The 46,922-nt window shown below is 43.5% G+C and carries 52 protein-coding genes (1 of these 52 cut by a window edge); 23 read left to right on the top strand and 29 right to left on the bottom strand.

Going from position 1 to position 46,922, the window contains the following annotated elements; all coding sequences use genetic code 11:
• Nucleotides 1–82 precede the first annotated feature (82 nt).
• The 3 genes from EO98_RS14820 to EO98_RS14810 form a co-directional block, all read right to left on the bottom strand.
• On the bottom strand, nt 83–262 hold the full coding sequence (locus tag EO98_RS14820; RefSeq protein ID WP_048136040.1) for a PspC domain-containing protein: 180 nt from the start codon (nt 260–262) through the stop codon (nt 83–85).
• A 203-nt stretch (nt 263–465) separates the two neighbouring features.
• Nucleotides 466–1,557, bottom strand: a complete 1,092-nt coding sequence (locus tag EO98_RS14815) for a hypothetical protein (protein WP_048138023.1) — start codon at nt 1,555–1,557, stop codon at nt 466–468.
• Between the two features lie 24 nt (nt 1,558–1,581).
• Nucleotides 1,582–2,568, bottom strand: coding sequence for a DUF523 and DUF1722 domain-containing protein (locus EO98_RS14810; RefSeq protein WP_048138021.1), 987 nt, complete (start codon nt 2,566–2,568; stop codon nt 1,582–1,584).
• A 436-nt stretch (nt 2,569–3,004) separates the two neighbouring features.
• Here EO98_RS14810 and EO98_RS19245 point away from each other — a divergent pair, with 436 nt between their 5' ends.
• The 3 genes from EO98_RS19245 (at nt 3,005) to EO98_RS14795 (ending at nt 3,847) form a co-directional block, all read left to right on the top strand.
• Complete coding sequence (locus tag EO98_RS19245; RefSeq protein ID WP_235283475.1) at nt 3,005–3,136, top strand: Hsp20/alpha crystallin family protein; 132 nt, start codon at nt 3,005–3,007, stop codon at nt 3,134–3,136.
• Nucleotides 3,137–3,189: 53 nt separating this feature from the next.
• The gene (locus EO98_RS14800) at nt 3,190–3,498 is read left to right on the top strand and encodes an Hsp20/alpha crystallin family protein (protein WP_048136048.1); all 309 of its coding nucleotides are present in this window, start codon (nt 3,190–3,192) and stop codon (nt 3,496–3,498) included.
• 139 nt (nt 3,499–3,637) lie between these two features.
• A complete protein-coding gene (locus EO98_RS14795; RefSeq protein WP_048136050.1) occupies nt 3,638–3,847 on the top strand; it encodes a DUF1059 domain-containing protein in 210 nt (69 codons plus the stop codon).
• Nucleotides 3,848–4,031: 184 nt separating this feature from the next.
• On the opposite strand, the gene EO98_RS14790 is transcribed toward EO98_RS14795, so the two are convergent.
• Nucleotides 4,032–4,511 (bottom strand): TspO/MBR family protein, encoded by a 480-nt coding sequence (locus tag EO98_RS14790; protein WP_048138018.1) that lies wholly within the window; start codon nt 4,509–4,511, stop codon nt 4,032–4,034.
• Between the two features lie 342 nt (nt 4,512–4,853).
• On the opposite strand from EO98_RS14790, the gene glnA reads away from it, so the two are divergent.
• The 5 genes from glnA (at nt 4,854) to EO98_RS14765 (ending at nt 11,408) form a co-directional block, all read left to right on the top strand.
• Nucleotides 4,854–6,197, top strand: coding sequence for a type I glutamate--ammonia ligase (glnA, locus tag EO98_RS14785; RefSeq protein WP_048138014.1), 1,344 nt, complete (start codon nt 4,854–4,856; stop codon nt 6,195–6,197).
• Nucleotides 6,198–7,060: 863 nt separating this feature from the next.
• A complete protein-coding gene (locus EO98_RS14780; protein ID WP_048138012.1) occupies nt 7,061–8,113 on the top strand; it encodes a glutamine amidotransferase family protein in 1,053 nt (350 codons plus the stop codon).
• Nucleotides 8,110–9,621 carry a glutamate synthase-related protein gene (locus EO98_RS14775; RefSeq protein WP_048138010.1) on the top strand — a complete coding sequence of 504 codons (1,512 nt, stop codon included), beginning with the start codon at nt 8,110–8,112 and terminating at the stop codon, nt 9,619–9,621. Before EO98_RS14780 ends, EO98_RS14775 begins: the two co-directional genes overlap by 4 nt.
• 2 nt (nt 9,622–9,623) lie before the next feature.
• A complete protein-coding gene (locus EO98_RS14770; RefSeq protein WP_048138007.1) occupies nt 9,624–10,367 on the top strand; it encodes a hypothetical protein in 744 nt (247 codons plus the stop codon).
• A 6-nt stretch (nt 10,368–10,373) separates the two neighbouring features.
• On the top strand, nt 10,374–11,408 hold the full coding sequence (locus EO98_RS14765; protein ID WP_048138004.1) for a Coenzyme F420 hydrogenase/dehydrogenase, beta subunit C-terminal domain: 1,035 nt from the start codon (nt 10,374–10,376) through the stop codon (nt 11,406–11,408).
• Between the two features lie 74 nt (nt 11,409–11,482).
• Here EO98_RS14765 and EO98_RS19240 read toward each other — a convergent pair whose 3' ends face one another.
• The 6 genes from EO98_RS19240 to EO98_RS14740 form a co-directional block, all read right to left on the bottom strand.
• A complete protein-coding gene (locus tag EO98_RS19240; protein WP_235283474.1) occupies nt 11,483–11,692 on the bottom strand; it encodes a hypothetical protein in 210 nt (69 codons plus the stop codon).
• Between the two features lie 75 nt (nt 11,693–11,767).
• A complete protein-coding gene (locus EO98_RS19235; protein ID WP_235283473.1) occupies nt 11,768–11,962 on the bottom strand; it encodes a hypothetical protein in 195 nt (64 codons plus the stop codon).
• Between the two features lie 175 nt (nt 11,963–12,137).
• The gene (locus EO98_RS14755) at nt 12,138–12,716 is read right to left on the bottom strand and encodes a hypothetical protein (RefSeq protein WP_235283472.1); all 579 of its coding nucleotides are present in this window, start codon (nt 12,714–12,716) and stop codon (nt 12,138–12,140) included.
• A gap of 134 nt (nt 12,717–12,850) precedes the next feature.
• A complete protein-coding gene (locus tag EO98_RS17560) occupies nt 12,851–13,492 on the bottom strand; it encodes a hypothetical protein (RefSeq protein ID WP_052734441.1) in 642 nt (213 codons plus the stop codon).
• A gap of 247 nt (nt 13,493–13,739) precedes the next feature.
• A complete protein-coding gene (locus EO98_RS14745) occupies nt 13,740–14,078 on the bottom strand; it encodes a hypothetical protein (RefSeq protein WP_048137998.1) in 339 nt (112 codons plus the stop codon).
• A gap of 63 nt (nt 14,079–14,141) precedes the next feature.
• Nucleotides 14,142–15,077 carry a zinc-dependent metalloprotease gene (locus EO98_RS14740; protein ID WP_235283471.1) on the bottom strand — a complete coding sequence of 312 codons (936 nt, stop codon included), beginning with the start codon at nt 15,075–15,077 and terminating at the stop codon, nt 14,142–14,144.
• A 394-nt stretch (nt 15,078–15,471) separates the two neighbouring features.
• Here EO98_RS14740 and EO98_RS14735 point away from each other — a divergent pair, with 394 nt between their 5' ends.
• Both EO98_RS14735 and EO98_RS17985 read left to right on the top strand, forming a co-directional pair.
• Nucleotides 15,472–16,290 (top strand): winged helix-turn-helix domain-containing protein, encoded by an 819-nt coding sequence (locus EO98_RS14735; protein ID WP_048137995.1) that lies wholly within the window; start codon nt 15,472–15,474, stop codon nt 16,288–16,290.
• A gap of 88 nt (nt 16,291–16,378) precedes the next feature.
• Nucleotides 16,379–16,651 (top strand): Coenzyme F420 hydrogenase/dehydrogenase, beta subunit C-terminal domain, encoded by a 273-nt coding sequence (locus tag EO98_RS17985; protein ID WP_082098631.1) that lies wholly within the window; start codon nt 16,379–16,381, stop codon nt 16,649–16,651.
• A 422-nt stretch (nt 16,652–17,073) separates the two neighbouring features.
• Here the strand turns inward: EO98_RS17985 and EO98_RS14730 are convergent, their stop codons facing one another.
• Nucleotides 17,074–17,700 (bottom strand): UPF0228 family protein, encoded by a 627-nt coding sequence (locus EO98_RS14730; RefSeq protein ID WP_311135541.1) that lies wholly within the window; start codon nt 17,698–17,700, stop codon nt 17,074–17,076.
• Nucleotides 17,701–18,328: 628 nt separating this feature from the next.
• On the opposite strand from EO98_RS14730, the gene EO98_RS14725 reads away from it, so the two are divergent.
• The gene (locus EO98_RS14725; protein ID WP_369799063.1) at nt 18,329–19,819 is read left to right on the top strand and encodes a M28 family metallopeptidase; all 1,491 of its coding nucleotides are present in this window, start codon (nt 18,329–18,331) and stop codon (nt 19,817–19,819) included.
• Between the two features lie 27 nt (nt 19,820–19,846).
• Here the strand turns inward: EO98_RS14725 and EO98_RS14720 are convergent, their stop codons facing one another.
• Entirely contained in the window at nt 19,847–21,067 is a 1,221-nt protein-coding gene (locus EO98_RS14720) for a Xaa-Pro peptidase family protein (RefSeq protein ID WP_048137992.1), read from the bottom strand.
• A gap of 156 nt (nt 21,068–21,223) precedes the next feature.
• On the opposite strand from EO98_RS14720, the gene EO98_RS14715 reads away from it, so the two are divergent.
• Nucleotides 21,224–21,760 carry a DUF2284 domain-containing protein gene (locus EO98_RS14715; RefSeq protein ID WP_048137990.1) on the top strand — a complete coding sequence of 179 codons (537 nt, stop codon included), beginning with the start codon at nt 21,224–21,226 and terminating at the stop codon, nt 21,758–21,760.
• 114 nt (nt 21,761–21,874) lie between these two features.
• Here EO98_RS14715 and EO98_RS14710 read toward each other — a convergent pair whose 3' ends face one another.
• Nucleotides 21,875–23,527 (bottom strand): S8 family serine peptidase, encoded by a 1,653-nt coding sequence (locus EO98_RS14710; RefSeq protein ID WP_235283470.1) that lies wholly within the window; start codon nt 23,525–23,527, stop codon nt 21,875–21,877.
• 461 nt (nt 23,528–23,988) lie between these two features.
• Here EO98_RS14710 and npdG point away from each other — a divergent pair, with 461 nt between their 5' ends.
• The 3 genes from npdG (at nt 23,989) to hdrB (ending at nt 26,878) form a co-directional block, all read left to right on the top strand.
• Nucleotides 23,989–24,774, top strand: coding sequence for an NADPH-dependent F420 reductase (gene npdG, locus EO98_RS14705; RefSeq protein ID WP_235283469.1), 786 nt, complete (start codon nt 23,989–23,991; stop codon nt 24,772–24,774).
• 701 nt (nt 24,775–25,475) lie between these two features.
• The gene (gene hdrC / locus EO98_RS14700) at nt 25,476–25,961 is read left to right on the top strand and encodes a CoB--CoM heterodisulfide reductase subunit C (RefSeq protein ID WP_048137987.1); all 486 of its coding nucleotides are present in this window, start codon (nt 25,476–25,478) and stop codon (nt 25,959–25,961) included.
• Between the two features lie 14 nt (nt 25,962–25,975).
• Entirely contained in the window at nt 25,976–26,878 is a 903-nt protein-coding gene (hdrB, locus tag EO98_RS14695; protein ID WP_048137985.1) for a CoB--CoM heterodisulfide reductase subunit B, read from the top strand.
• A gap of 112 nt (nt 26,879–26,990) precedes the next feature.
• Here the strand turns inward: hdrB and EO98_RS14690 are convergent, their stop codons facing one another.
• The 7 genes from EO98_RS14690 to EO98_RS14660 form a co-directional block, all read right to left on the bottom strand.
• Nucleotides 26,991–27,443, bottom strand: coding sequence for a DUF1284 domain-containing protein (locus tag EO98_RS14690; RefSeq protein ID WP_048137983.1), 453 nt, complete (start codon nt 27,441–27,443; stop codon nt 26,991–26,993).
• A gap of 52 nt (nt 27,444–27,495) precedes the next feature.
• Nucleotides 27,496–28,029, bottom strand: a complete 534-nt coding sequence (locus EO98_RS14685; protein WP_048137981.1) for a DUF1847 domain-containing protein — start codon at nt 28,027–28,029, stop codon at nt 27,496–27,498.
• A gap of 271 nt (nt 28,030–28,300) precedes the next feature.
• Nucleotides 28,301–28,999 carry a DUF169 domain-containing protein gene (locus tag EO98_RS14680; protein ID WP_048137978.1) on the bottom strand — a complete coding sequence of 233 codons (699 nt, stop codon included), beginning with the start codon at nt 28,997–28,999 and terminating at the stop codon, nt 28,301–28,303.
• A 198-nt stretch (nt 29,000–29,197) separates the two neighbouring features.
• Nucleotides 29,198–30,130, bottom strand: a complete 933-nt coding sequence (locus EO98_RS14675) for an ATP-binding protein (RefSeq protein WP_048137976.1) — start codon at nt 30,128–30,130, stop codon at nt 29,198–29,200.
• Entirely contained in the window at nt 30,127–30,981 is an 855-nt protein-coding gene (locus tag EO98_RS14670) for an ATP-binding protein (RefSeq protein WP_048137971.1), read from the bottom strand. Before EO98_RS14670 ends, EO98_RS14675 begins: the two co-directional genes overlap by 4 nt.
• A gap of 45 nt (nt 30,982–31,026) precedes the next feature.
• Nucleotides 31,027–31,392, bottom strand: a complete 366-nt coding sequence (locus EO98_RS14665) for a NifB/NifX family molybdenum-iron cluster-binding protein (protein WP_048137970.1) — start codon at nt 31,390–31,392, stop codon at nt 31,027–31,029.
• A 96-nt stretch (nt 31,393–31,488) separates the two neighbouring features.
• Entirely contained in the window at nt 31,489–31,860 is a 372-nt protein-coding gene (locus EO98_RS14660; RefSeq protein ID WP_048137969.1) for a NifB/NifX family molybdenum-iron cluster-binding protein, read from the bottom strand.
• A gap of 215 nt (nt 31,861–32,075) precedes the next feature.
• Between EO98_RS14660 and EO98_RS14655 the strand changes: the two genes are divergently transcribed.
• The 4 genes from EO98_RS14655 (at nt 32,076) to EO98_RS14640 (ending at nt 35,473) form a co-directional block, all read left to right on the top strand.
• Nucleotides 32,076–32,414 (top strand): DUF134 domain-containing protein, encoded by a 339-nt coding sequence (locus EO98_RS14655; protein WP_048137968.1) that lies wholly within the window; start codon nt 32,076–32,078, stop codon nt 32,412–32,414.
• A gap of 61 nt (nt 32,415–32,475) precedes the next feature.
• On the top strand, nt 32,476–33,318 hold the full coding sequence (locus EO98_RS14650; protein ID WP_048137966.1) for an Mrp/NBP35 family ATP-binding protein: 843 nt from the start codon (nt 32,476–32,478) through the stop codon (nt 33,316–33,318).
• Nucleotides 33,319–34,123: 805 nt separating this feature from the next.
• The gene (locus tag EO98_RS14645) at nt 34,124–34,651 is read left to right on the top strand and encodes a co-chaperone YbbN (RefSeq protein ID WP_048137965.1); all 528 of its coding nucleotides are present in this window, start codon (nt 34,124–34,126) and stop codon (nt 34,649–34,651) included.
• 171 nt (nt 34,652–34,822) lie between these two features.
• On the top strand, nt 34,823–35,473 hold the full coding sequence (locus tag EO98_RS14640) for a cytochrome c biogenesis CcdA family protein (RefSeq protein ID WP_048137964.1): 651 nt from the start codon (nt 34,823–34,825) through the stop codon (nt 35,471–35,473).
• 389 nt (nt 35,474–35,862) lie between these two features.
• Here the strand turns inward: EO98_RS14640 and EO98_RS14630 are convergent, their stop codons facing one another.
• The 7 genes from EO98_RS14630 to cbiT all read right to left on the bottom strand — a co-directional run bounded on the left by EO98_RS14630 (nt 35,863) and on the right by cbiT (nt 40,398).
• Nucleotides 35,863–36,594 (bottom strand): precorrin-8X methylmutase, encoded by a 732-nt coding sequence (locus EO98_RS14630; protein WP_048137962.1) that lies wholly within the window; start codon nt 36,592–36,594, stop codon nt 35,863–35,865.
• Nucleotides 36,584–37,384, bottom strand: a complete 801-nt coding sequence (cobJ, locus tag EO98_RS14625; RefSeq protein ID WP_048137960.1) for a precorrin-3B C(17)-methyltransferase — start codon at nt 37,382–37,384, stop codon at nt 36,584–36,586. The genes EO98_RS14630 and cobJ overlap by 11 nt, the downstream gene beginning before the upstream one ends.
• Entirely contained in the window at nt 37,353–37,706 is a 354-nt protein-coding gene (locus tag EO98_RS14620; RefSeq protein ID WP_048137958.1) for a cobalamin biosynthesis protein, read from the bottom strand. The genes cobJ and EO98_RS14620 overlap by 32 nt, the downstream gene beginning before the upstream one ends.
• 66 nt (nt 37,707–37,772) lie before the next feature.
• Nucleotides 37,773–38,231, bottom strand: coding sequence for a cobalamin biosynthesis protein CbiG (locus EO98_RS14615; protein WP_235283468.1), 459 nt, complete (start codon nt 38,229–38,231; stop codon nt 37,773–37,775).
• An 80-nt stretch (nt 38,232–38,311) separates the two neighbouring features.
• Complete coding sequence (locus tag EO98_RS14610; protein WP_048137955.1) at nt 38,312–39,040, bottom strand: cobalt-precorrin-4/precorrin-4 C(11)-methyltransferase; 729 nt, start codon at nt 39,038–39,040, stop codon at nt 38,312–38,314.
• Nucleotides 39,041–39,155: 115 nt separating this feature from the next.
• On the bottom strand, nt 39,156–39,764 hold the full coding sequence (locus EO98_RS14605; protein WP_048137952.1) for a cobalt-factor II C(20)-methyltransferase: 609 nt from the start codon (nt 39,762–39,764) through the stop codon (nt 39,156–39,158).
• Nucleotides 39,765–39,843: 79 nt separating this feature from the next.
• The gene (cbiT, locus tag EO98_RS14600; protein WP_048137950.1) at nt 39,844–40,398 is read right to left on the bottom strand and encodes a precorrin-6Y C5,15-methyltransferase (decarboxylating) subunit CbiT; all 555 of its coding nucleotides are present in this window, start codon (nt 40,396–40,398) and stop codon (nt 39,844–39,846) included.
• A 316-nt stretch (nt 40,399–40,714) separates the two neighbouring features.
• Here cbiT and EO98_RS14595 point away from each other — a divergent pair, with 316 nt between their 5' ends.
• Together EO98_RS14595 and EO98_RS14590 are read left to right on the top strand one after the other, a co-directional pair.
• Nucleotides 40,715–40,984, top strand: coding sequence for a hypothetical protein (locus EO98_RS14595; RefSeq protein ID WP_048137947.1), 270 nt, complete (start codon nt 40,715–40,717; stop codon nt 40,982–40,984).
• 307 nt (nt 40,985–41,291) lie between these two features.
• Nucleotides 41,292–42,614 (top strand): isopropylmalate synthase, encoded by a 1,323-nt coding sequence (locus EO98_RS14590; RefSeq protein ID WP_048137944.1) that lies wholly within the window; start codon nt 41,292–41,294, stop codon nt 42,612–42,614.
• A 262-nt stretch (nt 42,615–42,876) separates the two neighbouring features.
• Here EO98_RS14590 and EO98_RS14585 read toward each other — a convergent pair whose 3' ends face one another.
• Nucleotides 42,877–43,905: an isocitrate/isopropylmalate dehydrogenase family protein gene (locus EO98_RS14585; protein ID WP_048131536.1), complete on the bottom strand. Its 1,029-nt coding sequence runs from the start codon at nt 43,903–43,905 to the stop codon at nt 42,877–42,879.
• A 501-nt stretch (nt 43,906–44,406) separates the two neighbouring features.
• Here EO98_RS14585 and EO98_RS14580 point away from each other — a divergent pair.
• Nucleotides 44,407–45,249: a TatD family hydrolase gene (locus tag EO98_RS14580; protein WP_048137940.1), complete on the top strand. Its 843-nt coding sequence runs from the start codon at nt 44,407–44,409 to the stop codon at nt 45,247–45,249.
• A 188-nt stretch (nt 45,250–45,437) separates the two neighbouring features.
• Here the strand turns inward: EO98_RS14580 and EO98_RS14575 are convergent, their stop codons facing one another.
• Entirely contained in the window at nt 45,438–45,923 is a 486-nt protein-coding gene (locus tag EO98_RS14575) for a multiprotein bridging factor aMBF1 (RefSeq protein WP_048131538.1), read from the bottom strand.
• Nucleotides 45,924–45,980: 57 nt separating this feature from the next.
• On the opposite strand from EO98_RS14575, the gene EO98_RS14570 reads away from it, so the two are divergent.
• Nucleotides 45,981–46,922, top strand: partial view of a proteasome-activating nucleotidase gene (locus tag EO98_RS14570; protein WP_048137937.1) — the 5' portion only. Its footprint extends 357 nt past the window's final position; the window shows 942 of its 1,299 coding nt (coding positions 1–942); its start codon is at nt 45,981–45,983; the stop codon falls past the right edge of the window.

Here is a 46,922-nt window from a genome sequence, read left to right as displayed (position 1 = left end):
GAAGAAGAAGAAGAAGAACAATAATATTACAAGTTCATTTAGAAAGAAAAAGAAATTTCAGGGACCTGAAATTTTCTAAATTTTAAGGTTCTTCAGGAATTATAATCCAGGCTATAATATAACCAACTATTCCAGCTCCATTCAGAGAAAAGAGCGCCCATAAAAGCCTTATGAGCGTAGGGTCCACATCAAGGTATTCACCTATGCCCCCACATACTCCGGCAATGATCCTGTTCTTCTTTGACCTGTACAGTTTCTTCATATGATTACCTCTACTCCAGGAAAACACTCTAAGTTACCTGAAAAATATCCAATCATCTAATTATACCGGGTTTCATTTGAGTCCCCCTGATATAAGGAATTGTTTATATAAGATTTATAAGTGACTCCATTTTTCTGAGTATGTCGAAGTTCACCGAAATTTCGGCTTTAAACGTAGTCTATGAATCAAGACTGGCTTTTCTATCAGATACTTACCCACTCACTCATTATCTCTTCAGAGAACAGGTTTTCCCCGATAGCCCGCACATACACCCTGAAAGTCTTGCCTCCGGGAACTCTGAGCCCTTTTGCAGCAAACTGGTAAGATTCTTCCGGCTCCACATTTACAGGATCACTTTCTATCTGGTCCCATGCCCTGATTTCATCATCGGCCTGAAGGGAAACATAAATGGTGGTATCTTCAGCTATTTCGGAACCCACATTTCTCAGAGTAACGTTAACGTCCACCACCCCTTCTTTTTGCGAGTACTCACACTGAGCATTGAAATCAAGATTGACAAGAGGTCTTCGGTACACAGGGATGACCTGGACGGACTCATCTTTATACTCATCAGGCATCTCCCCTATCTGCCAGTTGCTTCCCGTAGTTTCCAGATAGTAGTAATGATTGTTTTGATATTCAAAACTCCTGCCTTTTGTTTCAGGGTCACACTTAATTCCGAGAGCCATGTGCTCCGGGAGTTCGAGGAGGACGACATCGTAGCCCATCTCCTGCAGGATTGCTACGGAAAGAATGGAGGTATCCTCACAGTCTCCACCGTTATCATAGAGGGTCTCATAAGGAAAACGGGGGTACTGGTCATATCCGGAACTTGCAACGTCTGATGTGTAGTTAAGGGATTGGATAAAAGAAACACAAAGACCCGGAACCTTGTTTTCTTCAAGCCCGTACTCCTTTGAAAGGGATAAAAGAGTATCTGCAATATTTTTAATTAGCCAGTCATCATACGGGTCAGAAGCAAAAAGGTCATATTCCCTTTTGCGTGTCCTTGACTTATACGTGTCATAAAGCTTATCGTCAAGCAGCAAAGTAAGGTACCATTTGTAGCCTTCATAGTTCCAGGAGTAAGTTCTGGACGATTTCCCTGGTGCTACGGATTCTTCCGCGACAAGGCTACTGGAAGGTTCAAGATTCTTATTCTCTGCTCCCGGCAGGTTCTTCTGTAGTCCTTTGTTGCCAGAATCTCCGGATACCTCAGAAAAAGGCCAGAAGAAAAGAACCCCGGCCATATAAACGAGTAAGAAAAGAAAAATCAGTTTAGTTCTAGCTTTCATAATTAACGCCCATCCGGAAACGCATTAATTAAATTTCCAGAGATCCTCTCTTAAGTGAGACTCTATCGGATTCAGTTCCATCAGATCTTCAGGATATGGTTCGAAAAAGGTCTGATGCATAAGATAGTCGTTATCAAATCGTGCGACCCATGCCCTGATTGTATTTATTGCAGGACAAATGGAGACCTTTCCTCCCCTGTACTTTTGGACCCAGTCTAAAAACAGGGCCTTCTCACGGCTCGAAAGTTTATCTGAAAAATACCCGAATGCATGCATTAACACATTGATGGTTGAGGTATATCTGGGAGCACTGGAGAGAGCATTGTACAGGTGCGCCTCATAATCGGAAGCCAACTCTTTGAAGGGCTTGCCGTCTCTGTTTGCGGTAATCGCCCCTAATTTACGGAGCTCGGCCTGACTATAAGCCATAAGAAGAAGTTTATTCTCTGTGTGGAAACTTATCAGATCCTTCATACTACCTTTAACCTTTACTTCTCGAAAAGCTGCAAATGTAAAGAGTTTTGCCAGGAAATGCTCTTTAATCCGGGCATTCCGGAGTCTGCCTTCATCCTCAATAGGGAGGAAAGGGTACCTTTTCAGAACTGCACCCCCTAAGTACCCTGAAGTTTTCCCAACTGCCCCTTTTCCCTCAACAGCGGGATAAACCTTTACGTCCTTGAGCCCACAGGAGGGAGACCTGAACTTCAGGATGAAGCCGTCCACATCTTCTATAGAGTCAAGGAAACGAGTACAGAAAGTAATCATATCTTCGGTGACATCCTTCCCGCTCGAGGGTTGAACAAGCCTGTGTTCTCCTCTGTCAAGGACTATTCTCACCGGAGTTCTTGGAACTCCAAGCCCGATCTCTACTTCTGCACAGACAGGCAGGAAATCAACGTATTCCTTAAGTTTTGCCACTACAGGACTGCTAATCATATCTCCGTTATATCGGCAGTGGTCGAATTCAAGGCATCTGCTGACAACAACCTTCGGCCTGGAAAACTCTCTCATTTAACCCCCATACAAAAAGGAGTTGCTTACATAAATTGCTTTTCAGACAAAAAGAAGCATGAGACGTATTTAAGATATAAGCGAAAATATTATAAAAAGAGATTATAAAAGCAGTATTTCCAGAAAGAAGAGCTTTTTTCCTTTATTCGATTCTGAATATAATGAAATAAATCGATAAGATATATATAAATATCTTAATTGGTGATTTTATTTTGGGGAACGTTATGGCTGATATTTTAAGAGTGTCACCCGTTATTTGTGCATATCCGGACGATACGTCAACTACCCCTGAGCTAAAGACTCCGGAGTTTCCTGCTGAGGTTTTATGAAAATTTGAAGATCGAAGTGGTTCCTCAAGGGTAAAAAAGTAAAATATTTATTAAAAGGTTATAGATGACGGTTTTTAAGTAAAAGCCACCAAAAAGGGGCTGTATATGTGGACAGCTATGACGTATGCTGCCTTATAAGCCCGGAAAAAGCTACTGCAAACTATTCAAACGGAGTACTGAAAGTCACTGTGCCTTACCAGCAGCCTTTTGGAAATTCAGTGGACGTAAAGATTGAGTAAACGGATACTTGATACGGCCAGGCTGCACAATTTTCCTATGAGGGGGAATTTTAATGGAAAATCCCGTACCCAAGATAATAAAAACCCCGATTATTGCCATGTATCACGATGATACACATGAAAGCCTTACTATAGAGCTTGAACTTCCGGACGTCATGGACGAGCACATAACTCTTGTAATGCATGAAAACAGTTTTTACCTTAAAGCCTACAGTGAAACTGTTGAATACCTGGGATCGTTTTTTCTGGACGGGCCCGTAGACCCGGAAAAGGCTATTGCAGTGAACAATAATGGAATGCTCACTATAACAGTCCCATATAAAGAAGGATTTGTTTGCGCAAGATATGTTCCGATAGAGTGAAAACTTGAAGATAGCAAAAAGCGCCGTGCAGAGGGAAAAATCCGAAAAAACTTAATGTTATATCCAATCAACTTTTATTATATTTAATCTGAATAGAAGAAGACTATTTTGATCAGTTTTTACTGCAAGAGGAGCTACCATGAAAATTGTTAAGTGCGGCGATCTGGGATTCAAGTGCAACTTTATGGCTACTGGTAATGAGCTGGAAGAAGTCGAAAAAACTATGTTTGACCACATAGAAAAAGAACATAAAGAAGAACTTGAAAAGATGTCCGAAGATGACATTCACCACCTGAAGCATCGTGTATCAACCCTTCTAGGAAGAAGTTGCGGTTGCGGTGCCCTCTAATATTTAAGCTTCCACGAACTTCAAAGTTTACCCTGGGTCTCCCGGGTATAGACCTTTTTTTCAGAGTTTTTTTGTGAATGCGGTTTTCAGCAATTCAGTAAAGGACAGGGCTCAGGCTGAGCCCATATCGTAATACTAACGGACTCAATCCTTATCTGAAATATATACTCATGGGAACATACACTCATGGGTTAAGGACCCAGATCTGGTAATTAAGCAGCGCCGCAAAACTGACCCAGAGAAGATAAGGGATAAGGAGATAGGAAGCTGCTTTTGAGATATTCCAGAATTGTATAACCGTCAGCAGGATTGTAAGCCAGAGCAGTAGAATCTCAAGAAAGGCAGTGTAAGGAGACTGCAGTCCGAAGAACAGGAAAGACCAGAGTATGTTAAGGCCCAGCTGTAATCCGAACAGGGAAATTCCCACTTTGACTTCTTTTTGCTGCAACCCCTTTTCCCACACAAGATAAAGCGAGATTCCCATAAGTGTATAAAGCGTTGTCCAGACGGGGAAAAAGACCCAGGAGGGAGGATTGAAAGCCGGCTTTTCAAGCAAAAGATACCAGCCTTCAAGAGAAGAAGATGTAAATATAGCACCAATTGCCCCCGCGAACTGGCAGATAATTATGGAGACCAGAAACCTGAATACATTCACTTTAAACATATAAGACCCCGAAGAGATATTGCACTTCAACACTAATTAAATATAAGGTCCGAAACATATATAATTTATTTTTTATGTCGTTTGAAGTATGTTGGGAAATATGCCAGAGCGGAGAGTTAAAATTTAAACCCTATTGAGAAATTCAGTCCTTCTGGAATGATATTTATATACAGGATGTTAGAAATATACGTAGTGAAGTGGGGATGAATTTCATAAATAATTTTAGAGACTTTTTAGATATATATGGAGCTTTAAGCGTAATCTATGCCACAACGCATAGAAATATATATATAATAGTAGGTCGGTAAATGATTACCTAATGCCTGGTGAGGATGGAATAAAATGGTGCAGATGAAAAAGTGTACGACTAAAGAAGACGTATTAGAGACTGTAAAGGAACGAGACGTAAAGTTTATCCGGACTCAGTTTACGGATACACTCGGCATCATCAAAAGCTGGGCAATTCCTGTAGAACAACTGGAAGAAGCTTTTGAAAACGGCGTAATGTTTGATGGATCTTCGATCCAGGGCTTTACAAGGATCGAAGAATCTGATATGAAACTCGTGCTTGACCCGTCAACGTTCAGGATCCTCCCCTGGAGACCCGCAACGGGCGCAGTCGCAAGAATTCTCGGAGACGTATACCTTCCTGATGGGAAACCCTTCCAGGGAGACCCCAGATACGTCCTGAAGAGCGCAATCAAAGAAGCCGAGAAAATGGGCTTCTCAATGAACGTCGGACCGGAACTTGAATTTTTCCTTTTCAAGCTTGATGCAAACGGAAACCCTACAACCGAACTTACCGACCAGGGCGGATACTTCGACTTCGCACCCCTTGACCGTGCACAGGACGTACGCAGAGACATTGACTATGCCCTGGAACACATGGGATTCCAGATAGAAGCATCCCACCACGAAGTAGCACCCTCACAGCACGAAATCGACTTCAGGTTCGGCGACGTACTTAGCACGGCAGACAATGTAGTGACTTTCAAGTACGTGGTCAAGTCCATTGCCTATCACAAAGGATACTACGCAACCTTCATGCCAAAGCCCCTCTTCGGAGTAAACGGTTCAGGCATGCACAGCAACCAGTCCCTCTTCAAAAACGGAAAAAACGCTTTCTATGACCCGGGCACTCCTACCCAGCTTTCCGAAGATGCAATGTACTATATAGGCGGTCTTTTGAAGCACATAAGGGAATTTGCAGCAGTAACAAACCCCGTAGTAAACTCATACAAGAGAATAGTCCCCGGATATGAAGCCCCGGTTTACATCACCTGGTCCGCCAGCAACAGGAGCTCCCTGATAAGGATTCCGTCAACCCGCGGCAACGGGACCAGGGTAGAACTCAGGTGCCCGGACCCGGCCTGCAACCCGTACCTGGCCTTCGCCCTCATGCTGAGAGCCGGCCTTGATGGAATTAAGAACAAGACCGATCCCGGAGAGCCAACCAACGTGAATATTTTCCATCTCACGGAAAAAGAGCGCCAGGAAAAAGGTATAATTTCCCTCCCTGCAAACCTCAAAGAAGCAACGGATGAAATGAAAAAAAGCGAGTTCGTAAAGGAAGTGCTCGGACCTCATGTCTTTGAAAACTACCTCTGCGCAAAAATTGCAGAATGGGACGAATACAAAGCCATGGTCCACCCCTGGGAACTTAACAAATACCTCCACATGCTGTAAGGACAATCATCATGAAGTGTTTATAGTACGCCGGAAAATCTGATAGTCAACTACCCGCTAAATAGAAAGATTTAACGGGTTTCCTGACGAGGTTTTATGGAAACTAAGAAAAACATGTCAATAAGGGTTCGGGAGGCACACCTTATCCGGCAGGTGTGCTCCGGGATTCTAAAAAACACCCAGTTGATTGAAAAAGGGAAAGAAGCTTCGTAGAAAAATGGGAATTCATTTCATTGAGAGAAATTGATTTTCAATTTTCTTCAGAAAAACAGGACCTGAAAAAGATTTCGGTATAAAAATGCTTTCCTCAATAAACACTACAATTTCAGTTCAACCTTTTCAAGTTTGGCTTATTACTTTTTTGGCAGGCGGCTGTATCAAAAATTCATCTTACGCAAAAAAGGCTGGCAGCTCTGAGCAGGACAATCATTGTAAACTGCTTAGAATACAAACAATATCAAGCGGGAAGAAAGAAAAAATAAAGCGTTAAAACGTCATGCTTTGCAGTGTTACTGTAAGCAGGTCTGATCCTGAAAAAAGAAACATATATATATTGTCAAATAGGTACTAAATTACTTACTTCCCTTAGCGGCGACCCTCACAATTTATTTAAAATAACTAAAAGCAGAGGCAGGAAAGCTGTCATGAATTCAAGCTAATTATATAATAGAGATTAGATTAATATAAGTAGAATATTCCTTTAACTTACGAAAACTTATAAAATATCCCCTGAAACCCAGTTTCTCCAGCTGGCAAATTTTTAGAACTATTTCTCAAAAATGAGCCGCAGAAATCATCCGGGAAGACATTAACAAAATACATTTGCATTATGTTCATTTTTATTCATCTCTAGAGTGATCAAAATGTGTGGAATAATAGGCTTTATAGATCGAAAAAAGTCCAGAATGGACGGATCGAGCATAAAAGCCGCCCTCAGTCTCATGAACGAAAGAGGCAGTGGAGACGGGGCAGGCTATGCTGCATACGGGATTTACCCCGAATATGCAGACTGTTATGCTCTTCATGTTTTCTTTGACAACATGGCAGAACCAAAAAAGAAGGTTGATGAAATCCTCCAGCAGTGGGGAGAAATCGTTCACCAGGAAGAGATCCCGACCACCCCGCAGCCAGGCTTAAAAAAGGTCCATATTCCCTGGAGATACTTCTTTAAACCCTCAGAAGGCCTGATGGAAGGGAGAATGGCTTCTGAAAACGACGTTGTAACGCATATATTCATGGAAGTAAACGCCAACATAAAAGGAGCCACAATCTTTTCCTCGGGGAAAAACATGGGAGTCTTCAAGGCTTCCGGTTGGCCCGAAGATGTAGCAAACTTCTACAGAATAGAGGACTACAAAGGCTACATCTGGCTTGCCCACAACCGCTACCCGACAAATTCTCCGGGCTGGTGGGGAGGAGCCCATCCATTCAATCTTCTTAACTGGTCAGTGGTGCATAACGGGGAGATAACCTCTTACGGCACAAACCAGCGCTATGTGGAGGGTTACGGCTATAAATGCACTGCACTTACCGACACAGAGGTTGTAGCTTACCTTTTTGACCTGCTCGGAAGGCAGCATGAACTGTCACATGAGATGGTTGTCAAGGCCCTTGCCCCCCCATTCTGGGACGACATCGACCGCATGCCTGCAAAGGAAGCCGAACTGAACAAAGCAATCCGCCTTACCTACGGGTCTGCCCTTATGAACGGGCCTTTTGCTATTGTAGTTGGGACAGAGAACGGTATTGTAGGCTTCACTGACAGGATTAAACTGCGCCCCCTGGTCGTTGGCGAAAACGGAAGCAGGCTTTACATATCCAGCGAAGAAGCCGCAATAAGGACCCTTGACCCCGAAGTAAAGAATATATACACTCCCAGGGCAGGAGAACCCATCATAGGGAGGTTTATCGAATGACGCTCGGAAGCGTACCCCCAAAATTTAAAGTCAGCATTGACCGCGACCAATGTATGGACTGCGGGCGCTGCATTGAAAACTGTTCCTACGGCGTATACAGGAGAGAAGGCGACAAAATCCTGATAGAATCCAGGAAATGTACCGCCTGCCTCCGCTGTGTTGCAATGTGCCCGAGAGACGCAATTAATATTACGGAAAAACCCATCGACTACCGTTCCCATCCCGTCTGGACCCGGGAAGCCAGGGAAGACATCATCAACCAGGCCCGCAGTGGAAAGATCATCCTTTCAGGGATGGGAAATGCCAGAGATCTGCCAATTATCTATGACCGTCTTCTCCTTGATGCCTGCCAGGTCACAAACCCGAGCATCGACCCCCTGAGAGAACCCATGGAACTCAGGACCTATATAGGGAAGAAGCCATCCAAACTCAAGTTAAGAAAAACCGAGAGTGGAGACGTTGAGCTCGAAACAAAGCTGGCCCCCAACCTGAAACTCGACACCCCTATCATGATCGGACACATGAGTTTCGGAGCCATCAGCCTTAACTCCCAGCTCAGCATGGCAAAAGCCGTAGCCGAAACCGGAACCTTCATGGGGACAGGAGAAGGTGGACTGCACAAGAAGCTCTACCCTTACCAGGACCACATGATCGTCCAGGTCGCTTCAGGCCGCTTCGGTGTGAACATCGACTACCTCGAAAGGGGCGCTGCCATTGAGATCAAGATCGGACAGGGAGCAAAGCCGGGAATAGGAGGGCACCTCCCCGGAGAAAAGGTAAATGAAGAAGTCTCCAAAACCCGTATGATCCCCCTCGGAAGCGATGCGATCAGCCCTGCTCCTCACCATGACATTTACAGCATTGAAGACCTTGTACAGCTTATCAGGAGCCTGAAAGAAGCAACCGAATGGAAGAAGCCGGTCTTTGTGAAGATTGCAGCAGTGCACAACGTGGCCTCCATCGCCGCAGGCATTGCCAGGTCCTCTGCAGACGCAGTGGTCATTGACGGGTTCCGTGGAGGGACCGGGGCAGCCCCGAAGGTCTTCAGGGACCATGTGGGAATCCCCATCGAAGCTGCAATCGCCAGCGTTGACCAGAAACTCCGGGAACAGGGAGTAAGGAACGAAATTTCCATCATTGCGAGCGGCGGAATAAGGAACAGCGCCGACCTTGCCAAGTCCATTGCACTAGGAGCGGATTCCGTCTACATAGGAACTGCAGCCCTGGTCGCTCTGGGATGCAGAGTCTGTGGTAACTGTTACAGAAACCTCTGTCCCTGGGGCATTGCTACCCAGCGCCCGGACCTTGTGAGCAGGCTTGACCCCGAAGCGGGAGCAGCACAGGTTTCAAACCTGATACACGGCTGGACCCTGGAACTCAGCGAACTCATGGGTGCAGCAGGCATCAACAGTATCGAAAGCCTGCGTGGAAACAGGGACCGTCTGCGCGGATATATGCTGGACGAAGGGATGCTTAAAATCCTGGACGTAAAGCCAGCGGGGGCCTGAATATGAAGACGGTAAGAATTGATGCTAAGGACATGCACTACACCCCCTTAAACCAGAAAATAAGGGCAGCAGTTGCTGACGGGGCAGAGGAAATCATCCTCGATAACGTGCTCGGCCAGCGCTTTATAGGGGACGGAGTTAGAGGCAATACCCGCATCATAATCAACGGAGTCCCCGGAGGAGACCTGGGGATGTTCATGAGCGGACCCACCTGCATAATCCACGGGAACGCCGAACACGCCCCTGGAAACACGATGGACAGCGGTATGCTTGTGATCCACGGAAGCGCAGGAGACGCCGTCGCCCACAGCATGAGGGGAGGCAAGGTCTTTGTGAGGAACAACATAGGCTACCGCGGCGGCATCCACATGAAACAGTATGAAGTGGATGTCAGGCCAGTACTTGTCGTAGGCGGCACAGCCCATTCCTTCCTCGGAGAATATATGGCAGGAGGCCTTGTGCTTGTGCTCGGAATCGGAAAGGAGAAATCCATGACCGACAGGGGAATTGGTAGCGGAATCCACGGCGGAGAAATCATCATCCGCGGGGAAGTGGATGACTACCTGCTGGGAGTCGGAGCCAAGAAGTTCGAGTTTACGGAAGCCGACCTGGAACGCATAGCCCCGATCATAAAGAGCTTCTGCGAGCAATTCGGATATGACCCCGCAGAGTTCCTGGACACCAATTACACAAGGATCGGACCTGCAAGCAGCCGGCCTTTTGCAAGCAAATACGTCTGGGAGTGATCAGAAATGGCAGAAAAGAAACCAATAAGCAAGACTTACCTTGACCTGAAATCAAAAGTCTGGGACACCGGCCTCTGCTCAGGCTGCGGGGCCTGCATTGCAGTCTGCCCTGCTGACGCCCTGTACTTTGAAACCGGCGGCGATTCCACAACTCCGAAAAGCAACGGCTACTGTAAAGCCGCTGTTGATGACGTGCCCTGCGGGGCCTGCTATGAGGTCTGCCCACGGCTCGATGAACAGTCTTCAAGCCTGCTCGGAGACTACCTGGAGATCACTACCGGAAAGGCAGAATTCGAAATCCCGAGAAAGCAGAGCGGAGGAGCCGTTACCGCAATCCTTGCAAACGCCCTGGAAACAGGCCTTGTAGATGCGGTGGTTACGGTCACCGAAGACCCCTGGACCCTCAAGCCACACTCCATGGTAATTACCAGAAGTGAAGCCCTCATCGGGCAGGCAGGAAGCCGCTATAACTGGTGGGTACCCCTGGTCTCAGCACTTAAGGAAGCCGTTGTTACCCAGAAGCACAGGAACATTGCAGTTGTCGGAGTCCCCTGTGTGGTCCAGGCTGTCCGCAAGATGCTTGAGACCGACCACCAGCTGGTCAGCCCCTACAAGAAGTCCATCCGCTTCGTGCTCGGACTCTTCTGCACCGAAAGCTTCGACTACGAAAAGCTGATCGCAGGCAAGCTGAAAAGCGAGTATGCCCTCGAACCCATGAAGGTCTGCCGCATTGATGTTAAGGGCAAGCTCGAAATCACCCTCAACGACGGGACCCAGTACGTGATCCCCCTTGCCGAACTTGAGGACACTATCCGTCCGGGCTGCAACGTCTGTACGGACTTTACCGCCCTCAAAGCAGACATCTCAGCAGGTTCGGTAGGAAGCCCTGACGGTTACACAACCCTTGTCGTCCGCACCCTCGTAGGACAGCACCTCCTGGACAGTGCAGTTGCTAACGGGAAGCTGAGCGTAGGCGGCGAAGTAAATCTGGGAATCATCGAGAAGCTTGCCACAAAGAAGATGGCAAGAAAACAGGAATAATTACTTCAAAAAACAGCTTTTGGATGGAGCAATCTCCATCTTTTTACTTTCTTTTTTGCAAACCTGGGTTATATTTATAATAGTTCCCCTGGGAATTTACTATTTGATGTAATTTCTGTAACCGTTTCAACTACTACTCCTTTTTCTTCATCAACTAGGAAATCTACTGTCCTGTTTTCTGACTGTAGCCTCAAAGCAGGAGCACACCCCGGCCCGGAGTAATTTTCAGGAGCCGGATGACAGGAATAAACCACGCCTACAATCGTTGCTCCTTCCCGGATCATTTGCTTAGCACGGCTGTCATTAAGTGTAATTTGAGCTACAAAAGATGCATTTGTTTTGAGCCACTCAGACTCAGATTAATTGTAAGGGGGGAGAACGGGTATAGTAGAGAAATTAATACTCAAATTACCTACATCTTCAATTATAGATGCATCTATGCTGTCATTTGGTGTTTTTGAAGAATTTCCAGTTGATTCTTGACCAATACATCCAACGCAGCTTCCAATAATCAAAAAACAGATCAACGAAGTAATTTTTAATTTAACTTTCAATACAAAATACCCCATGGGAAGTTAGTTTATTCTTATGACAAATATGCCTCCATGACTTTTATTTCCCACGCACTTTTCTGCCAAAAATTAAAGATGCTATCTGTGGCTAATCTTCTCCGAATGCATTAATTATCATGCACAGCATATGTACCGGATACCCTGCTTCGTCTCACCATCAAGATGTTTCATTAGCATAATATTCCGGACCATATCGGTTGTTCCACAAGGTGGTATTTCTATGAGGTATAATCTGTCCTAGAATAGCTCTAACTTTTACATTACCTGTATCATTAACACTTGTTATAATTTCATTCATGTACTGACCCCTGTATTTTACAGGCCACTCACCCGGATCATTGTTTGCCTGCAGAAGGATATAGAAAGACACTGTCCCTCCTTTCAGATTATCGCTTACGTAAACATAGCTGTCATAAGTCGGATTCGAGGCATATTTAGTATATTCTCCATAGGGAACTACAGAAATATCAGAAATGTTTTCAACCGGGAATAATATCGGGCTCCCGTTATTTATGGGATCAAAAATGTCGAAGTAGTCAGCAACAAATTCTGTAACATAAGAGATATCTTCAAGCCTTGTCTCGTTTATCCTGAATCCAAGCATATATCCTTTATCTGTTTCTGCAATGAACGTTGTCCAGTTCCCATTTATTGTTTTGTTGTCAAAAACTTCAGTTGCATTTTCAAAATAGGGGCCTTTACGGTGTTGTTCAGGCCAGTTGAGAATTTCATGCATCAGCCTCTGGGTAAAACAAGGATCTTTCTGAGCCGGGGGGTAAAAAATTGAGAGAATTTACCTTCTCACATACCTTACAAGTCCATGCTATCGTACTTTGCTGCCTCTTCAGGACTTTTGAGTATTTTGACAGATTAATGCCTGATCCTGCACACGAGATATAATCCGAACAATCCGTACATTAAACTAAAACCCGGAATACTATTTGGCTTTTCTTTACTCGTCTCTGAGCCTGATTTAGTTTGTTGGTTTGTATTGTTTTCAGTTTCATTAAGATCTGCTGTGTCCGACAATTCGGTAAGCGCAGATACGTCTCCACGGAAAAACACTAAAGGAACTTCATTAACTCCAATCCGGCTTGCATGAGAATCAAAAATTTGATAAATTTCATCCATAAAAGACTTTTCAATTTCCTTATTTACCTCTACCTTAAGAACTCTCATGTTAGTGAATCCATAATTTATAATAGGACCATCTGGATAGAAATATTTCGACATTTCACGCTCATTAGCATTGACTTCGATATTTACTTCAGTATAGATTAAATCAAGAATATCAAGCCATTTTTTCCTTTCTTCCGAAGTTGAAAAAGCAGGCATATTTCCATAAGCAGCAATAAAATTCGGATTACTTTTCAATTCGTTAAGGGTTTCCGGGCCAAAGGTAAGCTTCTGCTCAATCACTTCTTGTGCACTTACTGCTGGTACAAAAGCCATGCTCATCAGCATCATTGCGGCAAGCGGTACACTTAATACAAATTTCTTCTCCATTGTCATAATCACTCCTGTTTATTTCTCAGGAGGCAAGATCAGACAAGCCTTAAATATTCACAAAGCTAACATTTCTTTGCCCGAGGGCAATGTGGAGTTCAAATTGTCTCTGGAAAGTTCGCTTGGACTCCATAAGCTACTTTTAACCAACTCTACATAAGTTTTCTGACCATAGTATCAAACTGCTGAAAAAATAATTGAAAAAAAAATAAGAGAGTTGAAAAGGAAAAATTATTCGAGGCATCACTATATCTTAATCAGCAGAGTAATAACTTATATGATAATACTCATTATTCAGTTTTATATATTCAGTCTTGTTATCCCACATGATGTTAGCAAACTCTGTCATATTTTCATTATGATCAAAAGGGAGCTTAATGTTTTTTCCGGGATTATTTATCGCTTCTTTAACATAAGAATACTTCTCAAGATCTGCTAAATTAAATTCCACATATTTCTCTGGCGTATCTTGAAGTTTATCTGCTCTAATATACATACCAGCTCCAGGCTGGTAAATCACTAAAAAGAACACTAGAAGTAATGCTAAAACAGCAAAAGAAATAATCATTAAGACTGTTGTTCTTGGTTTCATATAGCATTCACTCCAAACTTACCATAAAAATAAAGTGCAGGATTAAATCCTGAACAAAATAATTTAAAAATGATTTCTATTGGTTTCTATGGTTTGGTCACAGTCCACACACCAGTTCTCTTCATCCATCATATTGACGTAAGTCATTATACAGATAGGACCAAAATATCCATGATCTGGACAATTATAATTATGTGATGCCTCATGCTGTGCAAGGTGCCAATCCCAACTTGCACTTATCTGATGCTTCATTAGCCACGCGTCACCTGGACGTTCAGATACGCCTCTATGGTCTGTATCTTGATTTGTGAAAACCGCTAACATATCCATGCCCTGCTGGTTTGATGTCCACCCACTTTCTAGCTCTGCTTCATCAAGTAATAAACTAGTATTATCTTCACTATCAGTACTATCCCACGTTGAGTATTTGCCTACCACAAAATTTATATTATGATCAATGTAGAATGCATCATCTGCACCTTCAATGGCATCGTGTGCTGCAGTTTGCCAATCACTTCCAAAATGACTCCTGTATTCTTCATCTGCAACTATCCAAACATTAACTGTATTTGTCGTTTCTGTTTGTATGGTTGAAGATTGTTGACCAATGCTTTTTGATGTAAAATTTTCTATTTCTGCTCTTTTTTTATCTTCAGGATAATTATCAGGAAGATTTTCCAAATCTTCTAGAGTTTCGATCTGTACAGGCTCAAGTTTCTTGTCTTCTTCAAGCATTTTCCTTACCGTTTCGTTTTGCTCAGCGAGGGCACGAAGTTCATCAGTGCTGAGCCGATTTAATTCATCACCGTTTTCAAACCAAGGTTCCAAGATGTCTTCATCTTGATATTCTTTTGTAGCATTATCTGCTGCATTTACTGCCGGAACAAACGCCATGCTCACCAGCAGCATTGCCCCAAGCAGCAAACTTAATCCTAATTTTCTGTTTGCAATCATTTCTTCTTTGCCTCTTTTCTTTACTCCAGAGACCGGATCAAGCAAGTCTTAAATATTCACAAAGCTAACACTAATCATGCCTCCGGGCAACGTGGAGTTCAAATACACTCTGGAAAGTTAGTTTGAACTTCACATCTAAAAATCTTTATTAATCTTCTCCTATACATTAATTACGACGACGAATATTCATCAGTCTGATTAACATTCACTCAAAAGATCAGCTTTTTCATCGAAATAATGAAGGCTCAGAGTCCTAATTGACGTCAGGAATTTGACCTCACTTTTAGCAAATAATTTTAATATACTTTTCATCACTAAACCATAAAATTGACAAAAGTGATATCAACATACATGCCCGACAGAAGATAAAAGAATATATTGTGTTAGAACAATTCAATAAGAAAGTAAGAAAAAAATCTGTAGATGTGGCGACAGGAAAATGGAAGGCTTCGAAATTTATAAAGAGATGGGAGATGATGTCCAGGCAATATACAGATCCAGACTTATAACCGAGATCCTTCTATCATTAAACGAGAGCAGCAGAAAGCTTTCCCAGCTGCGTGAGATTACCGGGAGCACATCCCAGGCAATAATTCCAAAACTAAGAAAACTCGAAGCAGATCATCTGATAGAAGCAAAAGAACATGAGTATTACCTGACTCAAACAGGAAAAGTTGTGGCTTCAAGATTAGCTGACTCATTTGCAACAGTAGGAACAATTAATAAATTCAAACATTTCTGGTCGGGACATTACCTTGAAGGAATTCCCGTTTTCCTCTTAAAAGAAATCGGATGTCTTTACGAGTCTGAAGTCCTCAAGGATAGAGGCATGAAAGTCCTCGATGTCTACAACAACCAGTTAAAAATAATTAAAGAGGCAGGTCATATACATGGCATATCGTCCGTGGTAACAGAAGGGTATGCTGATTCTATCTCTGAAAGAGTGAAAGAAGGAATCCCTGTCGAGCTTATAGTTCCTCTTCATATTGCGGAAAAATTGGAGCAATCGCCTTATCTGGAAAAAATAGACGCACTGAAAGATTATGAAAACTTCAAATTAATAGTCATTGGTGAAGATATTAAAGTTGGGCTCATTGTTACGGATAAAAGCTTTTCCCTGAGCCTGTACAAAAAAGACGGCGTTGAATACGACATCACTACAGGATTATTCAATTTAGATCCGAAGGCCATTGAATGGGGAGAAAGTCTTTTTTGGTATTGTAAAGGGAAGGAAGAGTTCATAAAAATGCAAATTTGATTTTGAATTTATCGATAGAATCAGGAGAATGGGAATATCAACCTTTTTTACCCGGATTTGAAAGTCATTCTTCTGCTGACAGTTTTCAATAACTGACTCCGGGTCCACATGCCGAAGAACTGAAGATACTGTCCGCCCCAGCTGCGAAGTCTGCACGGACTTTACCGCCCTCAAAGCCGACATCTCCGCAGGCGCAGTGGGAAGCCCGAATGGCTACACCACCCTGATCGTCCGCACCCCGGTAGGGCAGTACCTCCTGGAAAGCGCGGTTGCCAGCGGGAAACTGAGCGTAGGTGGCGAGGTCAGCCTCGGGATTATCGAAAAGCTTGCAACGAAAAAGATGGCAAGAAAACAGGAATAAAATTACAGAATAAACTTGAAAGGTGAAGCTTCGGGCTTCATCTTTGTTTAATTCTTTTTTATGAGCAAATCCCAGAAACAACTTTATTTTTATACCAATAAAAATTTCATTTTTCATTAATTACATCATAAATCTTCTTTATCATCAGTGCAATATAGAAAAGTAAAATAGTGTTAAGCAGTGGGAGTAGAAATGATATAGTCTCCCTAAAAAAGTAAAGAAATGAAGTAAAGGTCATTTACCTATTTCTCCTTTTAATCATCGTATGCGGTAGCTGTACCGGAATAACCTGTTCCATCGTCATTTAGGAATTCTCCCCAATATTGCCATTGCCAGTCACCACTAACTCCATTTGTATTTGCTAATACATAAAGTCCATTCCCGTCTATAGTATCATCATACCCGAAATCATTATGTATTTTTTACCCATCAATATAATCAGGCATTACAGTCCAAACTTTCTCATTCGTTTCAAGCTCATTTGTTATTCTGATTGCATCCTTCTCTGTAATGCAATTCTTTCCCAGATTATAACAATTAGTTGAATTATCTCTGTAGCTAATTAAACACCAGACGAATGTTTTTACTTGAAGGTTATGTCTTTTCAGTATATCAAGAAAATATTTATCATGAATAGCTTGTTCTGTTACCGGATATATAATATAATCTCCTTTTGTAAAAGAAGGTAAAACAGGATCAGTCCAATTTTCATCATTTTTCAATCCATCTTTTACTACATCAGGCATATTATCTTTGTCCACCTTTATGTAGTATTTATAACCCCCATTATCACTATTGCAATCTATGTTATAGCTCAATATCATATTGTAATTTTCAAGAATGGCTTTAACTTCCGGCTCAGTTGTTCCATTTTCAAATTGAACAAGAAAACCAGCTACTTGCGGTTCATTAACTGACATATTATCAACTGACTCTTTTGTATCTACTGGAATTTTCAAATCAATTGGTGTTTTTATAAATAGTACCAAAAGTACTATGAGAACCATAAAAACACCAAGGACAACAGTTATCTTATTATTTTTAGTCATATCACCAAAACTAAAAAAAGAGGAGTTTAGCTCCTCACATGTTTTATATTACATATATCCGATTAGCGGAAGTCCATTTGAACCTCACAAACTACTTTTGACGAACTGTATATAAGTTTTATGGCCAGATCCTCAAACAATCAAGATATACATTTAAAATATGACAATTTTTTCAGGTATTATTACATTATGTGACTTATTGTTTGATACTCTGGAGAGAAATTATAAGTAGACATAAAAAATAGCACCATAGGGACTCATTCCATATTCAAATCTCAGCCTGTCTGGTGGATGTAACATAACGTTGATTACTGATTATTTGTTGATTTGGAAGGATTAATGAAGAGGAATTTGGAGATACATGATTGATATTAAAAATATTACACATTACATATTTTCACATACATATCCTATAATTTTTTTAATATCATTAGTGTCTTCTTCAACAGCTATTGCACCCTCTAATAACATATCTTCCGATTTCAACATTCATTATAATAACACGTCAGTTACACTTGATGTTTCAGAGACAGGGCTTGAAAACTCAACCCGAACAATATCTTCCTTTGGAGAAAGAAAAATAGGAAGTCAGAACGCTGCCGAAGCTTCTCTATATATAAAAGAGGAGATGGAAAAAGCAGGCCTGCAGGTTTATATGGACAATTTTTCCGCAAGGGTACGTACACGTGACTTCAATTACTGGAATGTGAGCTGCAAAAACGTAGTGGGGGTTAAAGAAGGGAATGACCTTAAAGATGAGATAATTCTCGTAACCGCACATTATGATTCAAGGATAATTGTACGTCCAGAGTCCGGGATACGGGATTTTTTTGATTCAAATATCAGAAAGCCATATCTCTGGCCAGTATGGTCCGATACTTATGTTTGCGAATCAGCCAACGGAACCGGAGCGGATGACAATGCAGGAGGGGTTGCCTGCATGCTGGAAATTGCAAGAGTCTTGCAAAATGAGTCATTTGACAGAACAATATATTTCATTGCTTTTACAGGGGAAGAATACAATCTTCTTGGAAGCCAGGCATGGGTTAAAGCCAATCCAGAATTGAAAGACAATATTGTTGCAGTTATAAATGTAGACTGTGTGGGAAACGAACCTTTCTACATAAACTATCTTCCCCAGAATGCCTGGCTTAAAGATATTTTTGAAAAAGAAGCAAAAGACTTAGGAATCGAAATTCAACATGAAATTCCGGATTATTCTAACTTTATCCATCCTTTAACAGGAGGAGATCATGAAATATTCTGGGAAAACAACATCCCTGCAGTGGTAATCTGCCATCACAATGACAGAAATGCCCACAAATTAAGTGATACTATTGATAATATCGATTTTTCAGTAGTCAGGAACGCAAGTATTCTGATAGTTAGGAGTGTTATTTATCTGGCAAATCCCGCTGAGAGACAGCCTCCATTTGTTAACATTTCCAGCTCAAAGGTTTCAGGAGGCTCATTTGAGCTCAGATATAATGTTTCTGAATCCGAAAGTATTGTAGAAGTCTTTTTTGACAATCAGAGCCTGGGAAATATAAAGTCAGGAAGGGATTTTTCGCTTTTAGAAGGAGAACATGCTATCAGAGTTCTGGCAACTGACCGTTATGGGAACAGAGGTACTGACAGCATAACTTTTGTAAATGAGGAAAAGCAAAACAAAAATATAGAGCCTCCTCAGCAGGAAATAGGGTATACTGGGGAAGAGAAATACGAAGAATATATATTCACCGGAGAGTATATAACTGGAAGTAATATAATCGGGTATTATCCAGAACACTCCATAAACTCAAACAGGACTCTTTATTTTTATCTAGATGATTTTGGACCTCTGGACCCAGGGAACTTTTTGATTCTTGCACCGGGCAGTCATAACCTGAAAATAGGGTATGAAAACGAAAATGGAACCCTCTTCATGGAAAATAAAACATCTGACTTTACCAAATATTCCATGGAAAAGGTTTGGATAAATAACCCGATTGCGGACCGTAGAAATCCGCTTGTCCTCGTATCAGGCGTATTTATAAGTTTGGCTGTTATTGCGCTTTGTGGGAAACGAATAAAAAAGAAGTATCAGGACAAAAAGGGTTCTAAAGAAGAAAAGGAGTAATCGTGGCTTTTGCCCAGAATATTAATATCAATATACAGGAATCAAGCCCGGATTGTTCCCTGTAATGCACTCTCCGCCATCAGCAGTTACTATAAAGGTATTTTCAATTCCGACCATACCGATATTTTCAATTCCCCTTTTGGGTTCCAGGGCAAATACCATTCCTTCCTGAAGAGGTTCGTCAAACCCTCCGGCAATTACGGGGATTTCATCGATTAGCAAGCCGACCCCGTGCCCCAGGAACTTTACCTTACGGTCCCCGAAACCCATGAAATTTTCCAGGAATTCCTCATCAAGCCCGCTCATTATGGTACTGTAGATTTCCGAGGGGATAGCCCCGGGTTTTAACATTGCTGCAGCTTCGTTCTGGATAGTCACGCATTTATTGTGGATATCTATGGCATACTGCGGAAGGGAAGAGCCGAACATGTATGTCGTGGTTTTATCCGTATGGTAACCTTCAACCCCGCACCCGACATCAACAAAGACCAGGTCGCCTTTCCTTAATTTCCGGTCCCGACTCCCGAGCAGGGGAACTGCAGGGCACAATCCGAGCTTTCCCCCGGGCCCGTTAAAATAGGTCGGATAAATGGAGCTTTCCCCAAAACAGACATTTCCCAGAATCATCTCCGTATCAAACATGCCAAAGCGGGATACTCCATGGTGCCCTTCTTTTATCAGAACTGAGAACAATTCGGTTGCGAGGTCCGCTTCACTCATCCCTTCCCTCAGCATCTCAGGCACAAGGTCTTCGAGCACATGCTGATGAATCCTGCCAGATTCTTTTGTAAGGGACAGTTCGTATTCGCTTTTTACAGATCTCACAGAGGCAATCTGGGTATCAACGGATTTAACATTCTTAAAGGGGAAGTATTTTTGAAACCGCTGATATAAAGCCAGAGGGACAACTTCAGTTTCCAGATATACCGCATCCGAAAACTTGCTTTCATTACCTGCTTTATCTGGCTTGCCCATGCTCCCTGCAGCGTCCCGGAAACTATTCATGGGTTCTATATTGGAGAATAACGATTCATCGAGAGCCCTTTCATAACTGCGCCGGACCCAGAATGTTGCCTCTTCGTCCCTCGGGACAATTAACATCCCGTCCTGCATCGTGCCGGTAAAATAGTAAAGGTTAATTTTGCTGAAGATAACAGCGATTTCCCAGTCGGGATTTGATGCGTCCATCCGCGTTCTGAAGCGGGTCATACGGCATTTCAGTTCAGTTAAAGATACTTTCTTCGTCATGGGGACCCCTTTACTAAGTTATCTGCTACCAATTATAGAAGTGTAACCTGGGTAGTGAAAAATGTTCCCATAACTTTTCAGGGTACAGTTATCAGGGCGTAGTTACTAAATTATATCAAGCACGAATTCAAAAATTAGAAGTTAGGGGGATTGGATTTGTCAGAAAATTTCAACAGCCTGATTGAAAAAGCCTCAAACCTGGGACTTAAAGCCTATCTACTGGATACCGCGGACATCCCGGTGGAAAACCGGATAGCCCTGAAATGCGCCTATGGCTGCCGGAGCTACGGGAAACGGTTGAGCTGCCCCCCCCACATCCTTTCTATTGAGGATTTCAGAAAAGTCCTGCAGGAATACAAAAATGCACTTCTTCTTATGGAAGAGCACGAAGCCTCCGGGGAGGACGCCCTCAAAGCCTGGGGAGAACTCCGGAAAGCCTCTTTCAGGAAAATGTACGAGCTCGAACAGGAGGCTTTCAGGAACGGCTTCATCTTCGCCCAGCTCTTAAGGCCCGGCTCCTGCAACGAATGTGAGGTCTGCAACCTTGAAAAATGCGTAAAGCCGGAAATGAGGCGCTTTGCACCTGAGGCTGTCGGAATAAATGTCCAGAAGGCAATGGAAGGGGCAGGGCTTGTACTTGAGTTCTGCAAGCCTGAAAAAACTGCATGTGTTGGGATTTTACTGCTGGAGTGAAAATTAGGGTGAGTCCGAGCGGGTTTAAGTTAATGGAGTTCAGGTTATAGCCCCTAATTAAAAACTCACAGCCTTTGAATAGTATCCTGCCGTCCTTTTTCAGCCTGTTCCCCATCAACGAGATCCCTTTATTGCTGCTCTGGCAGGTAAATTTGCCAGAGAGTAGATCCGTTCAAGGGGCATGGAAAGTTTCAGTATAAAGATTCCTTTTGTTTCCACAGGCGAAGTTTCGGATTTTTCCAATAACAAACGACCGCCGGGAGAGAGGTTTTCAAGAAGATGGACTGTGCGGTCGTTAACTGAACCGTACCCGAAAATAGTGTCGTACCCCGGTTCTCCGAGATCTTCGGCTGAGGAACACAGGATCTCGCGAATTTCACTGCCGGTCTTTTCGGGGTACATGTTCCAGATAAGAGCTCCGACTCCTGCAACAGAGGGGGCGGAAGCACTTGTACCCATAAAGAAACTGCCCTTTCCGTTTATGCTTGAAACTCTCACACTGCCGGGCCCACTGAGGTCGGTCTTGTTCCGGAGTTCTGGTTCCGGATAGTAAATGCTTACAGGCCCGCGAGAAGAGTAGGCCGCGATATCTCTGTTTTCCGGAGTTCCGGAATTAACAGCTCCAACGCAGACAACGCCCGGAACAGCGGGATGCCCGAAGACCGAGTCCTCCTCAACCAGATTGTCAGGATGAACCTTTACGGAGGAGTTTGGGTAAATAAAAACTTCCAGTACCCTATCTTCTCCGGAATGTTTTTTTACAGAAATACCCAGTGTTTTTACAGCTTCTTCCCCGTTGACGTATTTGATATATTCAAGAGGGGTGTCTGTGCCACTCTGAGCCTTTTCACTTGCAGCAATTTCTTTTCCGCTGCAGCAGTCATAGAGGTAAAGGTCGTAGTCGTTTTCAGAACAGTTCCAGGGGTCATTCCACTGGAAGACCACAGTCACTTTCTCGCCGGGAGGGACATCCATGTAAAGATTTGTGGAAGTGCTGGCCCCGGAACTGAAATCATGCCAGCCTGATCCGTTGTCAAAAAACATACCCTGATAATGGCGGCCTGCGTCATTACCTGCTGCGCTCACATAGAGAATATCCTGACTTTCTATTATTTCTTTGATATGGGAAGCTACAATTCCATCTTCGAAGAAAGGTTCATCAGGCCAACCCACATCATCGCATATAATCTGGCAACCTTCGGCAAGGAGGGCATCAACAGCTCTGTTAAATTCAAGCTTGTTGCGACCTGCACTATGGAAGTAAAGTTCTGCGCCAGGAGATGTCTCGTGGACTATTTCGAGCATTACTGTACCCTCTTTTCCTATTCCTGGAGAAAGGACACGTACATCCTCAGGCAGAACTCCCGATGCCATGGCTTCAGATATGTCTTCTACTCCATCGGAAATTATCCCGATTTTAATTCCGGCTCCTGTTGCACCGTCCGGTTTCCAGAACTCTTCAGAAGAAGAGGAAAAAGTTACTTTTTCTTCCCGGTCCACCTTTCTTATAACAGGAGAAATAGCAGACTGGACTGAATGTACTCCTTTAAGAGAAGATAGTTCTTCAAATGATTCCGGTTTAACACAGACTGCAGCAATACCGGATTCTTCATCCCATTCTTTAACCCTGGAACAGGAATCCAGCACCCCTGCATCCGTACCGGGAAAAAGCCGGACATATGCAGTAAGATTCTCTTCGACTTCTTCGTTGTAGATTCTGCCTGAATCTCCTTTCGGCGGTTCCGAAAGAGATGAGAGCGGGTGCAATACTCCTGAATCTGATGAAACCAGTCCGGAAGATAATAAACCAGAAGTTAGACCAGAAGTTTCCGGTTCAGATTCGATAGATCCGACTCCTTCACGTACTATAAAATTGAAATGAGAAAATATGCCTGTAAAGACTATGACTAATATTGACAGGTACAATACTCTCCTGGTGTAACTCCCCAGATACACTACCCCCCGATGTTGCTTATATGGTAAGTTAAGGATGCAAACAGGATACAGGTATATGCGAAGTAATTCCTGCAGCAAGAACTAAACAGAATCAACTTATTTTAACATATATCGATATACATTATAAATATTTCCACTAATAATTAATATGAATTTAGAACAAGAATTAAAAATAAACGATATCTAATGAGAAACTAAATTATTAAGTGCTTTACAAAAACAGGAATTACTTGATAAAATAATTTAACCATAACATTACGTATTATAATTAAATGAGTGAAGACAGAAGATATATTAACTTCCGGACATATGTTATGGGAAGACATAGCAAACTGGAGGTCTTGTTCAAATTGAATTCTGAAAAGCTTAAAATAGCTGTTCTTGGAGGAACCGGCAACATCGGAGAAGGAATGGTGCTAAGGCTTGCCCTTCAAAACCTTATGCCTGATGGTGTGAAGAATGAGATAATTATCGGGTCCAGGTCTCTGGAAACTGCAGATGAAGCTGCAAAAAAAGCTTTATCAGAGCTTGAAAATTGCGGGTTTGATACATCAAGGACAACAATTACCGGTATGAGCAACCTTGATGCCGCGCAGGCAGCCGAAGTAATAATACTTACGATCCGTTTTGACCACGTTTTGCCTTTGCTGGAAGAGATAAAAGAGGCCATTGAAAATAAGATTCTTATTTCACCTGTGGTTCCAATGGTAAAAGAAGGGGGCCTTATGGCATACAAACCTCCGGAAGAAGGCTCAGCAGCCCTTGCAATTAAGAAAAATGCCCCGGAATCTGCCAGAGTTGTTGCAGCTTTCCACAACATCCCTGCAGGAAAGCTCAAAGATGTTGTTAAATGCACAGCCGTACACGATGCGCTTGTATGCAGCGACGATGCCGACGCAAAGAAACTTGTTATGGAGCTTACACGGCATATGGGTTGCCTCAAACCCCTGGACGGCGGCCCTCTTAAACAGGCAAACACCATGGAATCTCTGACACCTTTACTGATCAATCTTGCAAAACTGAATGGGCTTAAAGACCTTGGGATAAACTTCTCTTGAGAAATAAAATCGAAAAAAAACCGGAAGAACATATCAGGGCAAAAGCTGCACGGAAAGAATAGAAACCTATATGGGGATGTGGGATTTTACGGCAGGCAACTTGATTTTTATATAAGAAGAGACATATTAGAAACCATCAAAGATTTTACGGGGCATAGAAAAATATAACCTTTGCCCATGGACGTTAAACCGGACCTGAAAAATGATATTTAAAAATAAAGTTACACCCACTCCTGAAAAGATATACGCTATTTTTGTTTTCAATAAAGTCTCCAATAAGTATTCAGGAACTGTGTTTCATCTCTCAATCTCGGATTTTAACCCTGAATAGATTTAGTTTAGGTTAAATATTATGAGAGTAATACGAACATATAGTAGAGAATTTATATTAAGGGATTCAGCGAAAGAGGAACCTGCGGGGAAAATCTGCTGAAAAATAAACTGCTAAAAAATAAACTGGAAAGGAATAATTTGCTAGAAATCCCCTGAAATAATCCAGTGGATAAGTTTATTCATCCGGAAAGTAAGAAATTCTGCCCTGAGTGCAGTGTTTTACTCTGATCTCAGTGTCTTACTCTGATCCCAATGTCTTACTCTGATTTCAGTGTATTACTCCGATCTGTTTCTTTCGATCATATTTGCTTTTTTAAAACGGAAGAATCAATATAAAAACCAGACTCAAAACCAGACAGTGAACCTGTATGAGTGAAGAATTGCTAAAAGTGTTAAAGGCGGCAGGACTTGACGTACTTTCCTGCATGCACTGCGGCACATGCACAGGAAGCTGTCCTTCGGGACGGCATACCGGGCTCAATACCCGAAGAATAATTCGAGATGCACGCAAGAACAGAGCTACTGTTCTCTCAGATGACGCCCTGTGGCTCTGTACAACCTGCTACACATGCCAGGAGCGCTGCCCACGTGGAATACCAATTACAGATGCTCTTCTTGAACTCAGGAGGCTTGCAGTCCGAAAAGGGTTCATGCTTCCCGAACACCGCCGTGTTTCGGAAATGGTGCTTGAGTGCGGACATGCAGTCCCCCTCGATGAGGAAACAAAGAAAAAAAGGGAAGAACTCGGGCTGGACCCAATACCGGAAACCGTCCAGAAATATCAGGAAGCTCTTGAAGGGCTGAAAATCCTTCTCAAAACCTGCAAATTCGACGAGCTTGTGGCTGAAAAATAAGGAGGCAGAAAAATATGGCAAAACTATCACTGTTTCTTGGCTGTATCGTACCCAACCGCTACCCGGGAATTGAGAAAGCAACAAAACTCTGCCTGCAGAAACTTGAAGTTGATGCATCCGACCTGCCAGGAGCCTCCTGCTGCCCTGCCCCGGGAGTGTTCAAGTCTTTTGATAAAGCAACCTGGCTTGCCCTTGCCAGCCGAAACATCGCCCTCTCTGAAAAAATGGAGAGGGATGTCCTGACAGTTTGCAACGGCTGCTACGGATCCCTGGCAGATGCGAATATAGAACTTAAAAAAGACCCTGAAATGAAAGCCTGCACAAACACCTGCCTCAAAGAGATAGGCATGGAGTTTAAGGGGACCGCAGAGGTAAGGCACATAATCGAGTTTCTGTACAGGGAATTCGGACCTGAAAAACTCAAGGGCTGCATCACAACCCCCCTTGACCTGAAAGTAGCCCTTCATTACGGATGCCACCTGATCAAGCCCTCAAAGGACAGAAACCTTGGAGAAACGGAAGCTCCGGTATTCTTTGATGAGCTGGTTGAAGCCACTGGTGCAAAAAGTGTGGATTATACAGACAAAATGATGTGCTGCGGAGCAGGAGGAGGCGTCCGTTCAGGGCACGCTGCCGAATCCCTGGAAATGCTTGAACATAAGCTTGCCTGCATCCGGAATGCAGGAGTGGACTGTATTGTCAATGCATGCCCCTTCTGCCACCTTCAGTTTGACAAAGGGCAGCTTGCAGTCAATGAGAAGTTCGGAACTGACTACTCTATCCCCGTTCTCCATTACTCCCAGCTCCTTGGCCTTGCTCTCGGCTTTTCTCCGGACGAGCTGGGGATAGAACAAAATGCAGTCCAGAACATTGAATTTCTTGCAAAAATCTATGAAATCAGTGCAGGCTTGAGGTAAATAACCGGAAATCAGGCAGAACGCTTGAAAAAAAGGTTTAAGGAAAAAAGGTTAAGAAAGTGTTTTAAACCGGGAACTCGATACCCCCCTCGAGGACTGAATCCAGACCGTCTTATCTTTCTTCCTGCTTATACCAGAGGCATTTCTGCCTCCATTTGCAGGCCCCACATACATCTTCGATATCCGAAGCTTTGTTAAGTTTTGAATTTATGAGCCTGAAGGCTTCATCTGCCTTTATAACAGTTCCGTCATCTATCCTTAATTTCTCCAGGACAACGAGGTCCATTTGCCTGATCCCGCGGGAGAGAGCAGATTCCTGAATGGTGCATTCCCTTTTACTGGGACAGGAAACGCAGATTGCATCACACACAGTTACAAGCTTGAGAAGTCTGGAAGGAAGAGTCTCAAGATCCGAAATCACAGCCCGCATATTGGCAACAAAAGCCGGGCTGTATCCATATCCCTGGAATCCCTGGATACAACAGAGGTGATGAGCCCTGATTTTCAGGAGTTCGGAATCGGGTTTAGAGTCAGTTTCAGATTTACATTTCGATTTTTCAGACATGCATTTCTCCAGGGCTTAAAATCACAAAAATTAAAGAATTCTTTCTACAAATTCATTCTATAAAATCAATTTCTGAATCCCCGAGATAGGGCAATTCCAGGAGAGGAAGTGTTATCGAAGGGGCTTCCGAGTATTCTGCAAAGAGAATATCATAGCCGGTCTTGAGCCCCAGCATGATGTTCAGGTTAGTGTGATCATCGTTAAGGAGGAGGGCCTGCCCTATAGGATTGCAGACAGCTTCAAATTCCAAATTGCCGGTTTTTCTGAGACCAAGACTTTCTTTTTCGAGGCTGCAAACCTTGCAGCAAACTGAAAACACCTCAAAATATCTTGAAAGTAGATCATAAACCAGCCTTGCTTCCCTCTCATGCTCAATACAGAAAGCAATTCCTATCTTCCTGTACCCAAGCCTCTTTGAGTAAATTGCAATTTCTTCTAATTTTGTCCTTTTTGCAGAGTCTGACTCAAGCCAGGAGGCCATCTGGATCGATTTAAGATCGTCGCCGCTATACTCAAGTCTCGATTTGATAACAGAGCAGTTTTTGCCTATCAGACATTCCTTATTTCTGCACAACGCACACTGCACACTTTTTCTCCAAGGGATTTTTAACACCAATAGGATACTATAATCATAAATAAACTTTGCAGGTATAAATATTTCCATGAGAGCCAGAAAATGTACTGGTAGAATTTATGATAAGTAAAATAAATGAAAAAACTCAATGAGAAAAGAAAAAACTCAATGAGAAAAGAAAAAAACTCAATGAGAAAAGAAAAAACTCAATGAGAAAAGAAAAAACTCAATGAGAAAAGAGAAAACTCAATGAGAAAAGAAAAAAAATGGAAAAATCAAGGATTTATTTCTGCCTTGCTTTCGGCAACGGACCTTCGGAGAGTTTTTCAAGGGCATTGACAATGTCTTCAAGTTTATTGAACGGAATCCCTATAAGCATTTCATCATTTTCGATGTCAGTGGCTTTCCTGCACCCGAAGCAGCCTAAAGATATATTTATTTCTCCAGTCAGGCTCGGCAGGATAGTTGTGTCGGCGCAGGTTGCCTGAAAAGCTGCACTGCTAAAGTTTACCCTTCCGCCTTTATAGTAGGTACTTGCCGGGACTATCCAGTAAACGGTTTCCGGCCTGTCCACAAGAATAACTACATCGGGCTCGACCTTTGCATCCTTCAGAGGCCCTACAACAGTTGCGGTTCTGCTTTCGGACTCAAAGGCGGGACGGTTTGCTATCATTCCTGCTGCCGCCTCCACACTGTCAAACATCCCAAGGTTGTGATGGAACTCTCCTGAAGCCACCTTTTCAGGCGAAGGAATGATCCCAAGGCTTGAGGCTCCTACCACGCAGGCATGTTTACCTGCAGGAATTATGAAAGACTCCCCTTTCCTGGCTTTCATGATAGACTGGCAGTGCCTGAGGTTTTTCTCGGGCTCTTGATACCCTTCGGGCATAAGCTCTCCTTTTTTAACAACTTTCACTGCCACCGGTTCATACCTGAGGTCAAGGAACTTGACCAGTTTCTCTGCAAGTTGAGTATAATCCATTTTATTCCCTCACCAACTACTTATTGAACTCACTATAGAATTATTGAACTCACTATAGAATTATTGAGTTTGCTACCGAATTAATACCTGATTCATTAACTATTTATGAATAATATTCAAAGGACAGACTGCGATATTAGTTAACAGTTGCCATATTATTTAACTTTCTAACATTTAAGTTAAAATTATACGGAAAAGTTAAGTTCCCCTGATCCGGAGGGCCTTTGGGCACATTTCTTTTTTGAAAGTTTCTGAAAGCCTCATTTCGAGCTCTGCCCAGAGGTTACGTACAATATTTGCGAACTCTACAGCCCCGGAGTCCCCGGAATGAGCGGCATATTCGATCACGGTTTCTTCCTTCATCATTGCCTCTGTAGTTATGTCCGCATAAGGTAAACGGGCAAGAAGAGGAATTCCGGCTTCCCTGCAAAAAGCCTCAATTTCAAGGCTCTTTTTCTCGTTGAGATCATATTTGTTAATGCAGGCAACAGTCGGGATTCTGAAATGTGCGGTAAGTTTGATTGCCCGTTTCAGGTCGTGGAGTCCGGAAACAGTGGGTTCGCTAAGCACAAGGACAAGGTCTGTTCCGGTAATTGCTGCCATAACAGGGCAGCCAGTGCCGGGAGGGCCGTCAATAAGAACGAGTTTGCAGGAATATCTATCTGCAAGTTCTACGGCCTTTTTTCGGACCAGGTTCACAAGTTTTCCACTTGCTTCCTCTCCAGTGCCCAGTTTTGCATGAGCCATTGGCCCGAAACGGGTTATGGAGGAAACTGCCTGCCCGGAAACTCTCGGCATCAGGGAAACCGCGTTTTCAGGGCAGGCGACAGTACAGACTGCACAACCTTCGCAGCCATACGGATTTATCGTGAAGTTTTCAAGGACTGCTCCGAATCTGCAGATTTCCCGGCAGATGCCGCAGCCAGTACAGAGTTTCAGATCAATGGAAGCAAGTTCCAGTCCCAGGCAATCCTCTGTTTTAAGTACCTGAGGCTTAAGGATAAGAGGCAGGTCGGATGCATCAACATCACAATCAGCAAGTACAGAATTTCCTGAAAGAGAAGAAAAGGCAGCTGTAAGGGTGGTCTTTCCACATCCACCTTTTCCGCTAATTATAGCCAGCTGCCTCATTGTACCCCCGTACTTTTACAAACCAGTGCTTTTATAGTTTCGAACATATCTTCGAACTTTTCCTTCCAATCAGGCATTTCCTTAACAAAGGGAATGCCCTCTGAATAGAGCCTGGCAATCATCCTATCATTAGGAATGCGGAGCAGAATAGGAATCCCTTCGGCTCTGCAAAACTCTTCCACCCTTGAATCTCCAAGCCCGTCACGGTTGAGAACGACCCCTACAGGGACATTAAGAGCCCTTGTAGCTTCCAGGGCGAGAAGGAAATCATGGAAACCGAAAGGAGTCGACTCTGTCACAAGCACACAGTAATCCGCACACCCCATAACTGCAAGGACGGGACATGCCGTTCCGGGAGGAGAATCAAAGATTACAGGTCTGCTTTCATCGAGATGCCGCTGAAGCGACCTGATGACCGGCGTTGCCATAGCCTCCCCTATATTCAGGATACCGCGGAGAAATTTAAGAGAGGTTTGAGATGATGCTTTTTCGATCCTTCCGATAGACCGGAGCTTTTCTTCTATGGCTCCTGCCGGACAGACAAGGCTGCAGCCACCACAGCCATGGCAGAGGGAAGGAAAGAACATGATTTTATTGGGAAGGGCAGCCAGAGCATTATACTTACAGAAATCAGCACATTTCTCGCAAAGAGTACACTTATCAGGATTAATTTCCGGAACCAGACAGGTTACTTCTTCCACAGGCTCCAGTTCAAAACCCAGAAACAGGTTGCAATTAGGCTCTTCCACATCGCAGTCAAAAAGCTGCACATCTTCGAGAGCAAGAGCAAGGTTTACTGCAACCGTGGTTTTCCCTGTACCGCCTTTGCCACTTGCAATTGCAATATTCATGAGCTGCGCCTTCTCACCATGTACATAAACTGAGGGATCTATCTATCAGTGATGGTGCTCGTGTTCTGCACAGGTGTTTTCGGCACTGGCACTACGGAGCTGACCTGCTTTCCAGGCTTCGATCGCATCCTGAACCGTACCTTCGACACCCACGAAAACATTGATTCCATAAGACTCAAACATCTTGACAGCTTTGTACCCCAATCCCGAACAAAGCATAATATTCACCCCATTTTTATAAAGGAACTCAGGCGGCAGGCCTACTCCACCCATATGCTCACTAGTATTAGGGATTACGGAAACTTCTCCACTGTCAGTATCCAGGATAGTATAAGTGGGAGCCTTTCCAAAGTGCTGTTCTATAGTTCCTTCCATGCCGTTGTTATCTCTTGTAGGTACACATACTTTCATATAGATCACCTTTAAATTTCCAGACATTTCACAGAAAATATTGTTACAAAATTTTTCTTATTTATGAGATTTTGTTCTTAAGTTTGGATCTTTAACTCAACTCTTCCTCATACCGATATGAGTGGAAGCGTTCGGGCTCTCAAGGAGGGAAAGCTTTCCGGATTGATACTCTCGAAGAGCAAAGGATACCGTCCCTCTGATTCCAGAATGGATTTCAATACCTGCTTCGGAGAGTATGGAGAAAGAGTTCAGCCCCACACTTCCCGTTAGGAGGGTGTCTACCCCTGAACCCGCAATTGCCTCTGCTGCCCGGATCCCTGCGCCACCGGAGGCTTCAGAACCGGGATTTTTGATTGATGTTACTGACCCTATATCCGGATCAATGATCACAAAATAATTGCATCTTCCGAATTGAGGGTCCACTTCAGAATCAGGATCCTTTCCAAAAGCACTTATGCAGATTTTCATATTTTATGCTCCAATATAAAATCCGGTGACTCTCAAACCATACATTTCTCGGTAGATTTTTCGAATAAAGTGAAGGCACATCAGCCCCGCACAAACCCAGAGAAGTCAGAGATATAGAAAGTACAATTTCACTCATATGGGTATAAATATTTATAGTTTTCCATTTGAAAAGAGAAATTGTTATATATTTATTCAACAATGTACATAAGTAACCTATGAAAAAATGCAGAGGAAGACCAAAATGCCCGAGGCGCGTTGAGCAAACCCCTGATGTCACATATTTCAAGCCCAGGGGGGTTCCACTTTCGGATCTTGAAGTGGTGTCCCTCACAGTAGAAGAGCTTGAAGCCCTGAGGCTTGTGGATGTTGAAGACCTTAGACAGGAGGATGCGGCCACCAGGGTAGGGATATCAAGGAGAGCATTCTGGGAAGACCTGAAAGCCGCCAGAATGAAAGTAGCACTCGCCCTCAGCACAGGAAAAGCGATTGAGATAAAAGGCGGTAACTATATCAGGGCTGAGGGTACTGACATTAGAGAAGATGTTGACGCGTAAAAGAGAGATTTGAAACGGGGAAAAACTGAAAAATGCGGAATTTTTACACAGGCGATAAAAAATGAAAGATAAGGTTCAACCACTGGAAAGCTTATCGAAAAAGCCCGAGGAGCCAAAAATCGTAGTCAACCTCAGGCGCATCAAACGTAAGATAATGGTAATGAGCGGGAAAGGCGGAGTAGGAAAAAGTACGGTTGCCGCAAATCTCGCTGTCGGGCTTGCCCTCCGCGGACACAGGGTCGGTCTTCTTGACTGTGATATCCACGGTCCGACTGTCCCTACTATCTTCGGGCTGGAGTCCGCAAGACCTGAAGTAAATGAAGAAGGAATTATCCCAATTCAGGTGCTTCCCAACCTCTCAATAATGTCTATTGGTTTCCTGCTCGAAAACAAAGACTCACCTATAATCTGGAGGGGACCTGCCAAAATGGGAGCAATCAAGCAGTTCCTGGAAGAAGTTTACTGGGGGGAGCTTGACTTTCTGATTATCGACCTTCCTCCGGGAACGGGAGACGAACCCCTGAGTGTAGCCCAGCTTATCCCCAACTGTGACGGTTCCGTGCTTGTTACAACCCCTCAGGATGTAGCCCTTATCAGTGTTCGGAAATCAATCACGTTCTCGGAAAAACTAAATGTACCTATAATAGGGCTTGTGGACAATATGCATGGGCTGATCTGCCCTCACTGCAATAAGACTATAGATGTATTCGGAAGTGGAGGCGTTGAAAAAGCCGCAGAAGACTTTAATGTCCCCGTCCTTGCCAGACTTCCTATAGAGCCCAAAATCGCAGAAATGGAAGACAAGGGTACGATCGTTCAGGACCAGCTTAAACACAGCACGGAGTGGCAGAAGAATTTTGAAAATGTCGTGAACGCAGTAGAAAAAATCCACGAGGAAAAGTAAGGCAGAGTAAAAAGGAAAAAGGTTTATACGATTCATAATGAGCTTATCCCAAAACCCATTTTTTAATCCCACAACATAAAAGTTTCATAACTACCTTCATGATCAGTATATCAATTAATTGTTTTTAAATTGAGGTTCAAAGAAGTAATTTTTGAGTTTTGGGATGAGCTCAATTAGTTAAGCTTCTTTTATCGAAATTCCATTCCTCTATCGGAATAGATCATTTTTATTTTCCTTTTTCTTTTTATTTTTTGTTTATATAATGTATTTTCCGGATTTTTGATTCCATTCCTGCCGCAGGACTCTAACCCGCTTTCCGCAGAAAATTTTCGTATATTTATAACTTATTTCCGCGATCAATTTTCAATCAAACGTGGATTTATTGGACTTTTATGCAGGTTGTAAAGCAGCTATATGGTGTATCATAGAGAGACCAAAAAACGATATTATTCAATTTTCACCAAGTTCCATTAAAAGTCCAAATTAATTTGATTTGTTTCAAAAACGCTATCAGAAAAAATATTGTTTTTCGAAAAAATACTGAGGAAAGTGAGCTCTAATATAGTTATTGATATGTATCCTATGCACCCCCGTTAATCGAGTAGTTGGTATATATATAGTCACAGAGGAGTATTTACAAATGATTAGTACCGTAGTTTACGGATAATTATTTGAGTGTTATGGATAATTCTATTGTAAAATTCAGGCTTTCAGAATAAGTGGAAACAAAATTATTTGTGATAAGAGAGAATTATCAATACAGAAAGCCTAAAGAACTACAAAAAGAACAACGAATGTTGAGAACATGAATAAATTAATTATATTACTAATCCTGCTTACAGCCGTACTCTTTACGGCAGGCTGTACTGAAGACCCGGAAAACGCCACAACTGAGCTTACCCCAGATTTAAGAAATGCTCAGGAAATCCAGGAAAAAAGTGTTGTTGTAGAAATAACCGATCTGGAACAGATAAATACATCCATTCAGGAAGGCCCGGTTTTATTGAAAATTGGATCTGAGAGATGCGGACCGTGTCGGCAGATGAAACCCATCCTGAGCGATCTGGCAGCAGAATACGGAGGAAGAGCCACAGTCATGTCTGCAGATATAGATCAGAGCCCTCACCTAGCAGCATATTTCAGAATAGCCTATATCCCGGATTCCTTTGTAGTCGTAGGCATTGAAAACGGAGAATATGTTTACATGCAGGAAGATGGAAACGTTACCACAGACAGACTCCAGGCAAGAGTTATGGGACTTGGAGAAAAGCAGGTGTACGAAGAGCTCCTTGACAGGGCTATTCTTTACTATGAGAACGTAAATGCAGAATAAAAAGTGACCTGCCCGGAAAAACGGCTTCAAACATCCTGCATCGGCTGAAAATTCAGGCTTTCGACGGAGTTTAGACTAAAACAGATTTCCGGATAAAAAAGCAGTATCGTAAAAAACTAAACTAAAAAAAACTAAAGTAAAAAACCGAACTGAAAAACAGCGAACCAGACCATGTATTATGAAGCGATTTCCCCTCTAGCTGCATTTGGCGCAGGAGTACTCAGCGTCCTGTCCCCATGCATCCTCCCCCTTCTTCCTGCAGTCCTTGCAAGCTCAACAGGAAAAGGAAAGTTAAGACCCCTTGCTATAGTACTTGGAGTATCGATATCCTTTACCCTCATGGGAGTTGTGACCTCCACTTTCGGAGCAGCTTTTCAGGCGTACATAGGGCAGCTGAAAATCCTTGCAGAGATTCTTATCATCACAATGGGTCTTGCAATACTCTTTGATATAAGCCTGTTTAACGCCTTTGCAAGATTCCCCCTTCTTGCAGGAATGAAAGACGAAGGACCGATCTCTGGCTTTCTGTTAGGGCTTTCCCTCGGAGTGCTCTGGATCCCCTGTGTGGGCCCGATCCTTGCCTCAATCCTGACCATGGTAGCCCTGGAAGGAAACGCTGCTACCGGTGCACTAACCCTTTCCATTTATTCTGCAGGGTTTGCAGTGCCTATGCTACTACTCGCATACTCAGCTCACCTCTCAACTTCGAAAATAAAGCTCATATCAAAGTATGACGTAGCTTTCAAAAAGGGAGCCGGAATAGTGCTTATCCTTGTAGGGCTCTCGATGGTCTACCAGAACCACTTAAGTTGGCTACTTTAAGTTTTTCGTAAATAATAATATGTATATTTTGAAATACAATTTAAAATACAATATGGGAAAGAAAACAGTAAACTTGACCAGTTTCTTCTCATACCACTTCTGCGATTTCCATGAAAATAGGAACAATTTCACCTGACTCATAGTCCTTACTGTACAACCTTATGTCGACTAAAGTATGACTATGTGGAATCTCCATCTTAACTGTGTTTGTAATCTGTTTATCCATAGTTACCTTAAAATTATACTCTCTTTTTTCCCGGTGGAACCGCAGGCTTAAAGGACGAGATCATGTAAGGCAAGCAGGAACTAAAAAGCCGGCGAGAAAACAAAAAATGAGCTGAGATAAAAGGAAAAAAGGAAAATAAAATCAAAAAGGAAAGTAGAAAGTGTTATTCTTCACTTTCCCTTGCGATTGCTACGAGCTCGTTTACGCAGGCAACTGCCATCGGAGTCCCTCCCCTGGTCCCGACACAGCTGATTGAGGGGATGGGGATTTTCAGGTCCCTGACCATTTCCCTGGATTCGGCTGCGTTTACAAAACCAACAGGAAGCCCGATTATAAGAGCAGGCCTCACGCCTTTTTCGATCAGCTTGCAGACCATGATGAGGGCAGAAGGCGCATTTCCGATTGCGATAATGCTTCCTTCCAGCCTGTCTCTGGCAGCAAGGAAACCTGCCGAAGTCCTGGTTATCCCGTACTTATTAGCGATTGCAGCGTCCCGGTCTTCGTCAAGCACGCAGATGATTTCGGATTTGTGCCCGGCTTTTGTGATCCCGGCTTTTACCATGTTGATATCCACAAAGATAGGGGCACCTTTTTTAATTGCTTCAACCCCGGCAGGGATGGGGTCATTGTTAAAGCGCATGATGTCTGCAACGGAGAGGTCTCCGGTGGCAATAACGCAGCGCTGACGGAAACGGTCTTCGGGAGTATTGTTCCCGACGATTTCCTGAATCATTGTCCGGCTTTTCATATAGATGGCTTTGGCCTCTTCAGTCCTTGCGCCGGAGTCCCTGCAAATGCCCACAAGTTCGGGGTCTACTTCCACTGTAAGTTCGGTAAACTCTTCGAGGTTTTCGAGAGCTCCTGCTTTCCCTTCACTGCTTTTTTCAGTAGTCATATTTCTTATGATACCCCCTGGGTGTTATGATGATATCCTTTTTCGGAGACTTCCAGGTCCGGGAATCCCCGTTGCCTACGAGAATGACTGTGCTCATATCCACCCAGTCCTCAGACTCCATGACTTCCCCGAGGGTTGTCACGATCTGGTCCTCCCCTTCGCCTCTCATGGCGTTCTTGACAAGCCCCACAGGCACGGAATCGGCCTTGTACTTGCGGATGATTTCGATTGCCCTTGCAAAGTTGGACTGTCTCTTGCGGCTCTTTGGGTTGTAGAGCCCTATCACGAAATCAGCGTCTGCAGCCATATGAAGCCGCTTTTCGATGACTTCCCAGGGAGTTAAAAGATCGCTTAAACTGATCACTGCAAAGTCCGTCACCACGGGTGCACCGAGAATGCTTGCCCCGGCAAGGATTGCTGTGACCCCGGGCAGGATTTCGATGTCCACATCAAGGTTCTCATGTTCAGCGACCTCCAGCACGATGCCTGCCATGCCGTAGACGTTGGTGTCGCCCCCGCTGAGCATGACCACGTTTGCGGTTTTTGCAAGTTCCACGGCTTTTCGGGCTCTTTCAACCTCTTTTCCCATGAAACTTCGGATTACTTCCTGGGTGCCAAGAAGGCTTTCCATCTGGTCCAGGTAGGTACTGTTCCCGAGAATATAATCAGCATTGAGGATTACATCACGGGCTTTGAGGGTCAGCTGTTCCACGGAGCCCGGTCCGATCCCTACAACGTAGAGTTTTCCGCCGGATGCCTTATCTTGCGATTGCGATTGTGACTCTGCCATAGACTTTCTTCCTGAAAATCAATTCGTGTTTTTCCGAGAGAGCAAGAGCTGCAGGCTCTGCAACCCCTTTTAACCCAAAGCGCGAAGCCTGGGATGAGGAAGGGGGGTTGTAGCTGTTCAGCACTTCGTCCGGCAAAAACTTAACCGGAATGCCAAGCAGTTCTCCTGCTTCCAGCAGCCCCTGTTCATTTTCTTTAAGTTTCGCAGAGGCAAAGCCCGTGATCTCTTTGAGACTCAGGCCGCATTCATCAAGCGCCTGTTTTACGGCGTCAATGACTTCTTCTTTTGTTATGCCCCTGCGGGTTCCAATTCCGATAATCATCAGTAATCTTTTATCCACTGCTTTTTCAGGCAGTTTCGTAATTTAGTCAGCTATTAGCGTAAATTGTTAGTTGTTTCCGGCACTTTCACCCTTAACTTCAGCAGCTTGTTTTTTTCTCACAAGCACGGAAACATCCTCGTCCACAATAACAATCCTGGGCCCCTTAACCTCAAGAACCTCTACCTGCTGGTCAAGGAGTGCACAGTTTACAGCGATTGTGGACTCTTTATTGAAGATCTCACAGCCAAACCTATCAGCAATTCCCTCAACAGAGGGTTTACCGTGAACCTCAGTAGCTGTGGTGAGCACAGGAACCGCACCCAATTCCGCAATCTTCCGGGAAATCTCGTTTGCCCCGTGATGCCCACCAAGGAGGGGAATTGCGAAATTCAGGTTTGAGTCCACAACGACCACTGCGGGGTCTGACCACTTATTATCGAGAAGAGGGGCAATATCCCTTACTACAATGCCTGTAGCAAAGACTGCAACGATTGCCCCGTAGTTTTCAAAGGCTTTCCTGAACACCCCTTTTTCATAGGGAAGAAGGTCGGCTTCAAGATGCTCTGCTATCCGTGATGCAATTTCCCTGTTCCTTTCAAAGGTAATTACAACGGTTCTTGGGCCACTCCGTATAGGTAGGACCTCCTGTAGTTTTTAGGGTCAACAACCCCACCGATGATTATCATTGCCGAGCGCTTGATCCCTGCATCTTTTACCTTATCAGCAATATCTTCAACTGTCCCTGTGATGACTTCTTCATCTTCCCAGGACGCATGGAAGACAACTGCAACAGGCGTATCTTTAGGGCAGCGGACTTTTTCCATAATTTCCCTGATCTTCTGAGTGCCAAGGAAAATTGCCATGGTGGTATTATAGGCAGAAAGCTCGGGAATAAGGTCTTTTTCCAGGGTTTTTCCTGCAGGGCGGGTGATGATAAGAGTATCTGAAACACCGTTGAGAGTAAGCTGGGTGCCCAGAGCGGCTGAGCTTGCAAAGACAGACGAGACGCCTGCCACCCTTTCGACTCCTATATCGTATTTTCTCAACTCTTCCATCTGTTCTATAACAGACCCGTAAAGAGAGGGGTCTCCACTGTGAAGGCGTACCACGAACTTTCCTGCATCCACAGCATCGGCAATTAGTTTCGTGGTTTCATCAAGGGTAAGCCCGTAACTATCTACTTTCTCTCCCTTCGTGTAGTTAAGGACTTCGGGGTTTACCAGGGAGCCCGCGTATATAACAAGGTCCGCTTTTTCAAGCATCTCACGCCCCAATACGGTAATCAGTTTGGGGTTTCCAGGGCCTGCCCCTACAAAATATACTTTTCTTTCCATCTGACCATTCCCTTTGCTTTTCTGTAACTGGTTCAAAATTATATGCTGAAATTCAAACTCGTATACCGATACTCAAAGTTGTATAACGATCATTAAAAATTTCATTTGAGTGGATTCATTTCTTTCCGTAAATGATACTGAAATAGTTCCCTTTTTCCGGGATATCATCTTTCTTACTGATAATCAGTTCATTATCCGAAAAGAGCCTCTCTGCAAAAATAAACTCCCTGTATCCTTCAGTTTCGAGTTGTTCCATAATCTTTCTCGGCTGTGTGGCTTTAAGGTGGATCTTATATCCGATTTCAGAGCCGTCACTTACTTCAAAGGAACTCTCAACTGCCACGTCAGTTCTTGCAGCAAAAGACGTGATTGAACTTATTCCCGGAACTGTTGCAGTCTCAACATCCGGGTAATGCCTGCTCATGACCTTTTTCAGGTGGGTGAAAGTAGAGAAAAAGTTAGGGTCACCTATAAGCCCGAAAGCCACTGTCCCTTTTCTTGACTCTTCTGCTACCCGATCTGCATTTTCTTTCCAGAGGGCGTTCAGGACTTCGATATCCCTTATCATGGGAAACTCAAGGATTTCGGCATCCGCATAAGGGGCTACAAGGTCTTTTGCCAGGCGTCCTGGAACATATACCTTATCGCTGTTTTTCAAAACATCCACTGCTTTCAGGGTCAGAAGCTCAGGGTCTCCGGGACCAAGTCCTACTCCTATTAACATATTATAGCTCCATAGTTTTTTTAATAGGTAAATGTAAAACGTGATTTCATTAAACTGATGGGGAATTAAAGGATAATTTTCAAGCTTGCTTTTTTCCGACAACTATGTATACCGGGTTTTCGGGTTTGAACATAGTCTCTCCGGCAATCGGGGCACTTCTCGAGACGGCAACGTGGACTACCTCATCAAAAATTCCCAGTCTCTTCATAGCCTCGATCGTTCTGACAACGGTTTCAATGCGGACGGCGTTTACCACAATGCTGCGGGCTTTTTTTTCAACAAGCTTCTCAAGTACGGTGTCAATGTTTTTAGTTCCACCAACAAAAGCGCAGTCAATTGAATCGATAGACCCCTCAGAGCCAAGGAGATCCGAAGCTTCGCCGGCAAAGATCCTGGCATTTTCGATCTTGAAATTCTTGAAGTTCGCTTCCGTAGCAAAGAGAGCTTCTTTACGTGCATCGATTGCATAGATCGTCAGGTTCCGGGTAATCCGGGCTGCTTCAATAGAGACCGAACCCGTACCACAGCCTACATCTGCAAACCGATCCCCATCCTGCAGTCCGAGTTTGGAAAGGGAAACTGCAATTATTTCCGGTTTAGTCGGACCGCCGCTAACACTTACTATTTCGGACATGTTCTACCTCGGGAAAAGTAAAGCAAATATATTGAATATGAATTAAATATATGGCGATATAATTTGAAAATTATATTAAATCTTGATGTGATAGTTCGAGCCTTCAATATACTATTTTAATTTGAAAATTATATTAAATCTTGATGTGATAGTTCGAGCCTTCAATATACTATTTTATCAGGTGCAAACCATATGCAGATGCATATGGAGAGACTTTCATAAATTAGATGTTTCAGATTTACCCGATTATAAATATAACTTGCTGTAGATATACCTTATTATCGACAAGAAGGGCAGTAAAGGAAAGTAAACTTTAATGGAGCCCCAAAAGAACCGAGAGAAAACATATAGAAAAGTTAGGATATGTAGTGAGACTGACCTTAAACAGGCTTCTTCAAAACTTGAAAGGGATTCGCCAAAACTTAAAAGGGATTCGTCAAAACTTAAAACAGGAATTCTTCGAAAATTTAGTGAATCTTTTAAGCAGGAATTCTTCAAAGAATGTGGGAAAATGGTTTTGAAAAGAAGTGAGAGAATGAAAATGTCCTGCAATGTAGGGAACGTCCAAAATATTATTATTGAATAAATTTCAGAATACATGTAGTAACTTTGAAAGAAAGAGATTTTAACTATAACAACACATGATAGTTAAGTTTCCGGTACTCCTGATAAAGTGCCTCTTTTAGGAAAAGTTAAAACGCCCTTTTAAGAAAAAAACGATAGATATTCCCCGAAAGAAATGTTTTTCAAACAAGAAGCGGAACGTCTTCGGTTTAATATCTAATTTTTTAATCTGTATACATAACAGTATCTTTTTGACAGGAAAACCCTAGCAGTGTAAGCCCGCTCTCTCGATGCAGGGCCCTGCCGCCTGAAGAAAAGGAGGATAATAGATGAAAATTTACGAATCATATGAAGATCTGCCCAAACTAAAGCTGCCTTATGGAAACGAGATATTCATAAGTGACAGCACTATTCGCGACGGTTCCCAGATGCCGGGAATAGTCTTAAGCAGAGAACACAAAGTTCAAATCTATGAATACCTGCACGAGATAGGGATTGAGAAACTTGAAGCCTTTGTATTCAATAAAAGAGACAGAGATGCTGTTGAACTTATGTTCGACAGGGGATATGAGTGCCCTGAAATCACAGGGTGGGCAAGAGCTTCAAGAGCTGATATTGACAAAATTCTGGAAGTAGATGGGCTTGAAGAGACCGGGATTTTGATGTCTGTCTCGGATACGCATATTCATTCAAAGATGAGGCTTTCAGGCAGGGAGGAGGCTGAAGAGAAGTATCTTGACGCCCTTCAGTATGCAGTGGATCATGGGCTTCGTACAAGGGCTCATCTGGAAGATATGACTAGAGCTGACAACTATGGCTTTGTTTTCCCCCTGGTAAAAAGGATTATGGAGATCGATCCTAACTGCATAATAAGAGTTTGCGATACCGTTGGATACGGGATGCCATTCATGAATATTGATGAACCTTACGGAATTCCGAAAATTATCCAGCACCTCAAAAAAGAAATTGGGGTCAAGAATATAGAAACTCATATTCACGACGATTACGGATTCGGGGCAGCAAGTTCAATTACAGGTTTCTGGCATGGGGCCAACTGGACAAGTGTAACCTTCCTTGGCATAGGAGAACGTGCAGGAAACAGCGAAATGGAAAAAATCCTGCTCTTCCTGGCAGACAGAGTTGAAGGTTTTGACAAATATAATCTTGAGCCCGTTACTCGTTTTGCAAAGTTTATGGAAAAAGAGCTGGGTCTCAGAGTCCCGAGAAATAAAGCTGTTGTCGGAAAAAATATATTTGCCCACGAATCAGGAATCCATGCCGCGGGGGTCCTGAAAAATCCCTTCAACTATGAACCCTACCCCCCTGAACTGGTAGGAGGCACCAGGCTTCTCCTCATAGGCGACTCTTCGGGCCTTGAGGTAATACGTCACAAGATCCAGGAAACTTTAAACAACCTCCTTGATGTCGAAACCATAGTCGAAAAAGATGACAGGAGACTGCTTAAGATCCAGACCGAAATCCAGAAGCTCTACGATAAAGAAGAAAGGGTCTCCTGTATCTCAGATGAAGAACTCCTTGCTTACGTTGAGAAATACTTCCTCTACCAGCCAATCTGTGACCCTGCACATATAGGCGGAGGAAAATTAAAAAGCAAAGGAAAGATCCAGGAACCGGAAGAAGAAAAGGATTAAAGTCGCGAAAGAAAACAGAATATACGGGATAACAGAGAAAAATCAGAAACCGAAGGACAAAGAATCAATAAAAGACAAAAAGAAGAAAGCAAACGAAAAAGAATCAGAAAAAGAATCAGAAAAAGAATCAGAAAGAGAATTAGATAAAGTGGTATAAGGTTCTTCAGATCTGAGATCAGTTTTATAAAACCTTATATCAGTCTTCATCATTTACTTTGCTTAGGTTGCATTCAGATTCTCATTTTTCAGATGCTCAAAATCCTTATTTCAGGATTTCTGCTGTGTATTTTGCGATCTCATCTGTCATCTGACTGAGTTTTGCACTGCCTCCAAGGTCATATGTCACATACTTGCCTTCGGAGATTACACGCTCAGTGGCTTTGAAGATGGCTTCAGACTTCTCTTTTTCACCAAGGTAGTCCAGCATCCAGGCTCCTGCAAGCACGGTTGCAACAGGGTTTACTTTATCCTGGCCGGCATACTTCGGGGCCGAGCCGTGAGCCGGTTCAAACATTGCAAAATTGTCCCCGATATTTGCAGAATAAATGAGCCCGATACTGCCAACAAGGGCTGAACATTCTTCACTGATAACGTCCATGAAGAGGTTGGTGGAAAGAAGGACCTTTTTGTTGAAGATCTGGGGGTTCTTGATAAGCTGCTGGGCAATGTTATCAATATGATAGGGCCAGACCTCAATGTTCGGGTAGTCCTTTGAAACCTTTTCGACTTCTTCTAAGAAAGAGCCGCAGGTCAATTTCAGGATATTGCTTTTATGGATGGGCACAACAGTGTCGTAACCTCTCCTTTTAGCGTCTTCAAAGGCATACCGGGCAATCTTGCTGGATGCCGTGCGGGTAATCTTCCTGATTGCAATGGAAACATCGTCTGTGAGCTGGATTTCCTCTCCGATGTAAAGTCCTTCCGTTCCTTCACGCACACAGACCATCTCGACATCCCCGAGAGGTGCACTTGAGTTCGGGAAGGTCTTTATTGGCCTGACATTTGCATAGAGGTCGTACTTTCTCCTGATGGATACAGCCACACTTCTCGGAGAACCGATTCCTCCGGGGGTTGTGGTAGGACCCTTGAAACAGGCATCAGAGCTATCAAGGATCTGCCAGGTCTCATCAGGGATAAGGGAATTGCCGCCATGCTGCTCCCACCAGCCTGCTCCTGCCTCACACATCACGAATTCGATATCAGTACCAGCGGATTCTGCAACTTTAAGCATTGCGTCCACAAGTTCGGGGCCTACCCCGTCACCTTTGATTACTGCTGCGGTTTTAGTCATGTTATCACCAGATCTATAAGGTTCGTGTTAAAAGAACCGTAGCGATTGAAAAGTTAAAAAGGGGAAACTTTTGAAGAATTTGGAAAGAATAATTGAGTCTCGCCGCGTACTCAACGTAAGGCTCATATTTCAACTTTTGGGTAATAATATAATAGTATTATAGAATAATGCATCCGGAAAATAGATACGGGTCCACAGAATATAATCCTGTCCTCGTGCCCTACAAAGATAGGTACACTGTTCAAATTAAACCGTTGCCTGCACATATTAGTGACTCTTCGTCATTCTCTATGAAGGGGATGATTCTCAATTCACGACCTCATTGGTTTTTATGATGAGACTCGCACGAAACAACAAAGAGCTCAATTAGTATTCAGATTATAGTATTACAATCCAGAAAGCCCTTCATAAAAATTCCAGAGATTTAGAATTCAGGCTACTGAATAGAGAGTTTGAAGAGAGTTTTGAAGAGAGTTTTCAGGACATTTTCGAGGAATAAACATGCCTGCAAAAATTCCGATTACCGACAACCATATGCATATAGACCCAAGAGCCAGAGGGCTTGAAGCCGTAAAAGAGTTTCAGAGATCGGGAGGGACGCATATAATCCTGGTCGCCAAACCCAGCTGGTCCCTTGGAATTGCGGTCAGGAAACCTGAGGATTATCTTGCGGTCTTTGACGAAACCGTGGAAATAGCATCAAAAATCCGCGAGATTGGGGTTGGGGCTTTTCCGGTTCTCGGGGTCCACCCTGCTGAGATCTCAAAGCTTACGGAATATATGGAACTATCAGAAGCTACGGAAACCATGAAAAAAGGCCTTGAGATTGCTGCCGGATATGTGGAAAAAGGTCTTGCGGTTGGAATAAAATCAGGACGCCCGCACTATCCCGTACCCCCAGAGATATGGGCAGCCTCGAATGAGATAATGGAACATGCCTTTTCTCTCGGAAAAGAACAGGACTGCGCAGTCCAGCTCCATACGGAAAGCGTGGGAAAGCCCGAACTTGAGGATATAGCAGAAAGGGCAAAAAAAACCGGAATAAAAATGTACAGGGTAGTCAAACATTACTCTCCCCCCCTTGTAAATACGTGTGAAGAACTTGGGATTTTTCCAGGGGTCATATCGGTTAAAGGAGCAATCGAGCAGGCGCTTGAAGAAGGGACTCGCTTTATGATGGAAACTGATTATATTGATGACCCTGACAGGCCGGGGGCGGTACTTGGCCCGAAGACGATCCCGAAAAGGACCCTAAAACTAATTGAAACGCATGGGGAAGAACCTTTCTGGACCATTCATAAAGAAAATCCTGAAAAGGTTTATGATATAGAGATCGAGCTTTAACACGACTCCAAAGATTAAGACGGGTAAAAAAGCAGAGGACAAAACAATTGCAAGAAGCTTAAAGGAAAACCTATTAGAATGAAAACTCTCTCCATTAGAATTGTTTCCGGAAGGAAAAACCTGCCGGAAACGATTGTTACTGCTGGAAAAAAAACCTCAATTAAAACCTTTACAGTTAAAACCCACACTTATTTGCGCTTAATTTTTACTATGTCGCCAAGAGTAGTATCTTTCCTCATGTGAGAGACTTCCTGCCCTGCGGCATCCGTGCGTTCGGTGAGTTTGATATTAAGGGCATGTTCCAGTTTCTTTCTAACAGATTCTTCGGGTACTATTTCGCTTCGCTCTATCTTTCTGATCAGGGATGCTTTTTCCTTGATGTTTTCAGCCAGATCTTCAAGAGACCAGCCTTTGGCTTCTCTGGCGTCTCGGATAATCTGATCGTAGTTGTCCAGAAGTTCATCTTTTAAAATATCGAAGAAATCCTTCTTTGGCCTCTTTTCAGTTCGTGATACCGTACGAACTACCGGAGAGACTTTCCTTGATACGGGCGTCCGTTTATCAACGGGCTTACCGTACGGTGCACATTTCGGGCAGACCTGGAGTTCGCTGTTATCAATTGTAACGGATATAGGCTTTTCACGGATCTCTGCACCACATATTTCGCACTGCATATTGATCACTTCGAAAACGCTATATACGGTATGAACTTAAATAATATTCGGAGCTCCATGACGGAAAGTACCAAAAGTAAGGATGAAAGCATGCGCAGTCACCTTGTGAAGTCCGGATCTGTGTATGACGGAATCGAGCCTGGAGAGCTGGGGGAGTCAACTGAAAGCGTCCAGGACCGAGTGAGGCAACTTGAAAGCCGCAACAGTTTTCTGGAAGAGCAGTGTAGCCAGATAGAGTCCGAAAAACGCTATTTAGAGAACCAGAAGATCAAGTATGAGAGAGAAATACGAAAGCTTCAGTCAGAGCTTGATCGCATGAAGACCTCTCCGTTGATCATTGGTACGGTTATTGACGTGATCAAGAATGATCGTATAATTGTCCGTAGCAGTAACGGACCTCAGTTTCTGGTTAACGTCTCACAATATATTGACGAGAAAAAACTGCTGCCAGGGGCAAAGGTTGCCTTGAACCAGCATACACTTGCCATTGCAGAGGTTATCCCTTCCACAGAAGAGCCTTTTGTTGCCGCAATGGAGGTTATCGAAAGTGTTGAAGTGGATTATGATCAGATAGGTGGTCTCGAGGAGCAGATTCAGGAACTTCAGGAAGCAGTCGAACTTCCGCTAATTGAGCCTGAGCGCTTTGCCCGGATAGGGATTGAGCCCCCGAAAGGAGTACTACTCTACGGGCTTCCGGGAACGGGCAAAACCCTGCTTGCAAAAGCCGTAGCCCATAGAACCAATGCAACATTTATCAGAGTTGTGGGTTCTGAACTTGTACAGAAATACATTGGGGACGGCTCCAAACTGGTAAGGGAAATCTTCGAGATGGCACGGAAAAAAGCTCCCAGTATCATCTTTATAGATGAATTGGATTCGATAGCTGCAAGGCGTTTAAACGAGACGACTGGCGCAGACAGAGAAGTTCAGAGAACTTTGATGCAGCTTCTTGCAGAAATGGATGGCTTTGACAAGAGAAAGAACATTCGGATCATTGCA

This window comes from Methanosarcina sp. 2.H.T.1A.6, from assembly GCF_000979455.1.
In the GTDB taxonomy this organism is placed as follows: domain Archaea; phylum Halobacteriota; class Methanosarcinia; order Methanosarcinales; family Methanosarcinaceae; genus Methanosarcina.
The sequence above is the reverse complement of the archived record's forward strand: the minus strand, read 5'-3'. Positions and strand labels throughout refer to the sequence as shown.

What these genes read in the sequence shown, in the direction of transcription:
- EO98_RS14820 (WP_048136040.1), bottom strand. Translation starts at nt 262, where the DNA reads ATGAAGAAACTGTACAGGTCAAAGAAGAACAGGATCATTGCCGGAGTA.
- EO98_RS14815 (WP_048138023.1), bottom strand. Translation starts at nt 1,557, where the DNA reads ATGAAAGCTAGAACTAAACTGATTTTTCTTTTCTTACTCGTTTATATG.
- EO98_RS14810 (WP_048138021.1), bottom strand. Translation starts at nt 2,568, where the DNA reads ATGAGAGAGTTTTCCAGGCCGAAGGTTGTTGTCAGCAGATGCCTTGAA.
- EO98_RS14800 (WP_048136048.1), top strand. Translation starts at nt 3,190, where the DNA reads ATGGAAAATCCCGTACCCAAGATAATAAAAACCCCGATTATTGCCATG.
- EO98_RS14795 (WP_048136050.1), top strand. Translation starts at nt 3,638, where the DNA reads ATGAAAATTGTTAAGTGCGGCGATCTGGGATTCAAGTGCAACTTTATG.
- EO98_RS14790 (WP_048138018.1), bottom strand. Translation starts at nt 4,511, where the DNA reads ATGTTTAAAGTGAATGTATTCAGGTTTCTGGTCTCCATAATTATCTGC.
- glnA (WP_048138014.1), top strand. Translation starts at nt 4,854, where the DNA reads ATGGTGCAGATGAAAAAGTGTACGACTAAAGAAGACGTATTAGAGACT.
- EO98_RS14780 (WP_048138012.1), top strand. Translation starts at nt 7,061, where the DNA reads ATGTGTGGAATAATAGGCTTTATAGATCGAAAAAAGTCCAGAATGGAC.
- EO98_RS14775 (WP_048138010.1), top strand. Translation starts at nt 8,110, where the DNA reads ATGACGCTCGGAAGCGTACCCCCAAAATTTAAAGTCAGCATTGACCGC.
- EO98_RS14770 (WP_048138007.1), top strand. Translation starts at nt 9,624, where the DNA reads ATGAAGACGGTAAGAATTGATGCTAAGGACATGCACTACACCCCCTTA.
- EO98_RS14765 (WP_048138004.1), top strand. Translation starts at nt 10,374, where the DNA reads ATGGCAGAAAAGAAACCAATAAGCAAGACTTACCTTGACCTGAAATCA.
- EO98_RS19240 (WP_235283474.1), bottom strand. Translation starts at nt 11,692, where the DNA reads ATGATCCGGGAAGGAGCAACGATTGTAGGCGTGGTTTATTCCTGTCAT.
- EO98_RS14755 (WP_235283472.1), bottom strand. Translation starts at nt 12,716, where the DNA reads ATGCATGAAATTCTCAACTGGCCTGAACAACACCGTAAAGGCCCCTAT.
- EO98_RS17560 (WP_052734441.1), bottom strand. Translation starts at nt 13,492, where the DNA reads ATGACAATGGAGAAGAAATTTGTATTAAGTGTACCGCTTGCCGCAATG.
- EO98_RS14745 (WP_048137998.1), bottom strand. Translation starts at nt 14,078, where the DNA reads ATGAAACCAAGAACAACAGTCTTAATGATTATTTCTTTTGCTGTTTTA.
- EO98_RS14735 (WP_048137995.1), top strand. Translation starts at nt 15,472, where the DNA reads ATGGAAGGCTTCGAAATTTATAAAGAGATGGGAGATGATGTCCAGGCA.
- EO98_RS14730 (WP_311135541.1), bottom strand. Translation starts at nt 17,700, where the DNA reads ATGACTAAAAATAATAAGATAACTGTTGTCCTTGGTGTTTTTATGGTT.
- EO98_RS14725 (WP_369799063.1), top strand. Translation starts at nt 18,329, where the DNA reads ATGGAAAAAGCAGGCCTGCAGGTTTATATGGACAATTTTTCCGCAAGG.
- EO98_RS14720 (WP_048137992.1), bottom strand. Translation starts at nt 21,067, where the DNA reads ATGACGAAGAAAGTATCTTTAACTGAACTGAAATGCCGTATGACCCGC.
- npdG (WP_235283469.1), top strand. Translation starts at nt 23,989, where the DNA reads ATGAGTGAAGACAGAAGATATATTAACTTCCGGACATATGTTATGGGA.
- hdrC (WP_048137987.1), top strand. Translation starts at nt 25,476, where the DNA reads ATGAGTGAAGAATTGCTAAAAGTGTTAAAGGCGGCAGGACTTGACGTA.
- hdrB (WP_048137985.1), top strand. Translation starts at nt 25,976, where the DNA reads ATGGCAAAACTATCACTGTTTCTTGGCTGTATCGTACCCAACCGCTAC.
- EO98_RS14690 (WP_048137983.1), bottom strand. Translation starts at nt 27,443, where the DNA reads ATGTCTGAAAAATCGAAATGTAAATCTGAAACTGACTCTAAACCCGAT.
- EO98_RS14680 (WP_048137978.1), bottom strand. Translation starts at nt 28,999, where the DNA reads ATGGATTATACTCAACTTGCAGAGAAACTGGTCAAGTTCCTTGACCTC.
- EO98_RS14675 (WP_048137976.1), bottom strand. Translation starts at nt 30,130, where the DNA reads ATGAGGCAGCTGGCTATAATTAGCGGAAAAGGTGGATGTGGAAAGACC.
- EO98_RS14670 (WP_048137971.1), bottom strand. Translation starts at nt 30,981, where the DNA reads ATGAATATTGCAATTGCAAGTGGCAAAGGCGGTACAGGGAAAACCACG.
- EO98_RS14665 (WP_048137970.1), bottom strand. Translation starts at nt 31,392, where the DNA reads ATGAAAGTATGTGTACCTACAAGAGATAACAACGGCATGGAAGGAACT.
- EO98_RS14660 (WP_048137969.1), bottom strand. Translation starts at nt 31,860, where the DNA reads ATGAAAATCTGCATAAGTGCTTTTGGAAAGGATCCTGATTCTGAAGTG.
- EO98_RS14655 (WP_048137968.1), top strand. Translation starts at nt 32,076, where the DNA reads ATGAAAAAATGCAGAGGAAGACCAAAATGCCCGAGGCGCGTTGAGCAA.
- EO98_RS14650 (WP_048137966.1), top strand. Translation starts at nt 32,476, where the DNA reads ATGAAAGATAAGGTTCAACCACTGGAAAGCTTATCGAAAAAGCCCGAG.
- EO98_RS14645 (WP_048137965.1), top strand. Translation starts at nt 34,124, where the DNA reads ATGAATAAATTAATTATATTACTAATCCTGCTTACAGCCGTACTCTTT.
- EO98_RS14640 (WP_048137964.1), top strand. Translation starts at nt 34,823, where the DNA reads ATGTATTATGAAGCGATTTCCCCTCTAGCTGCATTTGGCGCAGGAGTA.
- EO98_RS14630 (WP_048137962.1), bottom strand. Translation starts at nt 36,594, where the DNA reads ATGACTACTGAAAAAAGCAGTGAAGGGAAAGCAGGAGCTCTCGAAAAC.
- cobJ (WP_048137960.1), bottom strand. Translation starts at nt 37,384, where the DNA reads ATGGCAGAGTCACAATCGCAATCGCAAGATAAGGCATCCGGCGGAAAA.
- EO98_RS14620 (WP_048137958.1), bottom strand. Translation starts at nt 37,706, where the DNA reads ATGATTATCGGAATTGGAACCCGCAGGGGCATAACAAAAGAAGAAGTC.
- EO98_RS14610 (WP_048137955.1), bottom strand. Translation starts at nt 39,040, where the DNA reads ATGGAAAGAAAAGTATATTTTGTAGGGGCAGGCCCTGGAAACCCCAAA.
- EO98_RS14605 (WP_048137952.1), bottom strand. Translation starts at nt 39,764, where the DNA reads ATGTTAATAGGAGTAGGACTTGGTCCCGGAGACCCTGAGCTTCTGACC.
- cbiT (WP_048137950.1), bottom strand. Translation starts at nt 40,398, where the DNA reads ATGTCCGAAATAGTAAGTGTTAGCGGCGGTCCGACTAAACCGGAAATA.
- EO98_RS14595 (WP_048137947.1), top strand. Translation starts at nt 40,715, where the DNA reads ATGGAGCCCCAAAAGAACCGAGAGAAAACATATAGAAAAGTTAGGATA.
- EO98_RS14590 (WP_048137944.1), top strand. Translation starts at nt 41,292, where the DNA reads ATGAAAATTTACGAATCATATGAAGATCTGCCCAAACTAAAGCTGCCT.
- EO98_RS14585 (WP_048131536.1), bottom strand. Translation starts at nt 43,905, where the DNA reads ATGACTAAAACCGCAGCAGTAATCAAAGGTGACGGGGTAGGCCCCGAA.
- EO98_RS14580 (WP_048137940.1), top strand. Translation starts at nt 44,407, where the DNA reads ATGCCTGCAAAAATTCCGATTACCGACAACCATATGCATATAGACCCA.
- EO98_RS14575 (WP_048131538.1), bottom strand. Translation starts at nt 45,923, where the DNA reads ATGCAGTGCGAAATATGTGGTGCAGAGATCCGTGAAAAGCCTATATCC.